48 protein-coding genes and 1 pseudogene (2 of these 49 cut by a window edge) are annotated in these 57671 nt (G+C 70.2%); 30 read left to right on the top strand and 19 right to left on the bottom strand.

Annotation, left to right across the window (positions count from 1 at the left end; all coding sequences use genetic code 11):
* A protein-coding gene (locus ACFKCF_RS38780) for an NAD-dependent epimerase/dehydratase family protein (protein WP_394500284.1) crosses the window boundary here: on the bottom strand, positions 1 to 410 show its start. The gene continues 619 nt to the left of window position 1, outside the view; 410 of the gene's 1029 nt are visible here — the first part of the coding sequence; the start codon lies at positions 408 to 410; its stop codon lies off the left edge, out of view.
* Positions 411 to 497: 87 nt separating this feature from the next.
* Here ACFKCF_RS38780 and ACFKCF_RS38775 point away from each other — a divergent pair, with 87 nt between their 5' ends.
* Entirely contained in the window at positions 498 to 1343 is an 846-nt protein-coding gene (locus tag ACFKCF_RS38775; RefSeq protein WP_394500283.1) for a hypothetical protein, read from the top strand.
* A 205-nt stretch (positions 1344 to 1548) separates the two neighbouring features.
* Here the strand turns inward: ACFKCF_RS38775 and ACFKCF_RS38770 are convergent, their stop codons facing one another.
* Positions 1549 to 1674 (bottom strand): hypothetical protein, encoded by a 126-nt coding sequence (locus tag ACFKCF_RS38770; protein WP_394500282.1) that lies wholly within the window; start codon positions 1672 to 1674, stop codon positions 1549 to 1551.
* A 106-nt stretch (positions 1675 to 1780) separates the two neighbouring features.
* Positions 1781 to 2899 carry an MFS transporter gene (locus ACFKCF_RS38765; protein WP_394500281.1) on the bottom strand — a complete coding sequence of 373 codons (1119 nt, stop codon included), beginning with the start codon at positions 2897 to 2899 and terminating at the stop codon, positions 1781 to 1783.
* Between the two features lie 61 nt (positions 2900 to 2960).
* Here ACFKCF_RS38765 and ACFKCF_RS38760 point away from each other — a divergent pair, with 61 nt between their 5' ends.
* Positions 2961 to 3707, top strand: coding sequence for a class I SAM-dependent methyltransferase (locus ACFKCF_RS38760; RefSeq protein WP_394500280.1), 747 nt, complete (start codon positions 2961 to 2963; stop codon positions 3705 to 3707).
* 566 nt (positions 3708 to 4273) lie between these two features.
* Here ACFKCF_RS38760 and ACFKCF_RS38755 read toward each other — a convergent pair.
* Complete coding sequence (locus ACFKCF_RS38755) at positions 4274 to 5188, bottom strand: NAD(P)-dependent oxidoreductase (RefSeq protein ID WP_394500279.1); 915 nt, start codon at positions 5186 to 5188, stop codon at positions 4274 to 4276.
* A 38-nt stretch (positions 5189 to 5226) separates the two neighbouring features.
* Here ACFKCF_RS38755 and ACFKCF_RS38750 point away from each other — a divergent pair, with 38 nt between their 5' ends.
* From ACFKCF_RS38750 to ACFKCF_RS38730, 5 genes are all read left to right on the top strand, one after another.
* Entirely contained in the window at positions 5227 to 5805 is a 579-nt protein-coding gene (locus ACFKCF_RS38750; protein WP_394500278.1) for a TetR/AcrR family transcriptional regulator, read from the top strand.
* Positions 5806 to 6494: 689 nt separating this feature from the next.
* Entirely contained in the window at positions 6495 to 7427 is a 933-nt protein-coding gene (locus ACFKCF_RS38745) for an ABC transporter ATP-binding protein (RefSeq protein ID WP_394500277.1), read from the top strand.
* Entirely contained in the window at positions 7424 to 8164 is a 741-nt protein-coding gene (locus tag ACFKCF_RS38740; protein WP_394500276.1) for an ABC transporter ATP-binding protein, read from the top strand. The genes ACFKCF_RS38745 and ACFKCF_RS38740 overlap by 4 nt, the downstream gene beginning before the upstream one ends.
* Positions 8165 to 8180: 16 nt before the next feature.
* The gene (locus ACFKCF_RS38735) at positions 8181 to 11351 is read left to right on the top strand and encodes an FtsX-like permease family protein (RefSeq protein WP_394500275.1); all 3171 of its coding nucleotides are present in this window, start codon (positions 8181 to 8183) and stop codon (positions 11349 to 11351) included.
* Positions 11348 to 13459, top strand: coding sequence for an FtsX-like permease family protein (locus ACFKCF_RS38730; protein ID WP_394500274.1), 2112 nt, complete (start codon positions 11348 to 11350; stop codon positions 13457 to 13459). Before ACFKCF_RS38735 ends, ACFKCF_RS38730 begins: the two co-directional genes overlap by 4 nt.
* A gap of 260 nt (positions 13460 to 13719) precedes the next feature.
* Here ACFKCF_RS38730 and ACFKCF_RS38725 read toward each other — a convergent pair whose 3' ends face one another.
* On the bottom strand, positions 13720 to 14634 hold the full coding sequence (locus ACFKCF_RS38725) for an NmrA family NAD(P)-binding protein (protein ID WP_394500273.1): 915 nt from the start codon (positions 14632 to 14634) through the stop codon (positions 13720 to 13722).
* 83 nt (positions 14635 to 14717) lie between these two features.
* Here ACFKCF_RS38725 and ACFKCF_RS38720 point away from each other — a divergent pair, with 83 nt between their 5' ends.
* A complete protein-coding gene (locus tag ACFKCF_RS38720) occupies positions 14718 to 15470 on the top strand; it encodes a TetR family transcriptional regulator (protein WP_394500272.1) in 753 nt (250 codons plus the stop codon).
* Positions 15471 to 15528: 58 nt separating this feature from the next.
* Here ACFKCF_RS38720 and ACFKCF_RS38715 read toward each other — a convergent pair whose 3' ends face one another.
* Both ACFKCF_RS38715 and ACFKCF_RS38710 read right to left on the bottom strand, forming a co-directional pair.
* Positions 15529 to 16029 (bottom strand): MFS transporter, encoded by a 501-nt coding sequence (locus ACFKCF_RS38715; RefSeq protein WP_394500271.1) that lies wholly within the window; start codon positions 16027 to 16029, stop codon positions 15529 to 15531.
* Positions 16029 to 16235, bottom strand: a complete 207-nt coding sequence (locus tag ACFKCF_RS38710) for a hypothetical protein (RefSeq protein ID WP_394500335.1) — start codon at positions 16233 to 16235, stop codon at positions 16029 to 16031. Before ACFKCF_RS38710 ends, ACFKCF_RS38715 begins: the two co-directional genes overlap by 1 nt.
* Between ACFKCF_RS38710 and ACFKCF_RS38705 the strand changes: the two genes are divergently transcribed.
* A complete protein-coding gene (locus ACFKCF_RS38705; protein WP_394500333.1) occupies positions 16182 to 16631 on the top strand; it encodes a MarR family winged helix-turn-helix transcriptional regulator in 450 nt (149 codons plus the stop codon). The genes ACFKCF_RS38710 and ACFKCF_RS38705 overlap by 54 nt on opposite strands.
* Positions 16574 to 16717: a hypothetical protein gene (locus tag ACFKCF_RS38700; RefSeq protein ID WP_394500334.1), complete on the top strand. Its 144-nt coding sequence runs from the start codon at positions 16574 to 16576 to the stop codon at positions 16715 to 16717. Before ACFKCF_RS38705 ends, ACFKCF_RS38700 begins: the two co-directional genes overlap by 58 nt.
* A 56-nt stretch (positions 16718 to 16773) precedes the next feature.
* On the opposite strand, the gene ACFKCF_RS38695 is transcribed toward ACFKCF_RS38700, so the two are convergent.
* Together ACFKCF_RS38695 and ACFKCF_RS38690 are read right to left on the bottom strand one after the other, a co-directional pair.
* The gene (locus tag ACFKCF_RS38695) at positions 16774 to 19434 is read right to left on the bottom strand and encodes an AAA family ATPase (protein ID WP_394500270.1); all 2661 of its coding nucleotides are present in this window, start codon (positions 19432 to 19434) and stop codon (positions 16774 to 16776) included.
* 147 nt (positions 19435 to 19581) lie between these two features.
* Complete coding sequence (locus ACFKCF_RS38690) at positions 19582 to 19833, bottom strand: tannase/feruloyl esterase family alpha/beta hydrolase (RefSeq protein ID WP_394500269.1); 252 nt, start codon at positions 19831 to 19833, stop codon at positions 19582 to 19584.
* Between the two features lie 122 nt (positions 19834 to 19955).
* On the opposite strand from ACFKCF_RS38690, the gene ACFKCF_RS38685 reads away from it, so the two are divergent.
* Genes ACFKCF_RS38685 through ACFKCF_RS38665 form a run of 5 tightly spaced genes read left to right on the top strand, consistent with a single transcriptional unit; the run spans position 19956 to position 23238 of the window.
* A complete protein-coding gene (locus tag ACFKCF_RS38685; RefSeq protein ID WP_394500268.1) occupies positions 19956 to 20651 on the top strand; it encodes an alpha/beta hydrolase in 696 nt (231 codons plus the stop codon).
* A gap of 9 nt (positions 20652 to 20660) precedes the next feature.
* The gene (locus ACFKCF_RS38680) at positions 20661 to 21098 is read left to right on the top strand and encodes a hypothetical protein (protein ID WP_394500267.1); all 438 of its coding nucleotides are present in this window, start codon (positions 20661 to 20663) and stop codon (positions 21096 to 21098) included.
* A gap of 60 nt (positions 21099 to 21158) precedes the next feature.
* Positions 21159 to 22592: a dihydrolipoyl dehydrogenase family protein gene (locus ACFKCF_RS38675; RefSeq protein ID WP_394500266.1), complete on the top strand. Its 1434-nt coding sequence runs from the start codon at positions 21159 to 21161 to the stop codon at positions 22590 to 22592.
* 26 nt (positions 22593 to 22618) lie between these two features.
* Positions 22619 to 22942, top strand: coding sequence for a hypothetical protein (locus tag ACFKCF_RS38670; RefSeq protein WP_394500265.1), 324 nt, complete (start codon positions 22619 to 22621; stop codon positions 22940 to 22942).
* 11 nt (positions 22943 to 22953) lie between these two features.
* On the top strand, positions 22954 to 23238 hold the full coding sequence (locus ACFKCF_RS38665; RefSeq protein ID WP_394500264.1) for a hypothetical protein: 285 nt from the start codon (positions 22954 to 22956) through the stop codon (positions 23236 to 23238).
* A gap of 1065 nt (positions 23239 to 24303) precedes the next feature.
* Here ACFKCF_RS38665 and ACFKCF_RS38660 read toward each other — a convergent pair.
* Together ACFKCF_RS38660 and ACFKCF_RS38655 are read right to left on the bottom strand one after the other, a co-directional pair.
* A complete protein-coding gene (locus ACFKCF_RS38660; protein WP_394500263.1) occupies positions 24304 to 25131 on the bottom strand; it encodes a Bax inhibitor-1/YccA family protein in 828 nt (275 codons plus the stop codon).
* Between the two features lie 305 nt (positions 25132 to 25436).
* Positions 25437 to 25865 carry a hypothetical protein gene (locus tag ACFKCF_RS38655; protein WP_394500262.1) on the bottom strand — a complete coding sequence of 143 codons (429 nt, stop codon included), beginning with the start codon at positions 25863 to 25865 and terminating at the stop codon, positions 25437 to 25439.
* A 196-nt stretch (positions 25866 to 26061) separates the two neighbouring features.
* On the opposite strand from ACFKCF_RS38655, the gene ACFKCF_RS38650 reads away from it, so the two are divergent.
* Positions 26062 to 26493, top strand: coding sequence for a hypothetical protein (locus ACFKCF_RS38650; RefSeq protein ID WP_394500261.1), 432 nt, complete (start codon positions 26062 to 26064; stop codon positions 26491 to 26493).
* A gap of 41 nt (positions 26494 to 26534) precedes the next feature.
* Here ACFKCF_RS38650 and ACFKCF_RS38645 read toward each other — a convergent pair whose 3' ends face one another.
* Positions 26535 to 29300, bottom strand: a complete 2766-nt coding sequence (locus ACFKCF_RS38645) for an AAA family ATPase (RefSeq protein WP_394500332.1) — start codon at positions 29298 to 29300, stop codon at positions 26535 to 26537.
* 328 nt (positions 29301 to 29628) lie between these two features.
* On the opposite strand from ACFKCF_RS38645, the gene ACFKCF_RS38640 reads away from it, so the two are divergent.
* Both ACFKCF_RS38640 and ACFKCF_RS38635 read left to right on the top strand, forming a co-directional pair.
* A complete protein-coding gene (locus ACFKCF_RS38640) occupies positions 29629 to 30189 on the top strand; it encodes a hypothetical protein (RefSeq protein WP_394500260.1) in 561 nt (186 codons plus the stop codon).
* Positions 30186 to 30410 (top strand): annotated as a pseudogene (locus ACFKCF_RS38635) (transposase); the annotation flags it as partial. The gene ACFKCF_RS38640 and the pseudogene ACFKCF_RS38635, both read left to right, overlap by 4 nt.
* 55 nt (positions 30411 to 30465) lie before the next feature.
* Here ACFKCF_RS38635 and ACFKCF_RS38630 read toward each other — a convergent pair.
* The 6 genes from ACFKCF_RS38630 to ACFKCF_RS38605 form a co-directional block, all read right to left on the bottom strand.
* Complete coding sequence (locus ACFKCF_RS38630) at positions 30466 to 31044, bottom strand: hypothetical protein (protein ID WP_394500259.1); 579 nt, start codon at positions 31042 to 31044, stop codon at positions 30466 to 30468.
* A gap of 877 nt (positions 31045 to 31921) precedes the next feature.
* Positions 31922 to 32800 carry a DUF5060 domain-containing protein gene (locus ACFKCF_RS38625; protein ID WP_394500258.1) on the bottom strand — a complete coding sequence of 293 codons (879 nt, stop codon included), beginning with the start codon at positions 32798 to 32800 and terminating at the stop codon, positions 31922 to 31924.
* A gap of 4 nt (positions 32801 to 32804) precedes the next feature.
* Complete coding sequence (locus ACFKCF_RS38620; protein ID WP_394500257.1) at positions 32805 to 35495, bottom strand: glycoside hydrolase family 3 N-terminal domain-containing protein; 2691 nt, start codon at positions 35493 to 35495, stop codon at positions 32805 to 32807.
* A 13-nt stretch (positions 35496 to 35508) separates the two neighbouring features.
* Positions 35509 to 37737 (bottom strand): glycoside hydrolase family 3 C-terminal domain-containing protein, encoded by a 2229-nt coding sequence (locus ACFKCF_RS38615; protein WP_394500256.1) that lies wholly within the window; start codon positions 37735 to 37737, stop codon positions 35509 to 35511.
* Between the two features lie 27 nt (positions 37738 to 37764).
* Positions 37765 to 39084 carry an MFS transporter gene (locus ACFKCF_RS38610; RefSeq protein WP_394500255.1) on the bottom strand — a complete coding sequence of 440 codons (1320 nt, stop codon included), beginning with the start codon at positions 39082 to 39084 and terminating at the stop codon, positions 37765 to 37767.
* Between the two features lie 28 nt (positions 39085 to 39112).
* Complete coding sequence (locus ACFKCF_RS38605; RefSeq protein WP_394500254.1) at positions 39113 to 40669, bottom strand: glycoside hydrolase family 1 protein; 1557 nt, start codon at positions 40667 to 40669, stop codon at positions 39113 to 39115.
* 170 nt (positions 40670 to 40839) lie between these two features.
* Between ACFKCF_RS38605 and ACFKCF_RS38600 the strand changes: the two genes are divergently transcribed.
* The 10 genes from ACFKCF_RS38600 (at position 40840) to ACFKCF_RS38555 (ending at position 54459) form a co-directional block, all read left to right on the top strand.
* Entirely contained in the window at positions 40840 to 43743 is a 2904-nt protein-coding gene (locus tag ACFKCF_RS38600) for a glycoside hydrolase family 2 TIM barrel-domain containing protein (RefSeq protein ID WP_394500253.1), read from the top strand.
* A 38-nt stretch (positions 43744 to 43781) separates the two neighbouring features.
* A complete protein-coding gene (locus tag ACFKCF_RS38595; RefSeq protein ID WP_394500331.1) occupies positions 43782 to 44828 on the top strand; it encodes a LacI family DNA-binding transcriptional regulator in 1047 nt (348 codons plus the stop codon).
* A 69-nt stretch (positions 44829 to 44897) separates the two neighbouring features.
* Positions 44898 to 46385, top strand: coding sequence for a family 43 glycosylhydrolase (locus tag ACFKCF_RS38590; RefSeq protein WP_394500252.1), 1488 nt, complete (start codon positions 44898 to 44900; stop codon positions 46383 to 46385).
* Positions 46386 to 46516: 131 nt separating this feature from the next.
* Positions 46517 to 48931 (top strand): family 78 glycoside hydrolase catalytic domain, encoded by a 2415-nt coding sequence (locus tag ACFKCF_RS38585; RefSeq protein ID WP_394500251.1) that lies wholly within the window; start codon positions 46517 to 46519, stop codon positions 48929 to 48931.
* A 115-nt stretch (positions 48932 to 49046) separates the two neighbouring features.
* Positions 49047 to 49439 carry a VOC family protein gene (locus ACFKCF_RS38580; protein WP_394500250.1) on the top strand — a complete coding sequence of 131 codons (393 nt, stop codon included), beginning with the start codon at positions 49047 to 49049 and terminating at the stop codon, positions 49437 to 49439.
* A gap of 71 nt (positions 49440 to 49510) precedes the next feature.
* The gene (locus ACFKCF_RS38575; protein WP_394500249.1) at positions 49511 to 50257 is read left to right on the top strand and encodes an SDR family NAD(P)-dependent oxidoreductase; all 747 of its coding nucleotides are present in this window, start codon (positions 49511 to 49513) and stop codon (positions 50255 to 50257) included.
* 61 nt (positions 50258 to 50318) lie between these two features.
* A complete protein-coding gene (locus ACFKCF_RS38570) occupies positions 50319 to 51002 on the top strand; it encodes a GntR family transcriptional regulator (protein ID WP_394500248.1) in 684 nt (227 codons plus the stop codon).
* Between the two features lie 78 nt (positions 51003 to 51080).
* A complete protein-coding gene (locus ACFKCF_RS38565) occupies positions 51081 to 52235 on the top strand; it encodes an acyl-CoA dehydrogenase family protein (RefSeq protein WP_394500247.1) in 1155 nt (384 codons plus the stop codon).
* Positions 52232 to 53263 (top strand): acyl-CoA dehydrogenase family protein, encoded by a 1032-nt coding sequence (locus ACFKCF_RS38560; protein WP_394500246.1) that lies wholly within the window; start codon positions 52232 to 52234, stop codon positions 53261 to 53263. Before ACFKCF_RS38565 ends, ACFKCF_RS38560 begins: the two co-directional genes overlap by 4 nt.
* A complete protein-coding gene (locus ACFKCF_RS38555) occupies positions 53260 to 54459 on the top strand; it encodes a CaiB/BaiF CoA transferase family protein (RefSeq protein ID WP_394500245.1) in 1200 nt (399 codons plus the stop codon). The genes ACFKCF_RS38560 and ACFKCF_RS38555 overlap by 4 nt, the downstream gene beginning before the upstream one ends.
* Here the strand turns inward: ACFKCF_RS38555 and ACFKCF_RS38550 are convergent.
* Entirely contained in the window at positions 54451 to 55074 is a 624-nt protein-coding gene (locus ACFKCF_RS38550; protein WP_394500244.1) for a TetR/AcrR family transcriptional regulator, read from the bottom strand. The two genes, ACFKCF_RS38555 and ACFKCF_RS38550, sit on opposite strands and share 9 nt — an antisense overlap.
* Positions 55075 to 55256: 182 nt before the next feature.
* On the opposite strand from ACFKCF_RS38550, the gene ACFKCF_RS38545 reads away from it, so the two are divergent.
* Together ACFKCF_RS38545 and ACFKCF_RS38540 are read left to right on the top strand one after the other, a co-directional pair.
* Positions 55257 to 56060 (top strand): IclR family transcriptional regulator, encoded by an 804-nt coding sequence (locus tag ACFKCF_RS38545; protein WP_394500243.1) that lies wholly within the window; start codon positions 55257 to 55259, stop codon positions 56058 to 56060.
* A gap of 31 nt (positions 56061 to 56091) precedes the next feature.
* Positions 56092 to 57671, top strand: the 5' portion of a protein-coding gene (locus ACFKCF_RS38540; protein WP_394500242.1) for a flavin-containing monooxygenase. Its footprint extends 373 nt past the window's final position; only the first 1580 of its 1953 coding nucleotides appear in the window; its start codon is at positions 56092 to 56094; its stop codon lies off the right edge, out of view.

Here is a 57671-nt window from a genome sequence, read left to right as displayed (position 1 = left end):
CCGCGTTTGTGAACGCGCAATTTCTCGAGGTCGGCAGGGTCGCCGTCCTGGTCCGGCACGCCAGGCCAGGTCGCGGCCGACTCGTCCAGCGAAACAGTGTTCCAGGCCTGGTAGACGGCGGTGGTCGAGACGAACGCGTAGAAGGGGGCGGAGTGGGCCATTGCCTGTGCGGTGCGCAGGACGTGCGCCGGCACCTGGCCGCCCGGGTCGATGACCGCGTCGAAGCTCCGCCCGGCGAGTAGCTGGACACCCTCGTCTGTGGACCGGTCGCCGCGAAGCGCCTCGACGCCGTCGATGTCCTTGCCGGTCAGCCCGCGGTTGAAGGTCGTGATCTCGTGTCCCCGGCCGAGGGCGTCGCCCACGATGGTGCGTCCGACGAACGACGTTCCGCCAATGACCAATAATCTCATGTTTGCACCTTCTGGTCGCCGTTGACAACAGATGTTGTCGCCCGCATCATGGTGGTGTCGTAAACAAGTGTTGTCAAGGGGGTCGCCGTGCGAGACACGTCCGACGCGCAACGCGCCGATCTGACCACCGCCGTTGAGCAGCTTGCGTGGAGGGCGGTGCGGGAAATGCTGCAGCTCAAACCGGATGCGGGGCCTGGCTCCGATGCGCCGGACGCGGACTTGCGGCAGATGTGGCTGGCCACGCTGACCTCATTGCTGGCGATCCGGGACAGCGCGGACCAACTTGCGGCGTCCGCCGCGCTGTCGGCGGCACAGTACGGCGCCGACTATCCCGCGATCGGGGACGCAGCCGGGATGACCAGGCAAGGCGCCCGGCGCAAGTGGCCGGGGCTGGCCGGGCTCAGTGATGAACGACAGCGCAAGCTCGCCTGGTGGAAGCGCCGCGGGGACCAGTTCGCGCAGTGTGTCCGTGCCGTGCTCATGGCATCAGAGGAGACATCAGAACAAGCGCCACGCCTGGCCGCCCTTCGCAACCGGCTCGACGAGATCGAGCAGACATCACCGGCGCAACGCCTCGACGCCTTCGACATGGCGCTAGTGGACGCGCATGCGGTGGCGGTGGGTGCTCCCTCGCCCGCCGAGCGCACCGCGGCGCGTGCGAACGGGCTGCTCGCGGCGTTGACCGCTGACGCGTACGCGGCCATGAACAGCCACTCGTCCCTGGTGATCCGTGAGGACCTCGCCTGCGGGACGGACGACTGCGCCTCGGAGCCGATTGTGGAACTCTGGCACCCTGACTTCGGTCATGGGTCCGTATCGGCCTGCCGTGAGCACGCCATAGAGGCTCTTGGGCAACCGGCCATCAGGATTGTGGCCGCTTGCCGGCCAGATGTCGCGCTCTCGGTGTTCGCCGAGGCGTACGGCGAAGGCTGAAGAGGGCGGCGGTAAGTGCGCACGGGCCCGGGGTGCAGGTCTGCGGCGAATGCGTCCCCCTCGCGGATGAGATCGTCGGCGGCCCAGCACGAGCCGGGCCGATCGCGCGCTGCAGCGTGGACCGGCGGCTCATCGGCTGATGAGGCCCTTGTTCTTGCCTGTGGGGATGACGAGCTTGGCCGCGATGTCGGGCACCGCCACGCCGCTAGCCCGCAGCGCGCGCATAGGCGATCATGTCGTCGAACACCTTGGGGCCGATCACGCGCTGGTATGGGACGGCTTGCTTGATGGTGCGGGCATAATCCATCGCGTTGGCGAACTCCGGCCGCACTGTGATGCGTGTGCTACTGCACAGGCAAGTAGGCTGGCCGCGCTGCCGCACCCGCATCGCCTCACTCGCCCACCCGAAGGTGATCGGCGCAGATTCCGTTCGACTTTCAGTCTGTCGCTGTGGCCGTGCGGACCGTTTTGCTCAGTGTCGCCGCGAGGGCGAGGAACGTGAGCCACCCGGCCAGGACGAGGGTCAGCGTCGGCGCCCCGAACAAGGTGATCAAGGCACCGCCGGCCATGGTCCCGATGGCGGCGGCGCCGCTGGTGAGGGTGTCGATCGCGCTGGTGACCCGCCCGCGGAGAGCGTCGGGGGTGACGCTCAGCCGGTAGGTGTCCAGGGCGACGTTGTAGATCGGCGAGACCACCGACTCGGCGAACGCCACGATCAGCAGGAGCCACCACGTCGGTGCCAGCGCGTAGAAGGGGAAGGTCAGGGCCTCAGCCCACAACATGGTGATGGACAGCGCCCCGAGTGGAAATCGGCGGGTGAGCGCAGGCGCCAGCAGGCTCCCGAGAAGTGCGCCGATGGCGGCGCCGGTGAAGACGATGCCTACCTGCGTGGGGTTGGTGTGCAGGTGCTGGGCCAGCATGATGATCAGGAGGTAGCCGGCGCCGTAACGCAGACTGTCTCCCGCCTCGAGCAGGGCCAGCGTTCGAATCACACGTTTGCGCCACAGCCAGGACAGGCCGTGACCGATGTCAGCCAGGAGGTCACGCGGCGTTGCTGTGGCCGTGGCTCGTTCCTGCTGGAAGCCGGCGCGGATGGCGCGCAGGGCCGCGGCCGAGGCCAGGAACGAAACGGCGTTGAACGCGAACGGGACCATCCGGCCTAGGGCGTAGGCGACGCCGGCCAGGGAGGCGCCGACGATCCGCAGGGTGCTGGACATCGCCCCGGTCGCTGCGAGTGCCCTGGACAGGTCGGCCCTGGTGACTATGTTCGGGAGCGCTGAGCTGCTCGCTGCCCCGAACAGGGTGCTGAGGACGCCGTTCAGGACCGCGATGGCGTACAACTGCGGCATGCCCAGCACTCCGCAGGCCGCGGCGATGGGGACGGTGGCGGTCAGGATTCCGCGGCCGATCTCGCACCAGATCATCGTGGTCTTACGATCCCAGCGGTCGGCCAGGGCGCCGGCCACGAGTCCGAAGACGAGGTAGGCGATGGTCTGCAGGCCGAGCACGATGCCGGCGCGGATGACGGTAAAGCTGTTGTCGCGGCTGTGGCACACACGCTTGAATCAGCAGGCCATCACGGCCAACTGCGGATGAGGCGGAAGGAGGAAACGCTTCATGAGTGAAGCGTTCTACTCGCACGCGAGGCTGTATGACCTGATGTTCCCGGGCGGCGGGCCCGCAGTCGATTTCTACCGGGCTGAGGCCAATCGACAAGGCGGGCGCGTGTTGGAACTCGGGTGCGGCACCGGGCACAAGCTGATCCCCATCGCGTCCGACGGGCATCCGTGCGTCGGCTTGGACTTCTCGTCAGACATGCTGGCTGAGGCTCAGCGTAAGGCGAACGAGCGCGGTGTGGCGGTGGAATGGGTGCAGAGCGACATGCGGGCCTTCGACCTGGGCCGCACATTCGACTTCGTGTTCATCACAGCCAATTCCCTATTGCATCTGCATGATGCTGAGGATCTGGTGAGCTGCTTCCGGTCGGTTCGACGACACCTGGCGCCTGGAGCACGGTTCGTCTTCGATGTGTTCAACCCGAGCGTGCGCCTGCTTGCCGAAGCCGATGGCGTGCGGCGCACCCGTGAGTCGTTCATGGATCCTGACCGTGGCAACGTCAGCGTCGATGTCGCTGAGATCTACGATGCGCCCGCGCAAGTCACACGCGGGACGTGGCACTTCTCGACTGACTCCGAGCCCGACTTCGTCGTCGCACCGCTCGAGATCAGGAGCATCTTCCCGCAGGAGCTGCCGCTGCTCGTCTCGCTCGGCGGCCTTCGGCTCGTCGAGCGCTTCGGCGACTGGTCCGGTCGACCATTTGCCGTAGACACGCCGCTTCAACTCTGCATCTGCGAGTCCGCGTGACTGAAAGCGAGAGCATAGTCTCGGTCAAGCAAATTCGCCCTGGCGAACGACACCCCCCACCATCGGCAGGCACCTCTACAGCCCGCGTCGTACCGGGGGTGCCGGTAATGAAGCGGCCACCATGGCCGGAGTAGCTGTGTGTGGTCGTCCCGGAGCTTGGGGTTCAGACAACCGGTTTCCGGACACCATGCGCGGGCATGGGACTCGCCCCCGACTGGCTCGCCAGCCGCTCTCCGCGCAATAGACCCCATCAACGCTCATGACGCGCCCGAGAAGAGGCCGTGGTTCGCCTGACTAGCGGCCCCCTAAGTCGGCCAGGGCGCGCATTGTTCCCCCAGGCCGGTCTCGGCTCACCACTTGATCCCTCTAGACGGTCAACAGTGTGGCGGCTCGCCGTAGCGACGGGAGTCCCAGGCCACCACGACAAAGAAGGCCACAGGTCGCTGCCGCCAATTTCTGCACTCAGCATCCTCGGATGCCGCTTGGCGGAATTTCCGGCCAGTACCCCGGGCCATCCACCGGCAGGTCGAAAGCATGGCCAAGGCGCGCGGTCGGCTGTCGCCCGCCTACCGGACCGTGGCCCGAATCGTCGCCGCCGTACGCTCCTCGATCGCGCGGATCACCGCCACCATGTCGGTGCCGCCGAGCCCCAAGGCGGCGCTCTCGCCGAACAGGGCGTGGCAGACGTCAAGCAGCGGCGAGGCGATCCCGGCCGCGCGTGCCGCCTCAGCGATCCGCCGGCAGTTGTTGTCCAGGACGTCGGAGATCGCGGCCTGTACGGCGAAGTCCCGGTCGACCAGCTTGGCCGCCTTCGCCTGGGACACGCTGCTCGCCATAGGCCCTGCGTCGAGCACGCTCACGAACCGCCGCAGGTCCAGGCCGTGACGGTCGGCGAAATGGGCCGCCTCGGCCAGGCCGGTGACCATGGTGATCAGGAACAGGTTGACCGAAAGCTTCATGAGCAGCGCGTTCGGGACCGGCCCGCACCCAATCGTCTCATGGCACATCGAGCGGAGCAGCGGGACTACGTCCTGCGTGCCCTGCGGCTCGCCGGCCACCATCGCCACGAGCCGCCCGGCCTCGGCCGGCTTGCGCGAGCCCGAGACCGGCGCCTCGACATAGGCACCGCCGGCGGCGCGGATGTCGGCTTCCAGCCCGCGTGAGTATTCCGGCGAGGTCGTCCCCATGTGGACGATTACGTGCCGCGCGACGTACGTCTCGAACACAGAGGTGCCCCGGCCCAGGACGGCGTCGATCGCCGTGTCGTTGGCCAGCATGAGGATCACGGTACGCGCCTGCTCGAACACCTCGGTGGGGCGCGCCGCCACCTTCGCGCCTGCCGCGCGCAGCGGCTCGCTCCTGGCCGCCGAGCGGTTCCAGACGACGATCTTCATCCCGGCGCGCGCCAGGTTGAGTGCCATGGGCTGCCCCATGACGCCGAGGCCGATGAAACCCGCGTCCATGACCACCTCCCGGGCCATCGTACTATGACAAGCGTCATGAAGGGAGAGGCGGTCAGATGGCGCACGGTCCGAGAGAGCGCATGGTCTACAGCGCGGCGCAGCTGCTGCGGACACGGGGGGTGACAGGGACCGGCATCCGTGACGTGATCGAGCACGCGGGCGCGCCGCGGGGGTCATTCCAGCACTACTTTCCGGGCGGTAAGGACCAGCTCGTCGGCGAGGCGCTGCTCTGGGCCGCCGACTTCGCGGCCGAGCGGGTCGCCTCCTACGCGCGCACCGCTGCCGACCCGTCACCGGCCGGGCTCTTCGCCCACATGGTGGAGCAGTGGAAGGCCGAGTTCTCGGTGCGGGGCTACGAGCGCGGCTGCCCTGTGATGGCCACGGTCGCCGACCTGGCGGGCGGGGAGTCGGCGGTCAACGAGCAGGTACGTGCCGCGCTCGGGCGGTGGGAGCGCGCGGTGGCCGCCGAGCTGGCGCGGCTGGGCGTGCCCGGGGAGCGCGCGGGCGCGGTGGCGACGCTGATGATCGGTGCTCTGGAAGGCGCGATCATGTTCGCCAGGGTCCGTAGGAACGTCGGTCCGCTGGACGCCGTGGTCGCCGAACTATCGCCCTTGCTGGACTCGTACCAGACCTGATGGCCGGGCCCTCCCGACGGCACCCGCGTGGTCATCCGGCGCTCCAACGCACGGTCCACTCCTTGCCCGCCGGAGCTCCGCCAGCAGCCGCACCCGCTGAGCTGGCCGGCGTAGTCGCGGGCGGACTGCGCGAACGTCCTGTCCGGCCGGCCCGTCACGGCGGTGTGCGTGGGCGTGGCACTCAAAGGAGTACAAGGGTGATGCCAAGGTAGCCAGACCCATCCCGTCAGACAGTGTGGGGTCGATGACAGGGCCCCTTCCGGCGCTGACGCCCCAGGCGTGGTCGGAGGCGAAGGGATGCCGTCGGCCACCACCATGCCTTCGATCCGGTGCAGGTCCTCGTACTGTCGGCCAGGCGACCGGCGGTGGCGAAGCAGGTGCCTGGAAGGTCGGAGACCAACGATGCAGGCCGGAGCGGCAGCGGAACGAACTGCCGCGGGCCGGCAGCGTCTCGGCCAGGCTGGCGGACATCCGGTCGTCGTGTTCACCCGCGCAGGCGCGCCCGACCCAGGCCACTGCTCCGACCGGGCAGCCAAGCCAACCCGCAGCTCATGACCGTGAACGGAGTATCGACCCCCTTCACACGAGTGCACGGTGAGATCCGCGGTGTGAAAGAATCTTGGGGTCCGATTTGCGAGGACGATAGAGTCTGCCCCTGAGGCAGAGCCGCGCCGGGGTTGAGGAGGGGGATGTCCATCACGCCCTTGTCCCTGCCGCAGCCTCCTGCGAAGGCGCCGGAGTTCGGACGAGACGCGCTGATCGTGTGCGAGAGCCTGGTGCGGATCTACCAGTCCGGGTCGGTCGAGGTGCAGGCACTGCAGGGGCTGGACCTGGTCGTGGACAGCGGGGAGATGGTGGCCGTCGTCGGAGCGTCCGGGTCGGGGAAGTCGACGTTGTTGTCCATCCTGGCCGGGGTCGACGCTCCCACCGCCGGGCGGGTGCGGGTCGATCAGTGGAATCTGCTGGACATGTCGCGGGCCGATCGTGTCCGGTATCGGCGGCACACCGTGGGGCTCGTACGCCAGCAGACGGCCGCCAACCTCATCCCGTACCTGACCGCGCGGCAGATGGTCGACCTGCCGATGACAGCGGCCCGCACTCCCGGCCGGGTACGCCGCAGGCGCGCCGCCGAGTTGCTGGACCTGCTCGGCGTCGCCGAGTGCGCCGAGCGGCGGCCCGCGCAGCTGTCCGGCGGGCAGCAGATGCGGGTGGCCATCGCGGTGGCCCTTGCCAACGAGCCCAGGGTGCTGCTGGCCGATGAGCCGACCGGGGAACTGGACAGCGCCACGTCGGCCGCGGTGTTCGGGCAGTTGCGGGAGATCAACCGGCGGCTGGGCGTCACCGTCGTCATCGTGACCCACGATCCCGCGGTCAGCGGGCAGGTGGAGCGGACGGTGGCGATTCGCGACGGGCGCACGAGCAGCGAGGTATTGCGGCGTACCGCCACCGGAGACGACGGAGCCCCGCAGGTGATCGCCGAGGAATACGCGGTGATGGACCGGGCAGGGCGGATTCAGGTGCCGCGCGACTACCGGGAGGCGCTGGCGTTGACGCGGCGGGTCCGGCTGGTGCTGGAGGCCGATCACGTCGCGATCCGTCCCGACGGCGGCGGGGCCGGATGAACGGCGAGCCCCTGGTCAGGGTGCGTGGCGTTCATCGCCGGTACGGCAGCGGGGCGACCGCCGTGCACGCGTTGCGGGATGTGACGTTCGAGCTCGCGGCCGGCACCATGACCGCCCTCGTCGGGCGGTCCGGCTCCGGCAAGACCACGCTGCTCAACATCATCGGCGGCCTGGACCGCCCGGACTCCGGTACGGTCCTCGTCGACGGAACGGACGTCACCGCCCTCGACGAGGACGGCCTGTCCCTGCTACGGCGGGAGAAGGTCTCGTACGTCTTCCAGACCTTCGGCCTGATCCCGGTGTTGTCGGCCGCGGAGAACGTGGGCGCCCCGCTGCGGCTGGCCCGCGTACCGCCGGTGGAGCGTGAGCGGCGGGTCGCGCTGCTGCTGGAACTGGTCGGACTGGCCGCCCACGCCGAGCAGCTACCCGCTGAGCTGTCCGGCGGGCAGCAGCAGCGGGTGGCGATCGCCCGGGCGCTGGCCGCCTCGCCCCGGCTGCTGATCGCGGACGAGCCGACCGGGCAGCTGGACGCCGAGACCGGTCTGTCGGTGATGGCACTGCTGCGCGGGGTGGTGGAGTCCGAGGGGGTGACGGCGCTGGTCTCCACGCATGATCAGACGATGCTCGCGCTGGCGGATCGGGTGATCCGCATCAACGACGGGCATCTCGACGAGCATCCCGGCCTGCGCTTTGATGGGCGGCTCGACGGGCGCTCCGACGGTCGGGGCGATTCGTGATCAGTAAGAGTGGTCCGTGCTGAGGCTGGTCGCCCGGCGGGCCCGTGCGCAATGGCCATTGCTGGCAGCCCTCCTGGCCGTCGCCGTGGTCGGCCCCACGCTGCTGGGCACCTGCGCCCTCCTGCTCACCCGTACCGCCGAGCAGGCGCTGGAGACCGCCGCCTCCCGCGCCACCTCCGACCAGATCGACGTCACCGCCTACACCGTCACCATTCGCGGCGAGCACGCGAGATCCGTCGCCGACGACACCCGCGGCGTGCTGACCTCGGCCCTCGCTCCGTTCGCGGCGACGACGGCCGCGCGCGCGTCGTCCGCGATGCGGTCGCTCCCCAGCGCCGGTGTTCCGGCTGTGGCGTACCTGTCGGGGATGGAGGACCTGCCGGCCCGCACCCAACTGGCCGCCGGACGCCTGCCGCGGGCGGGTGTCGCGCCGGCGGAGGCCGTTGTCCTGGAAAGCACCGCACGGCAGCTGGACCTGACCGTCGGCAGCCGGGTCCGCCTCGGCAGAGAGCTGGCCGACGATCCCGACCAGAGGATCGAGGTGAGCGTGGTCGGAGTCGTACGCCCGCGGCCGGGCACCGGCTGGGACCGGGACCCCCTCGCCGCCTCCGGATACGACCTGGCCTATCGCGACGGCCGCTCCGCACAGCCGGTTCACGCGTACGGGCCGTTCATCGTCGACCTCACAGATCTGCTCGGCGGCGGCTCCACCCTCGACCGGCTGGAGATCACCGCCCACCCCGACCTGTCCGCCCCCGCCGGCCGCGACCTCGACACCGTCACCCGGGCCGTGCTCGGCGCCGACCGCCGGCTGGGGCAGACGCTCGGCGACCGGGTACGGATCCAGCGCGTCGCCTCCCGGTTGCCCTCGACCCTGCTGGCCGCCCACGATCAGCAGCGGGTCACCACGGCCGCGGTGCTCGCCGTCGCCGCCATCGGCCTCGTCCTGACCGCGACCGCCCTCGCCCTCGCCGGTCGGCTCAGCGCCGGTCTGCGCAGCGACGAGACCGCCCTGCTGTCCGCGCTGGGTGTCGGCCGCGGTCAACTCGCCGTCGCCGCGCTCGTCGAGGCCGGCGCGCTCGCCGTGCTCGCCACCGCGGTCGCGATCCCGGCCTCGTCCGCCCTGCACGCCGGGCTGACCCGGCTGCCGCCCATGGCCGGGGCCGGGCTCGCCACGCCTTTCGGCGTGAACGCCGTACAGGTGCTGTCCGTCGCCGGCGGCGCGCTGGCGCTGGCGGTGGTGCTCGTCGTGCCCTCGCTGCGGACCTCCTCCGGAGGTATCCGCGGTCGGCGGGAGCTGCTCGCCCGATCCGGCGCCGACCTGCTGCTCGTGGCGCTCGCCGCCGTCGGCTGGTGGCAGTTACGCGATCAGCCGACCGGTTCGGGGTCTCCCGTCGACGCCGTACGGGTGCTCGCTCCCGCGCTGATGCTCATCGCCGGATCCGCGGTGGCGTTGCGCCTGGTGTGGCCCGCGTTGCGCGCTGTGGAACGGCTGGCCGGCCGGGCTCGCGGGCTGATGGTTCCGCTGGCCGCGTTCGAAGCCGCCCGCAGGCCACAGGCGGTCGCGGCGGGGCTGCTCATCGGGCTGGGCTGCGCGGCGGCCACGTACGGGATCGGGTTCGACGCCACGTGGCAGCGCTCCCAGCAGGACCAGGCCGATCTGGCCGTCGGCACCGATCTCGCGCTCACCCTCACCGCCCCTCCCGCCGCCGGGCAGGGCCTGGTGGTCGGCGCGGCCAGCGGGGGAGAGGTGAGCCCGGCCACCGATCGTGGCGTCGCGGTCGGGCAGTGGCTCGGCGGCGCCGGTGACCCGCCGCGGCTGATCGCCGTGGACACCACTCGTGCCGATGCGCTGCTGCGCGGACGGCTGAACGACGGACGCACCTGGAGCGCTGTGGGCGCCGGTCTCGCGCCGCCGACGCGCGCCGCCGGTGTTCCCGTCCCGGCCGGAGCCGCGCTCTCCCTGGTCGCCAACGCGACCGGTACGACGCCGCTCACCGTGACGCCCCGGCTGCTGTTCCAGGATGCGACCGGGCTGCGTACGCCTTGCACCGGTGGACCCATCCCGCTCGACGGCAAAGCGCATCCGCTGCCGGACTGCGCGACGGCCGAAGGGCTCCGGCTGGTCGCGGTGTCCCTTCCGTTCGCGATCGCGACGGGGAACGTGGGCACCGGCCACTCCGCTGCCCTGGCAGATCCCCCGGTGGGGGACAGCCGCGTCGCCGTGACTCTCACCGTGGCGGGAACAGCCTCTGGGGCATCGCCCTGGACCGCCACCTCAGCCGGGCCGGCCCCCGGGCAGCTCGGCAATCCGGCCGTCGCCCTGACCAGCACCTCTGCGGGCACCGAGCTGAGGATGACCACGACCGTCGCACTGAAGGGCCCGCCGGACGCCGCCAGGAACCTGGTCGCCACTGCCTTCCCGGCCCCGGGACCGGTGCCCGTCGCCGTCTCCGCCCGCTTCGCCGACGAGGTGGGCGCCCGGCGCGGCTCCCGGCTCGACCTCACCGTCGGCCTCACCCCCGTACAGGTCAGCGTGGCCGAGGTGCTGCCGGCCGTGCCGTCCGCTCCGGGGGCCGCGGCCATCCTGGCCGACTTCGACGCCCTCTCCCGTGCCCTCGCCGTCAGCGGCGACTTCGACGTGCCCGTGGACGCGTGGTGGGTCGGCCATCCCGCCAGAGGTGATGCGGCCGATCTCCGCCTCGGCAGCGTCACCACGCGCGCGTCCGAGACCGCCCGGCTCACCGGCGGCCCGCTGCGGGCCGGGCTCCCGGCCGTGCTCCGGCTGCTCGTACCGGCCGCAGTGCTGCTGATGATCGCCGGGATCGTCCTGCACGTGACGTTCGACCTGCGGGCCCGCGCGGTCGAGATGGCGCGCCTGCGGGGTCTCGGGATGACCCGGCGCGAGATCCGTACCGTGCTGCTCGGCCAGCACGTCGGCATCCTGCTGCCGCTGCTCGCGGCGGGCGCGGTCGTCGGCGCGCTGGCCACCCGCGTCGTCGCGCCTCTGCTCGTCCGCTCCGACACCGGCGCCGCTCCCGTTCCCGAGGTTCTGCCCGTCTGGCCGTGGGCCGCCGAGGCCGCCCTGCTCACCGGGCTGCTGGCCGGGTGCGCGCTGGCGGTGAGCGCGGTGGTGGTCGTCCAGGCCCGGCTTGCCGATGCCGCGTATCTGCGGGTGGCGTCGTGAGGATCCCGGCACCGCACTGGCCCAGCGTCGTCGGCCGCGCCCGCGCGGACGCCGGGCCGCTGCTCCTGGCCGCCGTCGTGGTGGCGGTCGTCACGCTGCTCGCCGGCGCGATGCCGCCGACGTTGTCCGCGACCGCCGACGCCGCCGTACGGGACGCGGTACGCAGGACCGGCGGCGACCTCCAGGTCCACGCCCGCATGGAAGGCGACGACGGGCCGGCCGGCAGCCGCGTCCGGCACCCCCGCCTCGCTGAGGACGTCGACGACTTCCGAGCCAGGGCGACGGACGAACTCGGCCCCGGCCTGCGCGCCGCCCTGCATCCACCCGTCGCCACCGTCACCAGCCCCACCCTCAAGATCACCGATGGCAGCGTGCTGCGTACGTTCCAGCTCGCCTATGTGGCCCGCGACGGTGGGCCCGACGTGACCTGGATCGCGGGCGGCCCGCCCCGGCCCACCGCCTCCGCGACGGTGGAGGTTCCCTACGGCGCGCCGTCGTGGCCGGTGCGGGTGGGCCTGTCGGAGGCGGACGCCGCCGCTCTCCAGCTCCGTCCCGGCGCCCGCATCCCACTGGCAGACGACCAGGGGAATGTCAAGAAGGTCCAGGTCAGCGGCATCTTCCGGCCTCGGGACAGCGCCGATCCCGCCTGGCGGCTCATCCCCTCGCTGCTGAGTCCCGTCGCCGGCGCGGACGGCACGGGAAGCACCCGGTTCGCCGGGCTGCTGTCACGCGACTCGCTGCCCGACGCCCGGCTCGCCTTCGGCCAGGACGAGTTGCGGCGTACCGTCTGGTTCACGCCCGACCCGACCCGGCTCACCTGGGACGCGGTCCCGTCGGTCGCCGCGAAGGTGGTCGCGCTCAAGGCGGCCTCCGGCTCCTCCGGCGCCCGGGACGGCTCGCTGAAGTGGGAGACCCGGCTCGACGGCGTGTTGCGGAACGTGAGCTCCCAGGTCGACGCCGCGTCCGCGCAAGCGTCCATCCTGCTCATCACCCTGCTCGCCGTCGCGGTCCTGGTCCTGCTGCTCGCCGCCGACCTGCTGGTACGCCGCCGTGCCTCCGCCCTGGCCGCCGCCCGGCAGAGAGGGATGTCGCTACCGGTGATCGGCGGCGAGCTGCTGCTCGAATCCGCCGTGATGGCGCTGCTGGCCGCGGCGGCCGGGCTCGGCCTGGCCCGGGCCGTCGCGCCGGGGGTCTCCTGGGAGTGGGTGGCTCCCGTGGTGGTCACCGCCGTCGCCGCCGGACCGGCGTTCGGCACGCTCACCGCCGCCCGCGCCACCCGGGATCGCCGCGTCCCGGCCAACCGGAGTGCGCGGCGGTGGATGCGTAACACCGTACGACTGCGGCGGGCCGCCCTTGAGACCGGGGTGCTGGCGGCCGCGTCCGGCGCCACCGTCGCTCTGTACCAGCGTGGAATCGGTGGCGGGGTGCTGCCCGCGAGCGCGCCTGCCCTCTGCGCGCTCGCAGGCGCGCTCATGCTGGCACGGGCGCTTCCCCTCGCGATGCGCTTAGTGCTCAAGCGGCTTCTGCGGTCGAGCCGGCCGCTGGCGGTGTTCGGGGCCGCGAGGGCGGCGGCGTCCTGGGACCGGGTGCTACCGCTGCTGGTGCTCGTGACCTCCGTGGCCTTGGCCTCGTACGCGCTCACCTTTGGTGCCGCTGTCGGCCACGGGACCGCGGATGGGCCGCTGGCCTCGGGACTGCTGCGGTTGGCGTGGGTCTCGGCTGTGACCCTGCCGGTTCTGGGCCTGCTGGGACTCGCTCTCGGCACGGCGGCCGGCGCGCCGGAGCGATGGCAGACCCTGACCCGGCTGCGCACCCTCGGGCTGCGGCCCCGGGAGGCTCGCTGGGTCGCCGCCGGAGAGCTGCTGCCGCCGGTGGTGGTCGCCGCTGTGGGCGGTCCGCTGCTCGGGGTGCTGCTCGCCCGCCTGACGTTCGGCTCGCTCGCCCTGCGCCTGCTCACCGGCGCCGATCCGGCCCTGGCGTTGCCGTGGTGGGGGCTCGGCCTGGTGGCGGTCGTGTTCCTGGCGGCGGTCGCCGTCGTGGTGCCCGTCGAATCGGCGCTACGCCGCCGGCGACGGCTGAGCGAGGTGCTCCGCGCGGGCGACAGCTGAGCCGGCCCCCTGCCGGCGAACATGACGACCCCTGCCCGAGCCTGCTCTCAGCGGGCAAGCACGCCGGCCGTGCGACAGCCTGGTGAACGAGGAACTCGACGCGGCCCCGGGGTCCGCGGACCGGAGGCGAGTGGGAGGACGAGCCGGACATCCGGCCTCACTTTCCACGTTGCAGGAGGGCGCGTGGGCAGCGGCACGCCGGGATCATCGGGTTCGCGCCATCAGCTCGCCGATCTCGGGAAGCACGGCGTCCACGACCGTCAGGCGGCGGTGACGTGGGCGCGGATGGCGGCGGCGCCGGAGTCGGCGAGCCAATCGGCGAGGGTGCGCAGGCCGGGGTGGATGGTGCGCAGGGCCTCGATGTCGGCGTGCCAGCGGTGACCGGCCTGCCAGTGTGCGGCGGTCTCGGCGATCTCCGGGCCGAGCCGGGCGGTCTCATCGTCGGTGAGCTGCTCGTACCGGATCGGGAGGCCGGTGGCCGCGCCGATCGCGGCGGCGGCCTCTACTGGGGTCGGTTCGTCGCCGGCGAGTTCCAAGGTGCGTCCGGCGAATCGGGCAGGGTCCGCGAACGCGAGCGCGGCGAACTCGGCGATGTCCTCCAGTGCGATGATCTGCATGGGCTCGTGCGGCGGGAAGAGGTGCCGGTGCACGCCGTCAGGGGAGATGCCGTCGATGCCGACCCCGATGCCGAGATAGTTCGTCATGAACCGGACCGGGCGCAGCACGGTGGGGAGCGCCACGTGGTCGCGCAGGTACTCCTCGATCAGCGTCTTGCCCTGCGCCCTTCGCGGCGGGGCCGATGTGGAGGCGACGGTGCTGAAGACGATCTGCTCGACGCCCGCCCTGGCTGCGGCGTCGATCAGCGCTTTGCCGCGGGCCACCTCGAGCTCCGTTTGCGGTCCGGCCGGGCCGAAGGCCACCGGCGGCACGCCGAACACGGCGGCGGCGCCGTCGAGCGCGGGTGGCAGGCTTGCCGGATCGTCGAAGTCGCCGCGCACGAGCTGGGCACCCGCGGCGGCCAGCTCGGCGGCGCCCGGCGCGGCCGGGTCGCGCACCAGAGCGCGGACCTTGCGGCCTTCGGCGAGCAGCCGGCGGGCGGTGGCGCCGCCCTGTTTGCCGGTGGCGCCGGTGATGAGGATCGGAGCGTCGGTGCCGGCTGGTGTGGCGGTGGTCATGGTGCCCTCCGGAGATGTGGGAGATACTGGATCGATCCGGAATGATCCACCCGCTTCGCCGTCGCAGACAAGGATTTCGTGACATGACAGCAGCGCCGCTCGCAGCGCCCGCCGGGCGCGCTGATGCCCGCCGCAACCGGGAGCTCGTGCTGCGCACGGCGACGCGGGTGTTCGCCGAGGAGGGGTCCGAGGCGTCCCTCGGCCGTATCGCGCAGCGCGCCGGGGTCGGTGCCGGCACGGTCTACCGGCACTTCCCGAGCAAGGACATCCTGCTCGAGGCGGTGCTCGCCGAGCACCTCGACGCTCTGGTGGCCGCCTCGGATCGCTGGCGCGGCCGCGCCGGTCACGGTGACGCGATGTTCTGCTTCCTGCTCGAAGTGATCGAGAAGTCGGCAGGCCGCCAGCACGTGTGCGATGCGCTCACCGGTGACCGGAGCTGGCCGCGCGCCGTGCTGGCCGCCGCGGTACGGCGGTTCCACGAGGCCCTGGAGCGCCTGCTGCACGACGCGCGACAGGCAGGCGTGGTACGCGCCGACGTACGGGTGGACGATCTGTCGGCGCTCGCCGTCGGCGGTGCCGCCCTGCGTGCCGCGCACCGGGACCAGGCCCGCGGCGCCCGGCTGGTGCGATTGCTGCTGGACGGGTTGCGTGCCCGTACCGTCACGAAACCCGAGTCGTTTCGTGACTCGTCCTCGCCGTCCCGTCACGAAACCTCCGCTCCGCGGCACTGCGGGGAATGCGGGGCGCCGCTGCCGGAGCGGGCTACAGGGAGGCCGCCCCGCTACTGCAGTCCGACGTGCCGCCAGCGGGCTCACCGCCGCCGTCCCGCCGGTTAGCGATGCCGCTCGCTTCGCGGTCGCTGCTCGCAGGTAGGCCGAGTCCTGCTGAAGGGGGTCATGCCGCCGCCGTCCGCAGGGCGCGCACGGCGTACGGCGAAACCGCGACCCCGAGGACCGGTGCCGAGGCCCATCCCCACGAGGGGCCTTGGGTGAGGGCGAGCAGCACCGCGACCAGGCTGAGGCCGAGCAGCAGCGAGCCCGGCACGTCGAGCCTGCCGGAGGCGGCGCGCTCACCGCGGGGTACGCATCGCGCGACCATGCCCAGGCTGATCAGCGCCGGCAGCGCGCCGAGTACGAACAGGTAGCGCCACGACAGCCGGTCAGCGAGCAGCCCGCCGACCACCAGCCCGGCTCCGGCCCCGGCGATGCCGGACACCAGGCCCATCGCGGACGCCAGCCGTTGTCTGGTCAGCGCCTCGCGCGGGATCGCCATCGACAGCGGCACCACCGCCAGCGCCGCACCCTGCACGACGCGGGCGGCGATGAGCTGGGCGATGTCCTGGGCGAGCGCGGCGCCGGCCATGCCGACGGCGTACGCGGCGAGCACGCCGACCATCACGCGGCGCTTGCCGTATGCATCAGGGAGTAGCCGAAGACCGTCGCAGGCTTCGCCGCGGCGCTGGTGCGGATGTCACACTCGTGCAGCACGTCTTCGCCGACGTCAGCCGCGAGCGCGACGTCACCCCACAGCAGGGGCAACTGCTGTGCGTGCTGACGAGCGGCGACGGGGTCGGGAGGACGGACCTCAGCAAGCTCCTGCACCTGGAGAAGCCGAGCCTCACAGGGCTGGTGGACCGGGCGGAGCGGCGCGGCCTGGTCCGCCGCGTGCACGACGACGCCGACCGGCGCGCGACAGCTGCTTCTGCGAGGATCCGGCCCAGGCCCGTGCCACCCGGCGCGCCTGCTCGACTGGGCCGCCGACACCACCGCCCTGGTGCTGCCCGCCCACTTCAGCGGCCGGTCTGCCCTGGAGATCGAGCGGCGTGCCGATTCCTACACCGTCAAGCAGTGGGGCCCCTTCAGCCGCTACTGACCGCTCCGCCACCCGAGCCTCGCTCTGCCTGGTGCACCGCCGGCGGCACGGTGAGGACGACCAGATCGTGCCGATCGCGGTGTCGGCGCTCAAGACGGTCGGGCTGCTGCCGCAGGGGACGTTGAAGGCCATCCCGGAAGCTCCGCACGGTCTGATCGGTGGGTTTGAGGAGGCGTTCGACGGAGAACTGCTGGAGTTCGTGAAGAGCTGAACGTCCGTGTGGCTGTGAGAGCCATGTCGCCCTGGCCGAGTGTCCGGTTCGATGCGTCAGGCATTCGACGCCGTGACGCGGTCGGGGCGGTTCATGGCGTCCCGGAGGGCCGCGCGGGTGGTGACGCCCAGTTTGGGGAAGATCCGGTACAGATGGGAGCTGACGGTACGCGGTGACAGGCGTAGCCGTGCGCCGATCTCCTTGTTGGTGAGGCCGCTGGCGGCGAGGTCGGCGATTCGTTGTTCCTGCCAGGTCAGCGACGTGTACGGAGTGGAGACCAGCGGTGCTGCTCCGATGATCCGCAGTTCGGCGCAGGCTCGCTCGGCCCATGCGGCGGCACCGAGCCGTTCGAAAGTCTCGGCAGCGTGGGTGAGAAGGGCCCAGGCGGCGGTGCGTTCGCGGGCGTGACGCAGGCGGATCGCATGGGCCAGCTGGATCCGTGCCGTTTCGAACGGGAACCGCGCGGCCGCCGGATGGGAGGTGGCGCGTGCGAACATTTCGCCGGCCTCCCGCTCGGAGCCCGCGGTCATCGCGAGCGCTCCGTAGCAGGTCAGGGCGAGGCGCGGGGAGAGATCGGCGAAGCCCGCGTCGCGGGCGGCGAGGGCGTGGCGGCGGGCCTGTTCGGTGCGGCCGGTGTGCAGGGCCGCCTCGATGAGGTCGAGGAGGGTCCGTGACGCCGGGGCGCAGTAGGGCCGGAACGTGCCCGGTGCCGTGATGTCGACGGCGTGGCGGTACGCGGCCTCATAGTCGCCCGCGCTCAACGCTGCCGTCACGGCAATGGAGTCGGCGAGGTCGGTGACGAGGCCGATCCCGCGCGGCCTGGCCCAGGCGTCGATCTCTGCCCGCAGTTCGAGGGCCCGAGCGATCTCGCCGCGCAGCGCCGCGAGTTGCGCCAGGTAGCCACGTGTCTGGTGGGCGAGGAGATGACGGCCGTGCTCGATCTCCAGAGCGAGGGCCCGTTCTCCAGTCCGCACAGCGGCGTCCCAGTCGCCGGACCCCATCTGGTCCAGCATGATCACCTTCAGCATGAGTATGCCGCTGAACACGGCGCCGGTCGCCAGTTCGCGGTCCACGACGCGTTCCAGATGAGGTCGGTACTGACTGACGATGTCGAGGTAATAGGCCGCGGTGGCCAGGCGCGTGACATCCCAGGGCTCCCGGTCGCGCAGGTTCGCCGCAGCCCGCTCGAGCGGCTCGGCCCAGCCACGCCCGTGCAGGACCACGTCGCTCCAGGTGTTGCTGTAGATCTGTGTCTGCTCGGTGACGAGGTCGCCGAGGGACGCGAGCGTCTGATGAGCCTCGTTCCACAGGGCGGGGTCAGCGGCGTACTGGCTGACGGCGAGCAGGAGGACTTGCGCGCGGGTGAGGGCCTCCGTGGGTTCGCCGTCCAGGCCCTCGATCGCCGCCATCAGCTGTCGGCGGGCGGAGCGCACGTCACCGTCCTCGAAGAACGCCTGGTGGATGGCGTTGACAGCCGCGTCCGGCCCGGAGGTGAGAGGGACCGGGGGAAGCTCACTGCCGAGCCGGGCCGCGTATCCGGAGAGGAACGTCGCATAGCTGAGCCGCCGGGCCCGTTCCACGAGGTCCTCGCTCAGCTCGGCGGCACGGGTCAGCCAGCCGACGACGGTGAGGGCGCCGCCACGGCGGATCGCCGAATGGGCCGCGGCCTCCAGCGCCCGGGCGGCCTCCTCGTCGGGTGCGACACAGGCCGCGGCCAGATGCATCGCACGTCGTTCGAGGTCGTCCCGGTGGACGTCCGCGAGCACGCGATGCGCCGCCCGACACTGCTCGGGGGTCGCCATCTGCACGACACTCGACCGGACCAGCGGATGCCGGAAGGTGACGTCCCCGGTGATCGGTTCGGCGTCCAGCAGGCCACACGCCACCGCCTCGTCGACGTTCCGCATCCGGTGGCGCGGCTTCGGCCCGCCGTCGCGCGGCCGGGTCCCGACACCGGCGAGCGCGCCCATCAACAGTTCCGCACGGACCGGGTCACTGAGCGCGGCGATGCGGGAGCCGTACAGGTGGTGCAGCCTCCGTGGCAGCCCCGCATCGCCGGCCTGGGACGGTAGTTCCAACAGGGCGAGGGGATTGCCGAGAGCCTGGTCCAGCACCCATTGGCGCACCCGCTCATCCAGGGAAGGGTGGCGCTGGTCGAGCAGGCGCACCGCATCCTCGTCGGTGAGCGGGCCGACCGATATCTCGGGCAGCACCGCCGTGTCGAACCGGGAGATGACCTCGTCCCGGACGGCGACCAACAGCTTCACCGGGACGCCCCCGATCCGGCGCCCGACGAAGCCGAAGACGTCGGCGCTGGAATCGTCGAGCCACTGGCCGTCATCGAGGATCATCAGCAGAGGACGTCGCGTGGCGATGTCCGACAGCAGTTCGAGCACCGCGATGCCGAGCGTCATCAACGAGGGAGGATCGTCGGCTCGCCGCCCGGTGATCGCGTCGAGCACCGTGCGGCTGTCATCGTTCAGCGGGAGCAACTGGTAGAGCAACTGATGCAGTCCGGAATAGGGCAGTTCGGACTCAGCCTCGACCCCGGTGATCCGGCTCACGAGCTGGCCGGCCCGGACGGCCAGCTCCGCCGCTTCCTCAAGCAGAGCGCTCTTGCCCACTCCCGCCTCGCCCCGTACGACGAGCACCCGCCCGGCGGTGGACTCAACCATGCCGGAGATCTCCGCCCGCTCACGATCCCTACCGATGATCATCGCTGACTCCCCCTTCTCCGCCGTAATCTGCCTGGTGATCAGCTTGGCTTGGCCGGAGGCCCCAGGGCCCCAGGGAGTGTCCCTGGTCTTCTCCTCGGGGGGCACGGGTATGCGCCCGGCCCGGCACGGGCCCGGCGCTCGTCGTCGTCAGGGTGACGGAGAGAGCGGCCGGGGCCGGCCGTCCTCGACCCAGGCGATCAACGCGGTGAGATCATCGGCCTGGCCCCCGCTCAGGCAGCAGTGCTCGGTGCCCGGCGCCAGGAACGGCCGGAAGAAGTCATCGACGTCACCTCCGGTCGCGCGTTCGACCCGCCGCCGATAGTCGACCGTGCCCTTCGTGGGAATCAGAGGGAGTTGGGCTGGCGACTCACTGTCGCCACCGCCCTGTTCACCGCGCATCGGTCACCTGACGGTCGGTCGTTCCGACGTCGTCTGACTCACCGTCAGATGACCGATGTGCGCAAACCGGTGCACAGCCGAAGGTGGGAGCGTCCGCACCGCTCACGCGGAAGGTGAACTCCATGAACAACCACTACAGGCGGCTTTTCGCCGGCGTCGCCGCGACAGTCGCCGCCGCCGTCTGCGTTTTCCCCCTCGCCGCCATGGCAGACGCGGCCAGCCGGACGCCGAAGCCGAAGCCGACCATCATCCTGGAGCCCGGCGCGTTCGCCGACGGCTGCAGTTGGAACCGCATCATCGCCGGTCTGCGCCGCGACGGCTACCCACTGCGCGGCGTCGCCTCCGACGCCGCCGCGCCACATGGTCTGATCGCCCACATCGACGGGCTCGTCATCCTCATCGGCCACTCCTGCGGCGGCAGTGTCATCAGCGCGGCCGGCACCGGAAACAGCAAGGTCAAAGCCCTCGTCTACGTGGCGGCGTTCCTGCCGGAAGCCGGCGAAAGCGTACTCGGCCCGAGCACCGAGTTCCCCGGTTCGACCCGGCCCGACGCCCTTGAGACGGTCACCGGCCCCGACCTGTACATCCGGCAGGACGCCTTCCACGGCCAGTTCGCCGCTGACGTTCCCGCCCGGCGGGCAGCGCTGATGGCCGCATCCGAACGCCCGGTGGCGCAGGCCGTGCCGGGGGAGAAGGCGACGGCCTCCGCCTGGTGGGAGACCCACGTCACCGAGGTGGCCGCGTCCCACGCGGTCGCCGTCTCTCCCCCTGGCGTCGTCATCGGCGTCATCGAAACCGGCGCCCGTGCCACCCGCTGAGGAAACGTCATGGACCGGGAACTCGAAGTCGTCATCGTGCCGGTGTCCGGCGTGGACCGCGTGAAGGCCTTCCATATCGAAACGCTCGGATTCCGGCTCGACGCGGACCTCCCCGTCCGCGACGGCTACCGCGTCAACCAGGTGACCCCGCCGGGCTCCGCTTGCTCGATCATCTTCGGTGACGGGCTGACCCCGACGGCTCCGGACTCCCACCTGGGCCCGCATCTGATCGTCACCGGCCTCGAAGCCGCCCTCAAGGACCTCGCCGCCCGTGGCGTGACGGTGAGCGGGCCGGTCCGCGACGGGTCAGGTGTCTTCCACCACGCCGGCGACGCCGAACGGGTGCCCGGGTTCCATCCCGAGTGTGTCAGTTACGGCTCGTTCGCCTCCTTTCATGACCCCGACGGGACCCTCGAGGAGCTCACCCAGCGCGCTCGCGGCCGCTGAACCACTGTCCCCCACGGGGAGGGCGGACCACCGCCCTCCCCGTCCACCTTTGGAGATCCTGTGCGTATTTTCGACGTCATCGTCATCGGCGCCGGACCGGCCGGCGAGAACGTCGCCGGCCGGACGGCCGCCGCCGGGCTGGACACCGTCATCGTGGAAGCCGAACTGGTCGGCGGAGAATGCTCCTACTGGGCGTGCGAACCCAGCAAAGCGCTGCTACGGCCGGTACTGCTGCACGCCGGGGCACGCGGCATGCCCGGCATCGACCCGGGCCCGCTGGACGTCGAAGCAGTCCTGCGGCATCGCGACCGAATGTCCGGCGACGGGAACGACCAGTCCCAGGTGCAACGGGTGGAGCAGGCGGGCATCACCCTGATCCGCGGGCACGGACGGCTGTCCGGGCCACGAATCGTGGATGTGACCGGTGCCGACGGCGCCGTCCTGCGACTGTCGGCCCGGCACGCCGTGGCCGTCTGTACCGGGACCCGCGCCGCCCTCCCGCCGCTGCCGGACCTCGCCGCCCTGCGGCCCTGGACCAGTCGCGAAGCCACCAGCGCCACCCGGGTCCCGCCACGGCTGGCCATCGTCGGCGGGGGCGTCGTCGCCGTTGAGATGGCCACGGCCTGGCAAGCCCTCGGCTCGCAGGTCACCCTCCTCGTCCGAGAATCCGAGCTGCTTCCCCGGATGGAACGTTTCGCCGTCGACCTGGTCACCGACGTGCTCCGCGCCTCGGGCGTCGACCTGCGGTTGGACACGTCCATCACCGCCGCGACCCGCGCCGCCGACGTACGCCTCGTCTTGTCCGACGGAGAGGTGCTCCACGCCGATGAACTCCTGCTGGCGACCGGCCGCGCCCCCCGCACCGACGACCTCGGCCTGGAGACCGTCGGCTTGCGCCCCGGTATGTGGCTGCAGAGCGACGACACCTACACCGTGCCCGGCGTCACCGGCGATTGGCTGTATGCCGTCGGCGACGTCAACCAGCGCGCCCTCATCACCCACCAGGGCAAGTACCAAGCGAGGATCGCCGGCACGGTCATCGCCGAACGCGCCCGCAACCATCCCCTTGACCGCAGCCCGTGGAGCCGCCACACCGGAACCGCCGACCATGCCGCCGTCCCTCAGGTCCTCTTCACCGATCCCGAGATCGCCTTCGTCGGCCTCACGGCCGCCGACACCGCGCGTCTGGGCAGGGATGTCCACATCGTGGACTACGACCTCGGCCTCGTCGCCGGCGCCCACCAGCACAGCCCTGGTTATCGGGGCCGCGCCCGCATCCTCCTCGACCCCGCCCGTGGCACCCTCCTGGGCGCGACCTTCGCCGGCCGCGGCGTCGCCGAACTTCTCCAGTCCGCGACGTTCGCCATCACCGGCGAGATCCCGCTGGACCGCCTCTGGCACGCCGTCCCGGCCTTTCCCACGCTCAGCGAGGTCTGGCTCCGTCTCCTCGAAACCTACCGGGACACCGTCGCACCCCTGCCCAGTGGGCGCTGAGACCGCATCAAGAAGAGAGCCCGAACATGGAGTGGATCTTCCTGCCATGGACCCTCATGGCCTATCTGACCAGGGATTCCGATCCGACCGGCCGGCACTGGATCGAGCGGAACCGGTACGAGCCTCCCGGAGCCGCGGAGAAATGGCTGATCGAGATCGTCTATGAGACGGTTGTCGCCGAAACCCGCTGCACGAGATGCGGCGCCCCTCTGGACCGCCCCCGTCTCCGAGCAGACGCCTGGCCTGTCCGGGTCGCCACCCGGTGCCGGGGCAGCGCCCGCCACCGCCACCGCGCCGACGTCTCCCGAGCTCCGGACGGCCTCCACACCGGCCCTCTCATCCGCGCCTAGCTGGAGCCCTCATGAAAGTGATCTTCGGCTGCGTCCGTGCCCTGGCCGACGCGCTCCGCCGCGCCGCCGAAGCCCACGCTTCCGACTCCGGCCCAGGCCTCGGTTCCGACTGGCCCGATTGGTATGCCTACCACATGGCCGCCTTCAACGGCTTCGGCCGCTTCACCCCTCTCCCGGAGCCGGTCCGCCCGGAGGACACGACCGCCACCCACCCCGCGGCTTCTCCGCCCGACCCCAACGGCGGCCGCGATCCCGGCCACGAATTCGTCCTCCGCTACGTCACTCCGGACTTCTGACCTACCGGACACCGTGTCCGGATCGGCGATCACGCCGACCCTCTCGCCCCACCCACACCGACTTCGTGGCCGGCCTCGTTCAGCGGTACCACGTCCACGGGACCGGCCCCGTGTGCATGGCCCACTCCGGGGGCCTGGCTTCTTCTGGGAGTACATGCGGATGCCGGCCCTCGAAGAGGACCTGACCATGGTGTACGTCGAGCCCATCGGCAGCAAAGGACAATCGCCTGCCCTCACACCCGAACGGGTACACGCGGGAGCGCTGCAGCAGTTTCCTGGGGATGCTCATCATCCTGCTCAGTGGCCCGAAGGCGCACCTGCTGGGGCACTCGCATGGCGCTCTCGTCGCCGCTTCTCACGCCCTCCACCGCTCCGAGCAGCCGGCCAGGGCCGCGCTGTACGAGGGCGCTCCCGTCACCGGCCCGGAACACGGCGCCGAGGCGGGTCGCATGGCGGAGGCGTTCACAGCGAAGCACGCCCACCACCCGGGGCGACGAGGAACGATACGGCCCGTTCCAGGACGCGATCCGGGCCACGTACACCTCCGGCCTGGAAGAAGGTCTCGTCCCCGACACCGATGATCGCGCCGCTCTCAAGGACCTGACGGTGTCGCCCTGGTGATCGTGGGCAGGTGCGACGTGATCGGCGGTGTTATAACGTGGGCGATCCGGCCGTTGCCGCGCTTGATCTCTCCGCAGTCCGGGGCGAGGTCACCCGTGATCAGACGCATCAGGGGGAGTCTTCCCGCCGCCGTTGGGACCGGTCAGTGCGACCAGGCGCTGCTCTTCGCGCAGCACGCGCCCGGCCTTCCCGCTCGGTGCGGACGGCCTCCTTATGATCAGTGAAATCGCAGCCGTAGAAGCGGAGTGTCGTCGGGCCGGCGAAGGAGGGGTTCGAGCAGACGATGGCGGAGCCGAACATGAAACGGCCCCGGAGGTGGTGAGGGCAGAGCCGGGTGCCCTGCCCTGCGTGGACGGGGGAAGGCGGGCGTGACGCTACGGATCCGCTATCTCACCCGAAACCGTCGTCTTCGCCCGCCAGGTCCATGTTCCGGTATCCGTGTGATCAGTCGTCACTCTTGAAGATCGTCAATACCCGTAGCACCTCCAGGTAGATCCACACCAGTGTCGTGGTGAGACCGAAAGCGGCGAGCCAGGCCGTCTTGCGCGGAGCACCGTGGGCGATGGCGTCCTCGACCTGCTTGAAGTCCAGGGCGAGGAAGGCTGCGCCGAGCACGATGCCGACGAGACCGAAGACGATGCCGAGACTTCCGCTGTGGAAACCGAGGCCGTTGCCCGCGCCGAATGAGGAGAAGAGGGCATCGGCGATCAGCAACAGCAGGAAGCCCATCGCGGCGGCGCCGACGAAGCCTGCGAACCGCTGAGTGACCCGGATCCAGCGCATGCGGTAGGCGATGAGCGTACCTGCGGACACCGCGAAGGTGCCGAGCACCGCCTGACCGACCACACCCGGCGCGATGTGCGTCGAGACAGCGCCGGAGAACACGCCGAGGAAGACGCCCTCGAACGCCGCATATCCGATGATCAACGCCGGGAACGGGGTCGGTTTGACCGCCTGGATGATCGACAAGACAAAGGCGATGAGCGCTGCGGCCACGGCGATTCCATAGGATCGGCCGAGGTTCGCCTCGTCGACGGGCAGCAGCAGCCAGGACAGCACGGCCGTCAGGACCACGATTCCAAGGGTCGTCGCGGTGCGGACGATGACCTCATCCATGGTCAGCGAGGCTGAGTCGACCTGCCGACCAGTGTCGGCGAGGGGGGCGTAGGGGCTGGTCCCGTACTCGCCTGCTGCGGCGTTCACGGGGTCGCGCTGATACTGGCCCGAAGGGCCGGTGCTCCATCGGGAGAGGATCGGGTTGCTGCTCTTCATGTCATTTCTCTCTGTCCGCCGCATCTGCGGCCGGTACGAATGGTTGATCAGTCGGGTTGAGCTTTCGGCCGGTCGAGCAGGTCCATGAGGAGGCCGTCCAAGTTCAGCCCGCTCATCTCGGCCTCGGCCACCTCCGCACGTCGCCGGTGGTATGAGTTCGGGCGCCGAATGCGCTCGCCATGGTGACTGATCACGGTGGTGCCGGGAGGCCCTCTCTGTAGGACGAGGTCTGTGCCTCCACTCTTCGCCAGGGGGAGGATCTCGCGCATCGGTCACCTGACGGTCAAAGGTCCGGGTGCACTGGGTCACTTGACCTGCAGAGGGCCCGAGAAAGACTTGCGCAGGGATGACGGAGCGACCAGGGGTAGCAGGACGGCGAGGAACTTGCCCTTGAGCGTGCCCGGCCGCCGGGTCAGCTCCACGTCGACCCGGGTGCCGCCGGATTCGGGGCTCATCGTGAAGACCCAGCCGCCACCGCCCCCGAAGAGCTTGGAGTCGAGGGTGGTGATGGTGACCGTGTCACCGTCCGGTTCCCACTCATAACGCGCGCGTTCCCAGGCGGCGGCGGTGCCCTCGGTGACTTCGGCCCAGGTGGCGCCGAGGGAGTGGACCTCAAAGTGCCCCGCGTCGATCGTGGGCCAGACATCGGCGCGAGAGGGACCGAAGTCGGTCAACACCCTCAACACCTCCTTCGGGCTGAGTGCGGACACGAGGTGGAAACGTACGACTGCCATGAGAGCTCCTTGACAGAGGAATCAACCGGTCTGACTGGTGACGGGAGATTTCCACGAGCCTGCGTCACCCGCCAAGACGGTTATGTATGTGTTCCAGCTCGCAGGAAGCGCAGTCATTTGACTGATGTCAGTCGCGGCACCGCAGCGCACAGTTGGTGCGCGAAGGACAGACCAACCCGAAGCGGCAGAGAGGCCCATGACCAGGACCAACGTCACTTTCCTCGGCGGCGGCATCCGAATCGCCGCGCATCTGTACACCCCCGACACCCCGGCAGCAGGCCCGTGGCCGGCGCTCGTCGTCGGATCACCCTCGCCTTCGACGCCGCCTACCAAAGCGAAGCGTCTCCGGCAGCTACTCACTGGCCGCGACCACCACGTCAGGGCTGTGGCCACCGTCTCCACCGCCGAACCCGCCCGCCAGTGCCGGCTGGGGGCCGACGGTACCCAGGACCCGGCCGTCTTCCAGTCCTTGCTTGCCGCCGCCGCTCAGGCGCGCGGCACCGCCACACGCGGGGAGGACCCCGGCGCGATGACGATGTTCCCGGACACCGCCGAACAGGCCGGCGCGCACGGCATCGAGGCTTCGAGTACTACTGCACCCCCGCGGCGAACACGAACGTTCAGCTGAAACACTGTCCCTGGTGGCCAAGCAGGCGCACTGGAACCTGTCTAGCGGTCCGGCAGATCGCCGTTCTGGTGCAGGGCGGCGGCGAGTTGGCGGCGGGAGGTGATCCCGAGTTTTCCGAAGACATTGCGCAGATGCCACTCGACGGTGCGAGCGCTGAGGAACATCTGGCCGCCGATCTCCGGATTCGTGAGGCCGTCGGCCGCGAGGCGGACGATCAACGTCTCCTGGGCGGTGAGGGTGCTCTCGCTCTCCACTGCGCTTTGCCGGACCCGTTCGCCGGTCGCCAGCAGTTCGCGGCGGGCGCGTTCGGCGAACGCCCTCATCCCCAGATCGGTGAACATCTCGTGAGCGATCTTCAAGTGGTGTCGGGCATCCACACGGCGATTGTCTCGACGAAGCCACTCGCCGTAGAGCAGGTGTGCTCGGCCCAGCTCGGGCCGCAGCGGGGTCCGGCCAAGCCGATCGATGGCCTCCAGATAGCGCTGCTCGGCGACGTCTCCGTCGCTGAGCAGCGCGCGCGAACGGGCTTCCAGGCCGAGCCCCACGTCTGTGCCGCCGGCCGTCGTCGACTCCGCCAGCCGGGTGAGGGCCGCTTCGGCGGCCCCGACGTCCCCGGTGCGGGTGGCGGCTTCGACCAGTTCAGGCAGCGCCCACAAGGCGATGAACAGGTCGGAGGAGCTCTCGCTGGACGCGACGGCGGCGGCCAGTGCCTCGCCGTAGCGGCCGAGCCCGTTGTAGAGGACCGCTGCCACCCAGTTGGCGTACGTAACGCTCATGCCCTGGCCGGTCACCGCGACCTCGACGATCATCGAGTGGATGAGCGGGACAGCCTTCTCCTCATCGCCGCGCAGACAGGCGAGCATCGTCGGGCCGAAGGCGGCTGCGGGTGCTCCGGTCGCCTCGCAGACCGTCTCGGCCTCGGCGAACATGGCCGCAGACGCCGCGAATTCGCCCGACCAGGCGGTCACGGTTCCCAGCGTGGCCAGCACGATAGGCAGCAGGTCGAACGCGCCCACCGCCCTCAGCACCTTGAGCTCCCGTTCGAGGAGGAAGCGCCAGTTGGTGAAGTCCCAGCTGCCGACTGCGGCGGCGTGCGCGAACCAGCCCCAGCGCAGTACCTCTTCCGGGGTGAGGGAGGCGTCGACGATCGCGCTGACGGCTCTCCGCATGATCGGTGCCGCGGCGGCCGGGCCCTCCACGATCACCTGCGCCAACGCGTGGAGGACGAGTTCGGCCTCATCCGGGTGCGCCGACACCGGCAGCCTGCGGGCGGCTTGAGACACGTCCGCCAGGCTTCCGCCGATCGCGAGGTCACCCGCGAACATCGCGGCCATCCACGCGTTGAGGTAGGTCTCGCGAGCCAGGTCGAGGTCGAGCGGTTCGAGTCGCTTGGCCGCCTTCAGCAGCAGCGGCGGGCCATCGCTGCCCAGCCCGGAGGCGAAGGCGACATTCCCACGCAGCAGGTCCGCGCGGGCGCTCTGCAGTTCGGTCAGCGGTTCCGCCCGCACGATCGCGAGCAGTTCGAGGACGCGGTCGTAGGAGCCGGCCTGCAGGTTGGCGTGAGCGGCGGCGAGCATATGGTCGGCCCGGCGCGCCGGGTCGACGGTCAGGGCAGCGGCCTGCTCCAGGAACGCCGCCGCCGCATTGGGTCCGCCGCGGGCTTGAGCCCTGCTCGCGGAGCGCTCGAGGTCGGCTGCGGCCTCTTCGTCCGGCCCGTCCGTCGACTGCGCTCGATGCCATGCCCGGCGATCCGGATCGTCGATCGGATCGGTCGACTCGGCCAGCGCTCGATGCACAGCGCGCCGCTGCTCGGCCGTCGCCGACCGGTAGGCGGCCCTTCGGAGCAGCGGATGCCGGAAGCTGATCCGCTGCCCGAAATCGGCGAGTCCCGACTCCATCGCGGGCCGGGCCGCCAGGTGCGAAATCCTGAGGAGGCCGGCGGCCCGCCAGATCAGCTTCGCGTCGCCCGAGGGCTCGGCCGAAGCCAGGCAGATCAGCAGCCTGGTGTCGCCGGGCAGCGCATCCAACTGCCGGGCGAAACTCTCCTCGATCCGCCCCGACAGCGGAGCCGTTCCCGGAAATCCGAATCCGCCGGCCAGTTCCTCGCGGGACATCGTCCGCGGCAGCTCCAACAATGCCAGCGGATTGCCCCGCGTCTCGGCCACGATCTGATCCCGTACTCGCGCGTCGAGCGGCCCCGCCAGCGCGGCGGTGAGCAGTTCGTGCGCGTGCTGATCGGCCAGCCCGTCGAGGCGCAGCTCACGAACGCCGGCCACCTCGTCGGTCGGAGTTCGCACCCCGAACACGATGCCGATCGGGTCGGCCCCGAGTCTCCGCGCGACGAAGCCGAGTGCCTGAGCCGACGCCCGGTCCAGCCAATGCAGATCATCCACCACGCAGAGCAGCGGCCGCTCCCTGGAGACCTCCGACAGCAGGCTGAGGACGGCCATCCCCACCAGGAACCGCGGCGGAGGCGGACCCTCCGCCAACCCGAACGCGGTCCGCAAGGCCAGCTGCTGTGGCTTGGGCAGCGCCTCCAACCGCTCCAGCCACGGGCTGCACAGCTGGTGCAGCCCGGCGAAGGCCAACTCCATCTCCGACTGCATGCCTGACACCCGCAGCACCCTGAATTCGCGCGCATTGGCGGCCATATCGTCGAGGAGTGCCGTCTTGCCGAGCCCCGCGTCCCCGCTCAGGACGAGCGCCCGTCCCTCACCTGCGCGAACGGCCTTCAGAAACCCGGTAAGCGTCTCCCGCTCACTGAGCCGGTTGACCAACTTGGCGGGCGCGCCTTCCAGACTCGGCATCACCAACACATCCTTTCACCAGCGCGGATAATGCCACGAGGGCAAAGGCCTCAGCAATTTTCTCGCTGGTGGCCGGGCGCAAGAGAGGGAGGGGCCTCGCATGGAGAGGCTGTTCGCGGTCCAGAAGCCTCGACGGCTTGCACAGCGCTACGAATGTCCTGAAGATCTTGGTGGTCGGCCAGATCGGGCTCGGGAATTCAGCCTCGGGTCATGATGGGCCGTCGGAGGGTTCCGGCCGGGCCTGAGGTGTGGGTCGTGCGCCGGGAGTGTGTTCGCGTTCCTGGCCGAACACCGGCGGAGGTTGTTACCGCCGCAAGCGTTCGCGGACATGTACGCGCCGGTGCATGGGCGTCCGTCGGTACCGCCGGGCCTGCTGGCCCCGGTGGTGGTGCTGCAGGCGCTGCATGGATTGTCCGATGAGGAGGCGGTCGGCCTGCCGGCCCTGATCGCCGGCCAAGACGTCGAACCCGCCGCCGGCTCCGACGGGCGGTGGCGGATCGCCCGCCGCACCGCACCCGACCGGATCATCTCCACCGTCGATCCACAGGCCCGCCACATCCACAAGAGCGGTCAGCACCGTGACGACGGCCACAAGGCTGGACCTGGCGGTCGAGCCGGAGACCGGGCTGTTCACCGCCGTCGCGTTACGCCCCCGGTGCTGGAGCCGCCCACCACGAGGCCGCCGTCGCCCCCGGCCTGCTCGCCGCCGAAGACGGTCCGCTGCAGATCCTGGCCGATGCCGCCTACTCCGCCGCCGAGCTGCGCGCCGCCCTCACCCGACGCCGGTCACCGGCTGCTGATCAAAACGCCCGCGCTCAAGCCCGCCGTGGCCGGCGGATTCACCCCCGATGACTTCGCCATCGACACGAGCGCCGGCACGATCACCTGACCGCCGGGCACACCGTCCCGCTCGCCGCACCCTCGGGCCTCCACCAGCAGCGCCGCGCAACCTTCACCGGCCTGTGCGCCGCTTGCCCTCTGCATGATCGCTGCACCACCGCCAAGACCGGCCGCGTGGTGACCATCCGCCCGCACCACGACCTGCAAGCCGCGGCCCGCCACCAGGCCGCCACCGACCCCGCCTGGCAGGACGACTGCCGGCGCCGGCGGCCCATGGGGGAGCGCGCCGTGGCCTGGCTAATCGCCCGCGGCAACCGCCGTCTGCCTACCGCGGCAGCCACGCCAACGACCGCCGGCTCCACCACCGTGCCGCCGCACGCAGCATCGCCAGCTCTGCCGCGATCGTGTCGGAGGCGACGCCGGTCGCCACGGCTGATTCCAGCCGATGGACGTCGGCCAGCAGGTGCCCATCCGCCGCATAACACATTCTGGAGGTGCCGGTGAGGTTCCACGAGACATGCCATACCTGCGCGTCCTGGCTGAGCCATGCGAGAACCCGGGGATGGGCCGGCATAGGTGAACCCGTCGGGTTCGACGAGCATCGTGGTCGCTCCGGCTGCCCTAGATAGACGAGGTCCCGGTCATCGACCTCGTCGAATTCGCTCATGGCCGGCCGGCCGCCGCCGGTCAGCCGCCGTCCCACCTCGGCCTGCGTCAGGGGCTCCGAGCGGGGTAGGACCACGGTCCAGGCAAGCCCTTCCGACAGCCATGCGGAGTCGGCCCGGAGCACCTGTTCGTAGCGCGCCACGACGGTCCGGAAATCCATGAAGGCCGATCCTCTCTTTTTGCGAAAGCGGGCCGTCGCGGGAATGACCCCCGCGACGGTGCTGGACAGGGACAACAAGCGGTGGATCAGCCCAAGAGACGATGGCATGCGATGTTGCGCAGCCGAAACTCAGGTTTGCGACCGGGGAACAACTCGTCGCACTTCGTGCCGAGCAGCGATGAACTCCTGCCCTACCCGTGGGCGCTCGGCGAGGCCGGGCGCGGATTGCTCGATGCACGCTTTGACCGCGGGCTCGACCGGGGAGAGGGACGGCCGGCTCCAGGATCGGTCGGCGGCGGGCGTCCGAGCCCCTGGTAACCACGCGGCTTATCGACGAGTGCACGATTTCTGACCGCCGTCGTGTGCCGGGCGCCGCCGCCACCGTCGGCTCGCTCCTCGGTTGCTTCCTGAGGAGAGTCAGTGATGCCGGCGAGGGAAAGGGGGGAGACGCTCGGCTCATGCCCCAGCGCAGAAACTGCGGGGACATCATTGCCAGGGACGTCACGCGAAGCGTCCGTGGCCCGAGAGGAAGAGTCCGGCTGGCCGCCGGATCTGACTGCCCCAGCCCCGCTCAGCTATCGTGGCGGCTATGACGGCGGAGGCTCCGCCCGCCAGCAGCAGACTTCTGGCACGCACTCGCCCACGCGGTCGTTCACCCTTGTCGGGCATTCTCTGCTCCCAGGTGCTCTTGATCGTTACGGTCCGTAGAGTAGCTGCGACTCTTCGAGCGTTCGGGGAGCTTGATCTTCCCTTGATGGTTCGTGACATTGGCATCTGGAGCGTCGGGGCCGGCGACTCGGACATGCATTGAAGCCCAGCCGTGTCGAGTGCGCCAAATTCCGGGTCAGATACCCGGTCCTATGCGCCAGACCTCCAGTCACGGGCAGCCCGGTACATCGTAGGCGCGGCGCCACGGCTAGGTTGTGTGCCGCTGGCGCTGCCGATTCCAGCCGTCTCAAGAACGGCCCTGCCGAGGCGTCCGGCGGAATCGGTGCTGCCCTTCGCGGCGCTGTCCGAGCTCGGACGGACCGGAGCCAGCCGCATGGTGACCTTCACCCAGAGCGCAGTCTGCCGCCCGCCCAGCTCTGTCGGCCAACCGTAAGGACGGCCGGATGCTGGTGTCACTGTCCAACGTGAGCGTGGCTTCCCGCACGTCCTCGGGCTGGTGGAGCCAGGCGTAGGCGGTCGTTCCCAGCGGCGTGTGGCAGGTCCCGTCGGCGTGGGCGAAGTGGAAGTCATCGACGCGGACCGGTCCGTGGGCGCCGTCCGCGGCCTCGGCCACCGGGAACTCGCCGCTCACGCCGTTGAGGCTGCGTGCGGTGGAGGACGTGGTGAAACGGCAGGTGCCGGTGGCATCGGGCAGGTAACGGAACACCCATCGGCCGTCCCCGTCGTAAAAGCCGCCGACCGTCGACTCGGTCTCGCCGAGCGTGAAGGTCGCGGTCAGTTCGACGTCGACGAACGGGTTGCCGTGCGAGGGACCCTCGAGGACCACCTCGGTCATCGCCCAGCGGCGCGCCGAGGTGGGCACGGTGACCGATGCGGATCCCTGCGCGGTGCCCTCGCTCTCGTAATCGGCACGGGGCTGCACCCTCGGTTCGTCGTCGCGTTCGGGGACCGCGATGTCAATCTGGGTGAGGTCGTCCCAGATCCGTTCCTTCACCTGCGGGTCGTCGATCAGACCGGGGTAGTCGAGGATGAACCGCAACTGCCCGGACCGCTGCTCGAGGATCTGCGGCTGGTCGAGCACACGGGGCAGGTAGCGGTCGACGACTGCTCGCGCCTGAGGTGTTTCCAGCACCTCGTGGATACGCGCGGATCGATCGAATTTCATCGGGTCACACCTTGTCCTTGGAGGCAGTGCCGGCTGGGTGATCAGCGAGTTGCCAGGAGCGCTGTGGCGCCGTCATCTGCGCGTGCGCCTCCGCGACGAGCCGATCGACGGTCTCGGGAGCGATCCGGCCGCCGCTGTACATCGCCATCTGCTGGAGCGACATTCCGAATGCCGGTGCGAGCGTCTCTTCGTCCGCTCCCTGCAGCAGGCCGCGTAGCAGGTCGCCGCCGACCGGGTGCTCGAGCCATTCCAGGACGGTGTTGTCGCCGGAGAGCGGAGCCGCTGTCCGGAGCGCGGCGGCGCGCGCAGCCGCGCTCCGCGTGGCCGACTCGGCGTCGGGGCCGACCGGGATCACCGACACCGAACTCGTGAGAGCGCGGCCAGGACCCGCCCGGTGAACACTGCCGGCGAGCGTGACCGACGTGCGCAGGCGTATCTGAGCGGACGACCCGCCGATGAAGAACTTGATCTTCCCGGGCTCGACGAGCCAGCCCTCGTCGAGGTCCCACAGCGCGAACATGCTCGCCGGCACCGTCGCCGTGATCCGCACCGCGGCGCCGGCCTCCAGCGACACCCGCCGGAACGCGACCAGCTTGCGCCGGGGCCGCACGGTCCGTGCGATCACGTCCTGCCCGTACACCTGGACGACCTCGTCACCGGCACGATCTCCGACGTTCACCACCGTGAACGACAGCTCGACCTCACCGTCGGTCGGTACCTCCGGCCGGCCGATCTCGACGTCACGGTAAGCGAAGGTCGTGTAGCTCAGACCATGCCCGAACGGGAACGTGGCCCCCGCGCGTCCCTCGACGTACGCGGGAGTCTGCGCCGCTCGCCAGTAGGGCAGGGGCGCGCTACCGCCGAAGTCGAGGAACGAGACGGGCAGCCGCCCGGCGGGATTGACGTCGCCGAAGAGCACGGCGGCGACGGCACTGCCGGCCTCCTCCCCGCCGAACCAGCTCGTCACGATCGCGGGAACGGAGTCGGCCATCCACCGCAGCGAGTAGGGCCGGCCGTGGCTCAGCACGACGACGGTCGGCGTGCCCGTGGCCAGCACCGCCTCGACCAGTTCTCGCTGCACGCCGGGCAGCTCGCACGTGGCGCTGTCCAGGCCCTCACCGACGGTGCCGAAAGCGTTGATACCCGCCTGGTCCCCGACGACGACCACGGCGACCTCTGCGGACCTCGCCGCTTCGACGGCCGCGGGAATGCCCGAGCGGTCCTCGTCCTGGATGGGGCATCCGGGCTCGTACAGCACCGTCGCACCGCGGGCCCGGTCGCGGATCCCGTCGAGAAACGTGACCACCGGTACGGACTCCACCATCAGGCGGGCTTGGTCCGCTCCCGTCGAGCCGCCGAATTCGGCGGCCTCGTCCGCGCGAGCCGTCGGGTCTGCGGCGAGCGCGAACCGCTTGGCCATGCTGTCGAGCACCGGGTAGCTGTAGTTGCCGAGCTGTCCCAGCAGACGGTCGGCGTTCGGGCCGATCACCGCGATCGTCGCGGTGCCCGGGTCGAGGGGAAGGAGGGGAACGCCGTTGACAGGCCCGTTGCGGAGCAGGACGACCGACTGCTCGGCGATCCTACGGGCGAGGCCGCGGGTCTCCGCGGAGTCGAGAGTCTCCGGCACCGCGTCCAGGTCGACGTAGGGCCGCTCGAACAGCCCCAGCTCGAACTTCGTCCGCAGGACCGTGCCCACCGCCAGGTCCAGGTCGGCCATCGCGAGAAGCCCGGACTCGACCGCCTCGACCAGGTGGTCGGTCGTCAATCGGGGGACGAGGTCCAGGTGCACCCCGGCGCGCACGGCCTGGGCGCTCGCGGCCGCGTCGCTGTGCGCGGTGCCGTGTTTGGTGTAGAGCTGGCTGACGGCACCGAGGTCGGAGATGACCAGCCCGTCGAAGCCCAGCTCGTCGCGGAGCAGGCCAGTGAGGTACGCGCGCGAACCGGTCACCGGAACGCCGTCGATGTCGACGTACGCCGGCATGATGCCGCGTGCCCTGCCGTCGCGGATCACCATCTCGAACGGTACCGAGTGGACCTCGCGCAGCTCGCGCGGGCCGATCGAGGCCGAGTCAGTGTTGCGACCACCGGCGCTGGCGCTGTAGCCGAGGAAGTGCTTCACCGTCGCGACGAGCGGCGTCTCGGCGTCCGCCTCCTGCATGCCGCGGACGAACGCGGTGGCCATCGAGCCGACGAGGTACGGCTCTTCGCCGTACGTCTCCTCCACCCGGCCCCAGCGTGGATCCCGTGCCGTGTCGGCCAGCGGCGACAGAGCCTGCCGGACGCCGGTGCGTGCCATCTGCATCCCGATCGCGGTGCCCATCCGCTCGATCAGCTCCGGGTCCCAGGTGGCAGCCTGGGCGATCGCATCGGGGAACACGGTCGCGCCCTGGATCTTCAGCCCGACCAGAGCTTCTTCGGCGACGAGAACGGGAATGCCCAGCCGCGTGTCCTCGACGTGTTTGCGCTGCAGTTCGTTGACCGCGGCGGCGATCTCGCGCGGGGGCCTTTCGAGGCTCGCCAGCGCTGCGACGACGCCGCCCCACCCGGTGGACGGTGGGTTGTGGACGTCGATCACGGGTGCGGTGGGTGCGGCGAGCTGCGCGGCTTTCTCCTCGAGGGTCATCCGGCCGAGCAGATCCGCGACCCGGTCGTCGACCGGCAGCGACACGTCACGGTAGGGCGGTTCGGGATGCAAGACGAGTGTCCTTTCAGTGGGTACGTGAGGTCGCGGCCAGCTCTTCCAGCCGTTCGACGGGCAGGTCGAGGCCGGAGATGTTGATGAACTGGCGCATGGTCATCGACCTGACCATCGCCATGTGCTCCTCGGAGATCGTCGCGTCAGCGAATCCGAGCGCTTCCAGGGTGGGCTCCGCGATGACGGGGTGCTCGAGCCAGGCGCCGATGGTGGAGTCGAGCGTGACCTCCCGAGCGACGATCTCACCGGCCAGTTCGACGCTCGACGTCACCTCGACCGTGTGTGCGTCCGGGCCGACCTGCACCTCGTACGTGGCCGGTGCGACGACCCACGCGCCGGCGTCGATGTCCCAGTACGCGAACGCCCGGCGGCCGAGCTCGAACCGTACGGTCTCCCTCTGCCCGGGGCTGAGCTCGATCTTCGTGAACGCCCGCAGTTCCCGCACGGGGCGCCGCACCGGCCCTGCCGTGGTCGCCACGTACACCTGCACGACGTGCTTGCCCTCCCACCCGCCCGTGTTCTGCACCTCGACGTCGACCGTGGCGGTGTCCGGACCTGTGACCCGCGCCGACACCGAGCGGGTGACGAAGGTCGTGTACGACAGCCCGTGGCCGAACGGATAGCGGACCGGCGTGCTGAACGTGCTGAACTGCCGGTAGCCGACGTACACCCCCTCGCCGTAGCGGACGTGGCCCTGCTCGCCCGGGAAGTTCAGCGAGCTGGCGTGGTCCTGCAGACGCAACGGGATCGTCTCCGCGAGGTGCCCAGAGGGGTTGCGCACGCCGAACAGCAGATCGGCGATCGCGCGTCCACCGCCCTGCCCCAGGACAAAGGCTTCGAGCACGGCGTCGACGTCGTCGTGCCACGGCTCGAGCGAGACGACACCGCCGTTGGACAGCACGACGACCGTGCGCGGGGCGAAAGCGGCGACGGCGCGGATCAGCTCGACCTGCTCCGCGGGCAGGTCGAGCGAGTCGCGGTCGACGCCTTCGGATTCCCAGCGCTCGCTGAGTCCGGCGAAGACGACGGCGACGTCGCACTCCCGAGCCGCCTCCACCGCCTCGGCCACGAGCTCCTCCGAGCCGGGCTCGTCCAGGCGGTACCCGGCGGCGTAGGCGACGGCCGATCCATGTGCCGTGGCCACTGCCCGGATCTCGTCCACCGGGACGTCGACCCGGTAGGCGTTCACGTGCGCGCTGCCCCCACCTTGTATCCGCGGGCGCTCGGCCAGCGCACCGAGCACGACGATCCGGACGCCGCCTCGCAGGGGCAGCGTGTCGTGCTCGTTGCGGAGCAGGACGGCGCACTCGGCGGCGAGGTCCCTGGCCAGTGCGTGGTGAGCATCAAGGTCGACCTCGGCCGTGCGCCTGCCGCGCCGGGCGTCCAGCGCTGCGATGCGGCGCACGCTCATGTCGACGACGGACTCGTCGAGTTCACCGGCGCGGACGGCTTCCAGTACCTCGTGATCCCGGCCCGCGTCACCCCCCGGCATTTCGAGGTCGAGGCCGGCTCGCACTGCGGCGACGCGGTCGACAACGGCGTTCCAGTCGGAGACGACCGCGCCCTCGAAACCCCACTCGTCGCGTAGCAGGTCCGTCAGCAGCCAGCGGTTCTCGGAGGCGAAGACACCGTTGATCTTGTTGTAGGCCGCCATGACGGTCGCCGGCTCGGCTTCACGCACGATGTGCTCGAACGCCGGGAGGTAGATCTCCCGCAGGGTGCGCGGATCGACGTCGGCGCTGATCGTCTGCCGGTTCGTCTCCTGGTTGTTGGCGGCGAAGTGCTTGACCGACACGCCCGGCCCCTCCGCCTGCAGATGCCGGACGAACGCCGCTCCGAGCACTCCGGACAGGTACGGGTCCTCCGAGTAGTACTCAAAGTTTCGTCCGCACAGGGGGGAGCGCTTGATGTTGACGCCGGGCCCGAGCACGAGGTCGACACCTTGTGCGACCGCTTCCCGGCCGATCGCGGCCCCGACGCGGGCGGCGACGTCGACGTCCCAGCTGGTCCCGACCGCGACCGCCGGGGGGAAGCAGGTGGCCGGGTCGCTGGAGAACATGGCCAGGTGGTCGTGCTCGCCGGACTGCCTGCGAAGCCCGTGCGGTCCGTCCGCCATGGTGATGCCTTCGACGCCCGCCTCCGGCAGGCTCTCGGTGGTCCAGAAGTCGCGGCCGGACAGCAGCGCGACCTTCTTCTCCAGCGCGATGCCGTCAAGGGCAGCGGGCTGCTGCTCGTCTGTCACAAGTACTCCAGCTTCAAGGAATCGGAATCAGCGCACGCTGCGGATCTTCGCCGCGGTCACCACGGCGCCGAGCCCGAGGACCGCGCCCGACAGGAACAGGACGCCGTAATTCCCTCCACCGCCGAGCCGCAGGATCACGGAGGCGATCAGCGGGGCGAGGACGCCCGCGAGGGTGCCGGAGAGGTAGTAGATGTTCATGTACTTGCCCGCCTTGTCCTTCTCGGGCATGACGTCCGAGGCGAGGGCGAGGTCGACCGAGTTGAACGCGCCGGTGCCCGCCGACAGCAGGATCCCGCCGACGGCGAAGAGCAGCATCGAAGGTGCGCTCGCGGCGACCGCGAGGCCGGCCACGATGAGCCCGGCCGCCAGGTAGATGAACGGCTTGCGCCGCTTGAACCGGTCGGAGAGCGTCCCGCCGGCGATCGAGGAACCGACCAGCGCCAGCAGGCTGAGCCCGCCGACGGCCGCGAGCTGACGTCCGGCCTGCTCGGGAGTGAAGCCCAAGCGGTCCTGCAGAAGGTACAGCTGGTAGGTGCTGAAGAACGTGGACCCGAAGGACAGGCAGAATTTCCCGAGCCAGACCAGCGCGAAGTCGGAGTGCTTGAGCGGGTTGAACCAGATGTTCTTGAATACGTCGAGGATCGATCCAACCCGCACGTCCTCGGGTGCCGGCCGATCGGGGATCACCACCAGGTACAACAGTGCCGCGGCGCCGAGGACGGCCACCGGGGTCAGGAACAGCACATAGATGTTTCCGGTCAGGAAGCTGCCGAGCAGCGTCGCCCCGACGCCCGCGACCGCGGCGGTCACTCCACCGAGCGCCCCTACCGTGCCGCGCTGCTCCGCCGGCACCTGTTCGGCGAGGAACGGGTTGATGGCGGTGCCGATCGCGGCATTGGCCAGTCCCACGACGACGTAGCCGGCCAGCATGACCGTGATCGTCGGGGCTACGGCGATGATCAGCGCGCCGATAGCCGACAGTACGAGACCCGCCGCGAGGAAGGGCCGCCGCCGTCCCCATCCCAGCCGGGTTCCGTCACTCAGCACGCCCGCGGGCAGGCCCACGACGAGGCTGATCAGCCCGCCCACGCCGAGGACGAAGCCCAGGCTCGCATCCTTGTTCGCCGGATCGATCAGTTGCACTTTGTAGGCGAGGCTGAAGAGAGCCGGCAGCAGCAACGTCAACTGGAAGCCGAACATCGTCAGCGCGTAGACCGTGATGGTCCAGGCGCTGACTCGGGGCGGGTTCTCCGGCGGCGCGGCGCTCGCGATGAGCTCCTCGTGGCCGGCGAGGAGCGCCTCGGCGGCGGCTTGCGGCGGCTCGGCAGGGGGGGTCGGGGTGGTCACGATGCCTCCATGGGCAAACCGGGTGGGTCTAGGCCGTCAGGGCGTTGGCCTGTGCAATCTGTCCGAGCCAGTGAAGGCTTGGCTTGGGCCGGCGTTCGAAGGTCTCCCGGTCCACGGCGATGAGCCCGAAGGTGGGTTCCCAGCGGCCCCATTCGAAGTTGTCGAGCAGGCTCCAGTGCAGGTATCCCCGCACGTCGGCGCCTTCGCTGATAGCTTCGTGCAGTGCTGTGAGCGCACCCTCGGTGTAGGCGATGCGCCGGGAGTCGTCGGAGACGGCGATGCCGTTCTCTGTGACGACGATGGGAACGTCGCCGACGACGTCGCGGGTGTGCCGTACGGCGATGCCGAGGGCGTCGGGCCGGTAGGCCCAGCCCATGATGGTGTTGTCCGGCTGGTCGGGGTGCGGCACGACGCCGTTCCCGTCAACGAGTTGGCCGGTGTAGGACTGCACGCCGACGAAGTCGTCGTCGCGTGCGGGCTCGAGGTACATGTCCTCCCAGATGTGCTGCACTTCGGCGTGCTTGCGCTCGCAGCCGGGGGCGGGGAGGAGCGCCTGGTTGGCGACCGTCCAGCCGACCTTGGCGCCGGTCGCCTCGCGTACCAGTGGTGTGGCGGCGCGGTGGGCGGCGATGAGGGCCTGTCCGATCTCGGCGTCGGGCAGGGCACCGACGAACTGGTACTCCTTGCCTTCCGCGAGGCGCCGCTGCTGGCCGTGGTTGACGGCGACGATGTTCGGCTCGTTGATCGTGCAGATCCACTCGACGCCGTCGAGGATGGTGCAGGCCTGCTCGGCATAACGGCAGAACGCGTCCACGGCGCCGTCGCCGAGCCACGCGCCGCGCTCGCCGAACCAGATCGGATGAGTGAAATGGTGCAGTGTGACAACGGGGGTGAGACCGAGCCGGAGAGCCGTCTCGATCATGCGGCGGTAGTGGGCGAGTTCGGCTCGCGAGAACTTGCCGGGACTCGGCTCGATGCGGGACCACTCGAAGCTGAACCGGTAGGCGTTGAAGCCCGCATCGGCGAGAAGACGCATGTCTTCGTGGTAGCGGTGATAGCTGTCCAGCGCGTCCCCACTGAACTGCACCCCGTGGTCCGCGGCGGTGTGCTCCAGCTGCCACCAGTCGTTGTTGAGATTGTTGCCTTCGACCTGGTGAGCAGCGGTAGCGGCTCCCCACAAGAAGCCGTTCGGAAAGGATGAGGACATTGGGTTTCTCCGTGTGCGGGTACTGATGAACTGCCGAGCGTCTTCGGCGGGTAGGCGGCGCGTGTCCCCGGCGACGTCAGCCGACGTCGTAGGTGGCCCTTGGAGCCGATGCGAGCCCAAGGGCTCGTTCGGCTTCCGCCTGCCCATGGCGTTGTCCGGTGGTTCGAGCACGTCCTCCTCCGCTCCAGCCGCGCCGGTCAGCTGAGCCTTCGTGGAGGTTTCTGCTGGTGGCTGAGGGATAAGGCGGTGATGTGCCACCGCCGGTGACGGCAAGGTCGGACGGCTGTGGGATGAGGACAGGCCGTCATGGTTACTCCAGCGTTTCGGCCCGCTTTCGCGTGCAAGCTTGGCGGTTACCGTAGCTTCCTCAACTTTCACGCACAAGTACTTGCGCGCGAAAGTTACCCTGCCTACAGTGGGGGCCTTGTCCGCCCGGCAGGCGGTGGCGCGTGGGACGCGGGGCATGCGTCAGGTACGCCGAGCCGCGCCGGCCATGCGTGGCGACGCCCGCACTCACCCGAGGAGTACTTCCGTTGAAACGCCTGCCCATGAGCGCCTTGCGCCGTGCCCCCGACATCGTTCTCGATGGCACGTGGGAATTCCGGCTCCTGCCGTACGAGCAGGAATGGAAGCGGGTCGAGGTGCCGGACCTGTGGACCATGAGGGAGAAGGCCGACCCGCCCCACTACCTCAACATCGCGATGCCGTTCGACGAGGTGCCCCCTGCCGTCCCGGAGCCCAACCCGACCGGCGTCTACCGGCGAACCGTGGACCTGGCGCCACCTCCGGGACGCCGGATGATCCTGCACATCGGCGCGGCCGAAGGTCATCTGAGCGTCATTGTCAACGGCCATGCCATCGGGACCAGCACCGACTCACACCTCGCGGCCGAGTTCGACATCACCGACACCGTGACGGCGGGCCTCAACACGATAGAGCTCGAGGTGGCCAAATGGTCGGAGGCCACCTATCTGGAGGACCAGGACCACTGGTGGCAGTCCGGCCTGTCCCGGACGGTGTTCCTGTACACCGTGCCGGAGGTGCATCTGGCCGACGTAACCGTCGTCGCGGACTACGAGGCAGGGCACGGAAACCTGCGAGTGACAGTGGCCACGGCCGGACTGGATCATCTCCACGAGGTCGCCTGGTCGGCGCGCATCACGGTGCTCGGCCGGACGGAGACACGCACGATCGCCCCGCGTCTGGTCGAACCCGCCTTCACACCGCCGTTGACCGATCGCTCCGAGCGGCCCGAGCCGCTGGGGATTCCCGACGGCTTCATGGATCTGCTCAGCATGCGCGCGGCCGGCGCGTCCATCGCCGAGGACTTGCGCCCGGTGGCTGAGCACGTGATGCCCTCGCGGGAGAAGGCGGGCACTGCGGTGCTCACCCTCGACGCGCTCGAGGTTCCTGCGTGGACCGCGGAGACCCCTCATCTGGAAGACCTGCTGGTCCAGCTGGTCTCGCCCGAGGGCGAGATCGTGGATGCGGCCCGGCTGCGCATCGGCTTTCGCCGGGTGCGGATCGAGGGGCGCGATCTGCTGGTCAACGGCGAGCGCGTGCTCATCCAGGGCGTCAACCGCCACGATGTGGACCCGCGTACCGGCCGCATCATCTCCCGAGACCTGATGCTGGCCGAGCTGTCCCTGCTCAAGCGGTTCAACGTCAACGCGATCCGCACCTCGCACTATCCCAACGACCCGGACTTCCTCGATCTGTGCGACGAGATCGGCTTCTACGTCATCGACGAGGCCGACATCGAGGGTCACGCCTTCACCACCACGCTCGCCCACGACCCGCTTTACCTGCCCGAGTTCCTCGAGCGGGTCTCGCGGATGCTGCTGCGCGACCGCAACCACCCATCCGTGATCATCTGGTCGCTCGGCAACGAGACCGGATACGGCCCCAACCACGATGCCGCCGCCGCATGGGCGCGCGGCGTCGACCCGACCCGCCCGCTGCACTACGAAGGCGCGATCGCACGCGACTGGCACGCCGGTCACGCGGCCAGCGATCTGGTCTGCCCGATGTATCCCTCGTTCGAGGCACTTGCGGCGTTCTCGGCCGACCCGAGAGCCGACCGGCCGGTCATCTTGTGCGAGTACGCCTACTCCCAAGGCAACTCGACCGGCGGACTGGCCGAGTACTGGCAGCTGTTCGAGAACCTGCCAGGCCTGCAGGGCGGCTTCATCTGGGAATTCAAGGACCACGCGCTCGACCCGGACGGCGACGGCCGCTACCGCTACGGCGGCGACTTCGGCGACGAGCCCAACGACGGCATCACGCTCCTCAACGGTGTCGTCTTCCCCGACCTCACCCCTAAGCCTGCGCTGTACGAGGCGCGCGGCCTGTTCAGCCCGATCCGCATCGCCTCCGGCGCCGAGGAGGCCAAGGCCGGGACACTGCGCATCCGCAACCGGCAGACCTTCGCCGACCTCGGCGCCTACGAGCTGCGGCTCCAGGTGGAGACCGAAGCCGGGCCGGCGGGCGCGGTCACGCTCGCCGCGCCGCCGGCGGCTCCGGGCGCGGAGGCCACGATCGAGCTGCCCCCTTCCATCCGCGCCCTGCTCGGCACGGCCCTGGCACTCACCGTGGCCGTGCATACGAGGCAGGATGCCGTGTGGGCGCCGGCGGGAACGGAGATCTCCGCCCATCAGATCACCATGCCCCGCCCGCTGCCGCACCTTCCCCGCGGCACCGGCACCACTCACGCCGAAGTGCGTCACCCGCTGTTGCGCCGGGCACCGCAGTTGTCCCTGTGGCGGGCGCTCACCGACAACGATCAGTCGTTCGCCCTGGACAACCGGTTCATCCGCGCCGGGTTCTTCCAGCTCACCCCCATCGACGTCCGCGCCGACGGTGCCACGACGACCATCCGCTACTGCGCGGCCTTCGGGGACGAAGTCGTGCATACTCGCACCGTCACCGTGCTGGACGAGGGCGATTTCCTCCTGGACGAGCAGGTGACGCTGCCCGACATCGGTGCCGATGCGCTGCGGGTGGGCATGGAGTTCGAACTCGCCGACGGCTTCGAGCGAGCCCGCTGGGTGGGGCTTGGGCCATGGGAGAACTACCCTGACCGGCGAGCCGCGGCCCTGCTCGGCGCTTGGGAGAGCCCGATCGATGAGCTCGCGGTGCCGTACCTGAAGCCGCAGGAGAACGGCAGTCGCGGGGAGGTCACCGAGCTGCGGCTGTCCGGCCCGGCCGGAACCGTGCGGACCGTGCACGCGACACCCCTGCACATGAACGTGAGCCGCTATTCGGCCAGCGAGCTGGAGACGACCGGCCACTGGTGGGAACTGCAGCCGAGCGGCAAAACCGTCGTCCATCTCGACATCGCCCACCGCGGTGTCGGCACCGGACTGCTGGGTCCTGACACCCGGCCCGCGTATCGGCTGTCACAACCTGAATACCGCTGGCAGTGGCGCCTGACGCTCTCGGCCGCCGGCTGAGGTGGCGCCTGGACAGTCACAACCGATTTGGTGAGATCATGGGAGAGCTTACGCGTGCAAGCCCTGTCGCAGTCAGAGGTGAAGTTCCCGTGACGGAGCGCAAGAGGCGTGTCACCGCAACCGACGTGGCCCGCTCGCTGGGGTTGTCCCGCACCACTGTGGGATACGTGTTGAACAACACTCTCGGTCAGAGCATCCCCGCCGCCACCCGTGAGCGGGTCATGGCCGAGGCCGCGCGCCTGGGCTATCGGCCGCACCGGACCGCCCAAGCCCTCGCCAGCGGACGCAGCATGATCATCCTGCTGGTGCTGCCGGACTGGCCGATGGAACACAGCCTGCGCCAGAACCTGGAGACCGCCTCCCACATCCTCGACCATGCCGGCTATGCCTTGGTGACCTACACCCGCCACGAAGGAGGCCAAGCCCGACCCCTGTGGGAGATGCTCAATCCGGACGTCGTCATCGCCTGGACGTCCATCTCCGCTGCCGAGCGGACCTCCATGCAGGCCAGCGGCATCACCAGGATCCTGCCGGTGTTGCAGCAGGAGCGGTCCGCTCTGGCCTCACCCACGCTCACCGCAGGCACTCATCTGCAGATCGAGCACTTGTACGAACAAGGTCACCGGCGGGTCGCCTTCGCAACCAGCATCAATGAGCGCTTCTCCCTGCTGTCACAAGGACGGGCGGAAGCGGCGCGAGAGGCGGCCGACCGGCTCGGCGTCGACCTGCTCGACCTACGTCCAGTCGACCACCGCGATGGCACTGTCCACCAGGCCGTACGGGAGTGGCACGCGAAAGGCGTCACCGCCGTGGCCGCCTTCAACGACGACATCGCCGCGATGACCGTGGCCGCCGCACAGAGGGCCGGCCTGTCCGTTCCGGACGATCTGGCGGTCATCGGCCACGACGACACACCGATGGCGAGCATGCTCTACCCGTCACTGTCCAGCGTGAGCATCGACAGCGTCGGCCTGGGCCGCTACCTGGCGAAGCTGGCCCTGCACGCGGCCGAGGATCGCCCCTTGCCCGAAGCGCCGCCAGACCTGCACGCCGCCATCGTGGTCCGCGAATCCACCCGGCGGTAGTCCGCGCACCATCGTCCCCTGGGGACGGAAAGAGCGGCCTCGCAGCAGAGGCCGCCCAGGAGTCACACCATGACGACAACACCCATCATCGCCGGGTTCCACCCCGACCCGACCATCTGCCGCGCGGGAGACACCTACTACATCGCCAGCTCCAGCTTCGAGTACGCGCCGGGAGTGCCGATCCACCGCAGTACCGACCTGGTGTCCTGGACGTTGGTGACCAACGCGCTGCAGCGTCCCGACCAGCTGGACGTCCATGCCGCCCCGGCGAGCACAGGAGTCTATGCACCGACGCTTCGCCACCACGGGGAGAAGTTCTGGCTTGTCACGACGAACGTGGTGGAGATCCACCGCGGCCAGCTGATCGTCTCGGCCGACGACCCCGCCGGCCCATGGTCGGAGCCGGTCCATGTGGACGGTGCCATCGGGATCGACCCCGACCTCGCCTGGGACGAGGATGGCACGTGCCACCTCACCTGGGCGTCGACCACGCCTGAGCTGACCGGCATAGCCAGCGCGCCGATCGACCCCGCGACGGGCAAGATGCTCGCTCCGCCGAGGCTGCTCTGGACCGGCACTGGGCTGGCGTATCCGGAGGGCCCCCACCTCTACCGACGTGACGGCTGGTGGTACCTCATGCTCGCGGAGGGCGGCACGGAGCGGGGGCACGCGGTCACCATCGCGCGTTCCCGTTCTCTGCATGCGCCTTTTGAGGCGGCGCCCGCCAATCCGATCCTCAGCCATCGCAGCTCGAGCCATCGCGTGCAGAACACCGGCCATGCCGACCTCGTCCAACTGGCCGACGGCTCCTGGGCGATGGTGTATCTCGGGGTACGTCCCCGCGGCCAGAGCCCGATGTTCCATGTCAACGGCCGCGAGACGTTCATCGCGGGCGTGGAATGGATCGACGGCTGGCCAGTGGTCGATGAGGAACGCTTCGCCCCCAATCCGCCGGACCACTCGTTCGTCGATCGGTTCGACTCGCCCGAACTCGACCCGCGTTGGGTGTCGCCGAACCTGTTCCCGCATACGTTCGCCAGGTGGCAGGCGCCCGGCCGCCTGGTGCTGACAGCGCGTGCCGAAGGCGAGCCGAGGCCGGTGCTGGCAGCACGAGCACGAGACCTCGAGTGGACCGCGGAGGCCCGGCTCGACACCTCCAGGGGCACCGGGCGCCTTCTCGTCGGCATCGACTGTTCCCACTGGTACGGACTCACGGCCGACGCCGAAACGGTCGAGGCCACGGTCGTCATCGGACCCGCGAGCACGACCGTCGCGCGGGTGCCGATTCCCCCCGGCGACGGCGTGAGGCTGCGTATCTCGGTCCGTGAGCCTGCGGCGGTCGGCCTCATGCCGCCGCCGGAGCCCGACATCGTGGAACTGGCTGTCCTTGCCGCTGACGGGACGCCCCAGGTCCTCGGCGCCTTCGACGGACGCTACCTGTCAACGGAAGTGGCCGGTGGCTTCACCGGTCGCACCTTCGGCGTTGAGCCGATCGCCGGCGAGGTCGTGGTTCACGAGGTCTCCTACCGTGTCCACACCGCCACGGCTCAGACCTGACGCGCCCACACCCCAGCGCTCGCCACCGGCCCCGCACCGCCGTACATCACCCATCTGCACCGCCGCCCGCACCTTGCTCGGTGGCCTGGTCATCCTCCGTTTCAAGTCCCTCTGCTGAGGAGTTTGCCTTCATGTCGTTCGTCACAGCGCCGTTCTCCGCCGAGTCGCCTTACTTCCGGCGCGAGTTCACCTCCGACGGGCCGCCGGACCGCGCCCGGCTCCAGGTGACCGCGCTGGGGATCGTCGAGCCGTATCTGAACGGCACACGGGTGGGTGATGAGGTGCTGGCGCCCGGCTGGACCTCCTACCGGCACCGGCTCCAGGTCAGCACCTATGACGTCACCCCGCTGATCCGCTCGGGCGCCAACGCCTTGGGCGCGATCGTCGGCGAGGGCTGGGCCGCCGGGCGCCTCGGCTTCGAGGGCAAGAGGCACCACTACACGCGGCGGCCCGCCTTGTACATGCGGCTGGAACTCGCCTACGGCGAGCAGACAATGATCGTCACCACCGACGGGCAGTGGACGGCCGGCACCGGTGCGGTGCTGGCCGCGAGCCTGTACGACGGCGAGACATATGACGCACGGCGAGAGCCGGACGGCTGGAACCTGCCGGGGTTCACCGGCGTCTGGTCGCCAGTGGAGCTCTTCGACTGGGATCTCGGCACGCTGGTGCCCATGGTCGCCACCCCGATCCGCCGGATCGAAGAGCTGGCCCCGGTGGAGACGTTCGTCAAGGACGGCAAGACGATCGTCGACTTCGGGCAGAACATCTCCGGCTGGGTACGACTGGCCACCACCGGCGAGGCCGGGCAGAGCGTGACGATCCGCCACGCGGAGATCCTGCGAGACGGCGCGCTCGACACCGAAACCCTGCGCACGGCCCGGTCCACCGATCGCTACACCCTGCGCGGCGGCGGCCAGGAGGTCTGGGAGCCGCGCTTCACCTTCCACGGCTTCCGCTACGCCGAGATTGACGGCCCGTTCGACGAGGTCAAAGCGGTGGTGGTGCACAGCGACATGCGCCGTACCGGCTGGCTCGACACCTCCCACGACCTGCTCAACCGCCTGCATGCGAACGCCGTCTGGTCGATGCGCGGCAACTTCGCCGGCGTGCCGACCGACTGCCCGCAACGCGACGAACGGCTCGGCTGGACCGGCGACCTCAACGCCTTCGCCCCTACTGCCGCGTTCCTGTACGACGTTCGAGATGTTCTCGGCTCCTGGCTGGAAGACCTCGCCGCCGAGCAGCGCGAGAAGGGCTACGTGCCCTGGGTGGTGCCGGACGTGCTGTCCACGCCCTCTTCCCCCACTGCCCTGTGGAGCGACGTGGCGGTCAGTCTGCCGTGGGTCCTGTTCCAGGAATACGGCGACGACGAGATCCTCAGACGCTGCTACGACTCCATGGCCGCCTTCATCCGAGACGTCGAGACCAGGCTCGACGACAAGGGGCTGTGGAACAGCGGCTTCCAGTTCGGCGACTGGCTCGACCCCGACGCACCCCCGGAGAACGCCGGAGGCGGCAAGACCGACCGGCATCTGGTGGCCGCCGCCTACCTGGCCAAGACCACGCGCGAGATGTCCGACACCGCCCGCATCCTGGGCACGGCCGATGCCGGACACTTCGCGTCGCTGGCCGAAAGGACGCGGGAGGCCTTCCGCGCCGAATATGTCACCAAGAACGGCCGCGTCGCGGGTGAGACCGCCACCGCCTACGCACTGGCCATCTGTTTCGACCTGCTCGACACCGCCCAAGAAGCGCACGCCGGCACGCGTCTGGCGCAACTGGTCGCCAAGGCCGGATTCAAGATCTCCACCGGCTTCGCGGGAACTCCGCTGATCCTGCCCGCCCTCAGCAGGACCGGCCACCTGGAGGAGGCGTACCTGCTGCTCCTGGAAACCGGCTGTCCCTCCTTCCTGTATCCGGTCACCATGGGCGCTACCACGATCTGGGAGCGCTGGGACGCCGTCCGTCCCGACGGTAGCCTCAACTCCACCGGCATGACCTCGCTCAACCACTACGCCCTCGGCGCGGTCTGCGACTGGCTGCACAAGATCGTCGGCGGCCTGATCCCGCTCGAACCCGGTTACCGGCGCATGCGCATCGCCCCCAAGCCCGGCGGCAGCCTCACGCACGCCACCCTCACCCGCACGACCGTCCATGGGGAGGTCCGCATCGGCTGGCGCGTCACCGACCGGTTCACTCTCGACGTGACCGTTCCCGACGGCACCCACGCCCTGGTCGAACTGCCCGACGGCCAGACCGCCGAGATCACCGGCGGCAGCCGCTCCTTCGACTGCGGACTGCCCGACAAGGACGGCCCCCGCGAGCCGTACACCATGGACACCCCGCTGAAGACGCTCGCCGGCGACCTGGCGGTGTGGCGGGCGCTGACGGAGGTGTTCGCCAAGCACTTCCCCGGCATCCCCCTCGACGGCACCGCCCCTGAGGCGGCCGCATATTCGCTCAACCGGATCGTCGACTTCGTCCCCTGCGCGTCCGAGGAGCTGAAGAACGACCTGGAGACCGCGCTGGGAGGCTCGCGATGAGACCGGGAGTGCGCGGTGCGCGGGGTTTCCAATCAGTGGAACACTCGCGTCCGCCGCCGCCCGCCGGCCGGTGTACTGGCCTTCGCGACGGGACTCATCACTTCCAGGAGGCACCATGGCCGTCGGTCAGCGCTTCGCGTTCACCAAGCTCCTCGTCGGCGATCTCGAAGCTGAGGTCGCGTTCTACTCCACGGTGCTGGACCTGGTCACCAAGCACCGAGTCTCCGGCGGGGAAGGGCCCGAAGCGCGCGAGGAGGTGATCCTGTGCGCCGCGGGCCACGAGGAGCCTTCCCTAGTCCTGCTCCACCGCCCTCACCAGGCACGCCCCGAGCCTGGTGAGACCGTGCTCGGTTTCGTCGTCGACGACGTCGAGCAGGTGGTGCGGGCGGCGGAGGCCGCCGGGGGAGTCGTGCGGGTCGCCTCCAGGACCGTGCCGCAGGCCGGCATGACCGTCGCCCAGGTCGAAGACCCCGAAGGCCACCTGGTGGAGCTGCTCCAGCACCGATAACCGGTTGGTGCGGCCATGAACAGGGCTGGGAAGGCCCCGGCCCGTCATTGTGCAGAGGAAGGGAAGAGACGATGTTCGATCTGTCGGGCCGTACCGCGTTGGTGACCGGAGCCGGTCAGAACGCGGGGGCAGGGATCGCCCGCGCGCTCGCCGCGCAGGGCGCTGCCGTGGCGGTCAACGATCTGGTGCCCGAGCGTGCCGAAGCGGTGAGCAAAGAGATCACCTCCGTCGGGGGACGCGCTGTGCCCGTCGTCTTCGACGTCACCGATCTGGAGGCGGTGCGGGAGGGCGTCGGGCAGGCTCGCACAGAGTTCGGGCGTCATCTCGACATCCTGGTCCACAATGCGGGCATCCCCGCCGACTTCGGGCAGGGACCGTTCCGCACGCTCGCGCCGGACCGGTGGCGGGCGCCGGTGGAGATCAACCTGTTCGGAGCCATGAACTGCGTGTCGGCGGTCGCCGACGACATGTGCGAGGCGGGCTGGGGGCGGATCGTCCAGATCTCCTCCGGCGCCGCGCGCACCGGCTCGGCGGCGGGCATCTCGCTGTACGGGGCCGCCAAGAGCGGAGTGGAGGGCTTCATCCGGCATCTGTCCCAGGAGTTCGCCCCGTTCGGCGTGACCGCCAACTCTCTCGCGCTCGGGCTGCAGAGCAACGTCGCCGGAGACAGTACGGAGGAGTTCGCGCGGCGAATCCCGACCCGCAGGCTCGGCACGCCGGAAGACGTCGGGGCGGCCGTCGTCTATCTCGCCTCGCCGGAGGCCTCCTGGATGACCGGCCAGACCCTCAACCTCAACGGCGGCAGCGTCACGAGCTGAACAGCGGAGCGCGTGCGGGGTGGCTCAACCCCTACGGTGGAGGGGGATCGTGAGGAGTGCCATGCCGTCCAGGAAGACTTCGCCCACCGCCGCGCCTGCCGCCGGTCAGGTGGTGGCGCGGGTGGTCGACGAGATCACGCAGATGATCGTGTCGGGGGAGTTGCTGCCCGGCCAGCAGATCCGGCAGGAGCACATGGCGGCCGCCCTGGGAGTCAGCCGCCTGCCAGTGCGCGAGGCACTGCGACAGCTCGCCGCGGACGGCCTGGTGGTCCACGAGCAACACGTCGGCTTCGCCGTGACCCGGCTGAGCCGCTCGGAGTTCGACCAGGTCTATCTCATGCGCCGGCTGCTGGAAACGGAGGTGATCCGCAGCCTGCCCCGGCCCGGCGCTGACGAGCTCGACCGGATCGCGGCCCTGGCCGAGGAGGTCGAGCGGGCCGCCGCCGAGATGGACCTGCCGCGCATGCGCACCCTCAACAGCCGGTTCCACTTCGCGATCTTCGCCTTGAGCGATCTGAATCTCGTCGTAAGCGAGATCAGGCGCATCTGGACGTGGGCGCTGCCCTATCACGCGGTCTACCTCCATGACGAGGCGGGACGGGAAAGGATCCTGGCCGAGCATCGCGCGATGGTCGCCGCCCTCGGCGCCGGAGACGTGGAGCGGCTGGTGGAGCTGATGGACACGCATCGCGCGGGATCGGCGGACCAGTTGAGCCTGATGCTGGCCCCAGGCGCGGCACGCTGACTGTCCGCTCAACGGAACATTGTCCCTTTTGGCTGGCCCTGACCTCATAGCGTGAACCGGACTGAAGGAGGAGTCCGGTTGACGACGACCATCCATCTTCCCCCACACCGCCTCAGCGCGGCCTCGCAACGGCTTCGCGACGAGGTTCGCGGCTTCCTCGACGACGAGCTGGAGGCAGGCGCCTTCGTCCCGCGCTGCGACGCGTGGATGTCGGTGGCCGATCCGGCCTTCAGCCGCCGGCTGGGCGCGCGCGGCTGGATCGGCATGACGTTGCCGAGCGCCTACGGCGGCCATGACCGGTCACCCCTGGAGCGGTTCGTGGTGACCGAGGAGTTGCTGGCCGCGGGCGCGCCCGTCGCCGCGCACTGGATCGCCGACCGCCAGATGGCGCCGTCGATCCTGCGGCACGGCAGCCAGGCGCAGCGGGAACGCTACCTGCCGGCGATCGCGCGCGGCGAGTGCTACTTCGCCATCGGGATGAGCGAGCCCGACGCCGGCTCCGACCTGGCCTCCGTACGCACCCGCGCCCGGCAGGTCGAAGGCGGGTGGGAGATCACCGGCACGAAAGTGTGGACGACAGGGGCGCACTTCGCACACGCGATCGTCGTCCTGGCCCGTACGGACGGCTCGCCGGCGGACCGGCACTCGGGGCTGTCGCAGTTCGTCGTGGACCTGCCGGCACCAGGCGTCGAGATCCGCCCTATCCACACCATCGACGGGGAGCACCACTTCAACGAGGTGATCTTCGACGCGGCCGTCGTCGCTGAGGACAGCCTGCTGGGCGAGCGCGGCGCGGGGTGGCGGCAGGTCACCGCCGAGCTGGCGCACGAACGGTCCGGGCCCGAGCGCTACATGAGCACGGTGCCGCTCCTGCGAGAGTGGGCGGAACAGCTGCGCGGGCAGGGCGGCGGTGCGGCGGCGGAGCGTGAGCTGGGCAGGCTCACGGCACGCGCCTGGACCCTGCGCCAGATGTCGTTGTCCGTGGCGGCGGCCCTGGCCGAGGGGCGGCCGACCGAGATCGCCGCCGCGCTGGTGAAGGATCTCGGATCCCGCTTCGAAGGAGACGTGGTCGAGACCGTACGGAGGCTGGCGGGCATCGAACCCCGCAAGAACGGATCGGGCCTGGAAGGACTTCTCGCCGAGGCGATCCTGCACTCCCCGGCCTTCACCCTGCGTGGCGGAAGCAACGAGATCCTTCGCTCGGTCGTGGCACGCGGACTGGGGGTCCGATGAACGAGGATCTGCGCGCGGAGATCCGCGCCGCGGTGACCGCCCTCCTGGGCGGACAGGGTGAGGGCCATACCGGCCACCAGAGGGCGTGGAAGCAACTGAGCGAGGGAGGATTCCACCTCGTCGGCGTTCCCGAGGCGGCCGGCGGCAGCGGGGGCAGCCTTGGCGAGCTGGCGGTCGTGGTGGATGTCGCGGCCTTTCACGCCGTCCCTGTGCCGGTGGCAGAGACCGCTTTCCTCGCAGGTTGGCTGCTGGCCCGCGCCGGGTTGTCCGTGCCCGGAGGCCTGGCCGTCGCATCGCTCGATGAGGCTCGCGGGCACTGGCAGGACGGTGTGCTGCGGCTGTCAGGACGCCTTCGCGTGCCGTGGGCCCGGCACGCCGGCCATGTCGTCACGATGGTCCGGTGCGCAGGGGAGTACATGGTCGCCGTCATCCCCGGCGATGCCGGGGCGGAGCTGGTGACGGCGGAGAACCTGGCCGGCGAACCACGCGACCTGCTGGTCCTGGAAGGAGCGGTGGCAGCCGCGTCCGCCGCCGCGCCGCCCGGCCTGGACACCACCGCGCTGCTGATGCGGGGCGCGCTGGCCAGGTCCGTCCAGCTCGCGGCGGCGGCCCGCGCGGTGCTGGTCTCCGCCCGCCACTACGTCACCGAACGCGAGCAGTTCGGCCGCCCGCTCGCCCGCTTCCAGGCGGTGCAGCAGCACCTGGCGGCGCTGGCCGCGGAGGTCACCGCGATGCAGGTGAGCGCGGAGGCCGCCGTGGCCGCGGTCGAGCACGAGGACGCGGACGCCGAGGTGGCCATCGCCGCGGCGAAGGCGACCGCCTCGGCCGGCGCGCAGCAGGTCGCCGCGATCGGCCATCAGCTGCACGGCGCGCTCGGCTACTCCAGCGAGCACCACCTCGGGGCGGTGACCACGCGGCTGTGGGCCTGGCGCGACGAGTTCGGCAACGAGAGCGACTGGCACGACCACCTGGCCGCCGCCCTCCACGACCGCACCTGGTGGCCGCTGCTGACAGGGAGTGCCAGATGAGCGGTGCCGTCCGCGGAGTACGGGTGCTCGACCTGAGCCGGGTCCTGGCAGGGCCGTTGTGCGCGCAGATGCTGGCCGACCATGGCGCGGAGGTGATCAAAGTGGAGGCGCCCGCGGGTGACGAGACCCGCCGGTGGGGCCCGCCGTTCGTCGACGAGGCCGAGACGACCAGCGCCTACTACCAGGGCCTCAACCGCAACAAGGCCAACGTCGTGCTCGATCTGCGCACGCGGCCGGGCCGTGAGGTGCTGCACGATCTCATCGCCCGGGCGGACGTGGTCGTGGAGAACTTCAAGGCGGGGACGATGGAGGGGTGGGGGCTGGGGTACGAGTCCCGGCTGGCGCGGGAATTCCCCCGGCTGGTCTACTGCCGCATCACAGGTTACGGCGTCGACGGCCCTCTCGGCGGTCTGCCCGGCTACGACGCCGTGCTCCAAGGCTACGGCGGGCTGATGAGCCTGAACGGCGAGCGCGACGGCGACCCGCTACGCGTCGGGGTGCCCATCGTGGACCTCACCGCGGCGCACCAGGCGTTCGCCGGTGTGCTGCTGGCCTTGCTGGAACGCGCAGGCAGCGGGCGGGGCCAGCTCGTGGACGTGACGCTGTTCGACGCGGTCCTGTCGATCCTGCATCCGCACTCCGCCACCTACCTGCAGTCCGGCGAGGTGCCCGAGAGGACCGGCGCCGCGCATCCGACCGTGGCGCCCTACCAGGTGTTCCGCACCGCGGGGCAGGGCCGCCTGTTCGTCGCCGCCGCCAGCGATGCCCAGTTCGCCGCGCTCACCGAGGTGCTCGGCCGCCCGCACCTGGCCGGCGATCCGCGCTTCCGGCGCAACAAGGACCGGGTGAGCCGTCGCGCGGAGTTGCTGGCGGAACTGGAGCCCGTCTTCCTGCTGCACGATGCCGGCGACCTCGCCGAAGAGCTGGCGGCGCGCGGCGTGCCGGCGAGCCCGGTGCACGACATCGACGGCGCGCTGTCCGCGCCGCACACCCGGCACCGCGCCATGGTCGTCCAGGACGGGACGTACCGCGGTGTCGGGGTTCCGATCAAGCTGGGCCGGTCGGCGGCGGTGCCGCCACGTGCCCCTGCGGCGGCAGGGGCCGACACTGGCCGCGTTCTGACCGAGCTGGGCTACAGCCCGGAGCGGATCTCGGCGCTCGGCCGTTCGGGGGCCTTCGGGCCGCACTCACCCTGAGGAGGGCCGGGCGACGGCGACCGTGCGGACGCCGTCGAGCACCATGCGAAAAGCCTCCCGCAGCAGATCAGCGATCTCCTGGCCGGAGTCGGAGACGATCCACTGCATGAAGACATGCCGGGTGGCCTGCACCACGAGGTAGGCGGGCAGCGAGCGTTCCAGCGGACGCTCGCCCCACCCGAGGCGCTTACCGAGGAATTCCGCCACAGCCTCGGACAGCTCCTCGTCGACTTCCATCCAGCGCAGCCTGTACTGCGGACTGGCGGCCATCACCGCCAGGAAGCGACGCTCGGAAGGGCCGACGGTCTCCTCCTCCAGCGCCGACATCCACACCCCGACCAGCACCTCGATGAGATCCCCGTCGCAGGGCGCCTCCCGCAGAGCCCTGATGACCAGCTGCGAGCTGTGGCGGAACAGCGGCCGGACGACATCCTCCTTCACCGGGAAGTGACGGTAGAACGTGCGGGTGGCGATGCCCGCCGCCTCGGCGATGCGCTCGACCGTCGCCGAGGTGTCGCCATCGGCGACGAAGATTTCGGCCGCCTTGTGAGCGATCGTCATACGGAGTTCCTCGGTACGCCGCTCCGTCAAGCTCTGCCGGATGGGCTTGGTCATGGGCAACACCTCACAGCCTCCCAGTCTCCCAGAGGCTTGGCACCATCCCGATCCACATTTCGTATGCGGAAACTGGATCCAATGTGTTTACACCGCTGCAACCGGGTCGTAAGCTCACGAGGTGTCAGTTTGTGCCATACAGGCACAATGTGCAACCGGCGATGCGGCCGGGGAGGCAAAGCATGACCACGGCACAGAGCCCTGGCTCGCCCATCACCATGATCGACAGGGTGGCGTCCCTGCTGCAGGTCTTCGACGGCCACCCTCGGCTCACCCTGGCGCAGATCGCGCGGCAGGCCGATCTGCCGCGTTCGTCGGCGCACCGGATCCTGCAACGGCTGGTGGAGCTCGGCTGGGTGGATCGGGAGGGCTACCAGTACCGCCTGGGACTGCGCATGTTCGAGCTGGGCAGCAAGGTCGTCCAGCGCGAGCGCCTGCACCAGGTCTGCCTTCCCTTCATGTACACCCTGCACCGCTCCACCGGCTTGACGGTGCACCTGAGCGCGTTGATGTCGGGCGAGGTGCTGCACCTGGAGCGCATCGGCGACTGGCCGGAGAGGGGGGAGGGCTGGCGCTCCGGAGGGCGCCAGCCCGCCGTGCACTCGGCTGCGGGCCGTGCCATCCTCGCGCAAGTCACCGAAGGTGAGTGGCCGGACCTGACCTTCCCGCCTCCGGCCACCGTGTACGGCGTCCACACCCTCACCCAGCTGCGACGCGACCTGGAACGCGTGCGCGACCGAGGCGGCGTCGCCCTTGACGTCCAGGGTTGCACCGCGGGGATCACCGCGGTGGCGGCCTCCATCGGCCCATCGGGCAGCGACCTGCGCGCGGCTCTGTCACTGTGCGGGCCTGCCGAGACGATGCCGGCACAGGAAGCGGGCGATGCGGTGCGCATCGCCGCCATGGACATCTGGTACGCCGCCTCCGGACTGGCCCGCCGCCCCGGACGGGCCGCGCGTGTCGCCACGATCACGCGTGCCTGCTGAATCACCCCCCATACCAAGAGACCGGTGACCCATGACCTTGATATCCCCGGACGACCCCACCTACGTGCTGGCCCGCGTGACCGATGTCGATCGCGAGGCCCTCGACGCGGCCATCGACGTCGCCGAGCCGGGCGCCCTGCTGATGGCGCTGATCCACCACAGCGGGGATACCCGTCTCCTCGACGAGTTCAAGGCAAGGCTCGACCAGGAGCGCCGTCACACGCAGGCGATCATGGGGGAGTACCCCGCGGCGGTTGCGGCCGAGGTGCGCGAGCGCGCCCGGCACCTGCTCCACGGGCCGCTGATCCCCCGAATCGCCGTACCCGACGACGAGCTGTTCCGCCGGATGGCGGAGCTGTGCGTGGACGACGCCGTCGGCGACGAGTACGTCCCCCACCTGCGCGAGCAGGGCGGCTTCGAGCCCGCCCGACGGGTCGTTCCGGCCACCCGCAAGCCGCCGGCCGACTTCACCGTCGCGATCATCGGCTGCGGCATGATCGGCCTGAACGCCGCGATCAAACTCGGCCAGGCCGGCTTCCGGTACCAGGTGTTCGAAGAACGCGACGACCTCGGCGGAACGTGGTCGCGCAACACCTATCCGGGCTCGGCCGTCGACACGCCGAGCCACTTCTACTCGTACTCGTTCGAGCTCAACCCCGGCTGGTCGAAGTACTACCCGACGGGACCGGAGTACCTCCGCTACCTGCGCCACGTGGCCGGCAAGTACGACCTCTACCCGCACATCACCTTCTCGACGAAGGTGCTCGGCTGCCGCTGGCAGGAGGACGACCAGATCTGGGAGGTCACCGTCCGCCACAAGGACGGCTCCGTGCGCACGCGTCGAGCCAACGCCGTGGTCACCGCCACCGGCGTGCTCAACGCGGCTGCCATCCCCGACATCGACGGCATGGACACCTTCGAAGGCGAGACGATGCACACCGCCGAGTGGCGCCATGACGTGGACCTGAGCGGAAAGCGGGTGGTCGTCCTGGGCACCGGCTGCACGTCCGTCCAGGTGGTGGCCTCCATCGCCGAGCAGGTCGAGTCCTTGGACGTCGTGATGCGCCAGCCGCACTGGGTCATCCCTGAGGGTAAGGTCGCCGCCGACGTGCCCGAGGGCATGAGGTGGGCGCTGGAGCACATCCCGTACTTCCACCAGTGGTTCCGCGTCAAGACCTACTGGTGGGCCGCGGACAAGGGCTGGTCCGTCCCGCGCATCGACGAGGAGTGGTACGCCACGCACGTCTCGTCGTCCCCGGCCAACGACATGGTGATGCAGGTCTGCCTGGATTACCTCGACCGGTCGTTCGCCGACCGTCCCGATCTGAAGGAGATGCTGACGCCGGACTTCCCGCCGTTCGCCAAGCGGATCGTCAAGGACCCCGGCTTCTTCGAAGCCGTCAAGCGCGACAACGTGTCGCTGCACCGCGGATCGTTGCGGCAGATCCGCCCGGACGGCGTGGTGACGACGGAGGGGGAGTTCATCGCCGCCGACGTCATCATCTGGGCCACCGGCTTCAGGCTCGAATACCTCGGCTTCCTCGACGTCGTGGGCCGCGGCGGCGTCAGACTGTCCGAGGAGTGGGCAGAGGAGAACCCGAGGGCGTATCT

Source organism: Nonomuraea sp. JJY05 (genome assembly GCF_043496855.1).
Lineage (GTDB): Bacteria > Actinomycetota > Actinomycetes > Streptosporangiales > Streptosporangiaceae > Nonomuraea.
Note: the sequence above shows the minus strand (reverse complement) of the source record. Positions and strands in the feature narration are given on the sequence as shown.

What these genes read in the sequence shown, in the direction of transcription:
- ACFKCF_RS38760 (WP_394500280.1), top strand. Translation starts at nt 2,961, where the DNA reads ATGAGTGAAGCGTTCTACTCGCACGCGAGGCTGTATGACCTGATGTTC.
- ACFKCF_RS38755 (WP_394500279.1), bottom strand. Translation starts at nt 5,188, where the DNA reads ATGGCCCGGGAGGTGGTCATGGACGCGGGTTTCATCGGCCTCGGCGTC.
- ACFKCF_RS38750 (WP_394500278.1), top strand. Translation starts at nt 5,227, where the DNA reads ATGGCGCACGGTCCGAGAGAGCGCATGGTCTACAGCGCGGCGCAGCTG.
- ACFKCF_RS38745 (WP_394500277.1), top strand. Translation starts at nt 6,495, where the DNA reads ATGTCCATCACGCCCTTGTCCCTGCCGCAGCCTCCTGCGAAGGCGCCG.
- ACFKCF_RS38740 (WP_394500276.1), top strand. Translation starts at nt 7,424, where the DNA reads ATGAACGGCGAGCCCCTGGTCAGGGTGCGTGGCGTTCATCGCCGGTAC.
- ACFKCF_RS38725 (WP_394500273.1), bottom strand. Translation starts at nt 14,634, where the DNA reads ATGACCACCGCCACACCAGCCGGCACCGACGCTCCGATCCTCATCACC.
- ACFKCF_RS38720 (WP_394500272.1), top strand. Translation starts at nt 14,718, where the DNA reads ATGACAGCAGCGCCGCTCGCAGCGCCCGCCGGGCGCGCTGATGCCCGC.
- ACFKCF_RS38715 (WP_394500271.1), bottom strand. Translation starts at nt 16,029, where the DNA reads ATGGTCGGCGTGCTCGCCGCGTACGCCGTCGGCATGGCCGGCGCCGCG.
- ACFKCF_RS38695 (WP_394500270.1), bottom strand. Translation starts at nt 19,434, where the DNA reads ATGATCATCGGTAGGGATCGTGAGCGGGCGGAGATCTCCGGCATGGTT.
- ACFKCF_RS38690 (WP_394500269.1), bottom strand. Translation starts at nt 19,833, where the DNA reads ATGCGCGGTGAACAGGGCGGTGGCGACAGTGAGTCGCCAGCCCAACTC.
- ACFKCF_RS38685 (WP_394500268.1), top strand. Translation starts at nt 19,956, where the DNA reads ATGAACAACCACTACAGGCGGCTTTTCGCCGGCGTCGCCGCGACAGTC.
- ACFKCF_RS38680 (WP_394500267.1), top strand. Translation starts at nt 20,661, where the DNA reads ATGGACCGGGAACTCGAAGTCGTCATCGTGCCGGTGTCCGGCGTGGAC.
- ACFKCF_RS38670 (WP_394500265.1), top strand. Translation starts at nt 22,619, where the DNA reads ATGGAGTGGATCTTCCTGCCATGGACCCTCATGGCCTATCTGACCAGG.
- ACFKCF_RS38665 (WP_394500264.1), top strand. Translation starts at nt 22,954, where the DNA reads ATGAAAGTGATCTTCGGCTGCGTCCGTGCCCTGGCCGACGCGCTCCGC.
- ACFKCF_RS38660 (WP_394500263.1), bottom strand. Translation starts at nt 25,131, where the DNA reads ATGAAGAGCAGCAACCCGATCCTCTCCCGATGGAGCACCGGCCCTTCG.
- ACFKCF_RS38655 (WP_394500262.1), bottom strand. Translation starts at nt 25,865, where the DNA reads ATGGCAGTCGTACGTTTCCACCTCGTGTCCGCACTCAGCCCGAAGGAG.
- ACFKCF_RS38650 (WP_394500261.1), top strand. Translation starts at nt 26,062, where the DNA reads ATGACCAGGACCAACGTCACTTTCCTCGGCGGCGGCATCCGAATCGCC.
- ACFKCF_RS38645 (WP_394500332.1), bottom strand. Translation starts at nt 29,300, where the DNA reads ATGCCGAGTCTGGAAGGCGCGCCCGCCAAGTTGGTCAACCGGCTCAGT.
- ACFKCF_RS38640 (WP_394500260.1), top strand. Translation starts at nt 29,629, where the DNA reads ATGTACGCGCCGGTGCATGGGCGTCCGTCGGTACCGCCGGGCCTGCTG.
- ACFKCF_RS38625 (WP_394500258.1), bottom strand. Translation starts at nt 32,800, where the DNA reads ATGAAATTCGATCGATCCGCGCGTATCCACGAGGTGCTGGAAACACCT.
- ACFKCF_RS38600 (WP_394500253.1), top strand. Translation starts at nt 40,840, where the DNA reads ATGAGCGCCTTGCGCCGTGCCCCCGACATCGTTCTCGATGGCACGTGG.
- ACFKCF_RS38595 (WP_394500331.1), top strand. Translation starts at nt 43,782, where the DNA reads ATGGGAGAGCTTACGCGTGCAAGCCCTGTCGCAGTCAGAGGTGAAGTT.
- ACFKCF_RS38590 (WP_394500252.1), top strand. Translation starts at nt 44,898, where the DNA reads ATGACGACAACACCCATCATCGCCGGGTTCCACCCCGACCCGACCATC.
- ACFKCF_RS38585 (WP_394500251.1), top strand. Translation starts at nt 46,517, where the DNA reads ATGTCGTTCGTCACAGCGCCGTTCTCCGCCGAGTCGCCTTACTTCCGG.
- ACFKCF_RS38580 (WP_394500250.1), top strand. Translation starts at nt 49,047, where the DNA reads ATGGCCGTCGGTCAGCGCTTCGCGTTCACCAAGCTCCTCGTCGGCGAT.
- ACFKCF_RS38575 (WP_394500249.1), top strand. Translation starts at nt 49,511, where the DNA reads ATGTTCGATCTGTCGGGCCGTACCGCGTTGGTGACCGGAGCCGGTCAG.
- ACFKCF_RS38570 (WP_394500248.1), top strand. Translation starts at nt 50,319, where the DNA reads ATGCCGTCCAGGAAGACTTCGCCCACCGCCGCGCCTGCCGCCGGTCAG.
- ACFKCF_RS38560 (WP_394500246.1), top strand. Translation starts at nt 52,232, where the DNA reads ATGAACGAGGATCTGCGCGCGGAGATCCGCGCCGCGGTGACCGCCCTC.
- ACFKCF_RS38555 (WP_394500245.1), top strand. Translation starts at nt 53,260, where the DNA reads ATGAGCGGTGCCGTCCGCGGAGTACGGGTGCTCGACCTGAGCCGGGTC.
- ACFKCF_RS38550 (WP_394500244.1), bottom strand. Translation starts at nt 55,074, where the DNA reads ATGACCAAGCCCATCCGGCAGAGCTTGACGGAGCGGCGTACCGAGGAA.
- ACFKCF_RS38545 (WP_394500243.1), top strand. Translation starts at nt 55,257, where the DNA reads ATGACCACGGCACAGAGCCCTGGCTCGCCCATCACCATGATCGACAGG.